The sequence below is a fragment of the Alteromonas antoniana genome, from assembly GCF_019249295.1.
In the GTDB taxonomy this organism is placed as follows: Bacteria; Pseudomonadota; Gammaproteobacteria; order Enterobacterales; family Alteromonadaceae; genus Alteromonas; species Alteromonas antoniana.
The window spans coordinates 115,343-161,274 of record NZ_JAESDH010000009.1 but is presented as its reverse complement, the minus strand read 5'-3'; the positions used below and the strand labels follow the sequence as shown (position 1 = coordinate 161,274).

Sequence of the window (45,932 nt, the reverse complement as noted above, 5' to 3'; positions counted from 1 at the left end):
TGTGCGCTTAGGTCTTTGATTACTTGAAGTTGTCATAAAGAAGTCCTCTTTATGTCTACGTATTTCAGGACGGGACACATTGTTAACAAAAAGCCGGACACGTGTCCGGCTTTTTTGTGGATAAGAGGTTACACAGCATGTTGTATCAGGAGAGACTTACCTGAACATTGTCGATAAGACGGGTTTTGCCAAGGTATGCGGCAATCAGAATAACGAGCTCTTGATCTTCTGCGCTCGCGTTTTGCAGTGTTCTGGCATGACGGACAGACACGTAGTCTGTGGTAAAGCCTGCAGCATTCAGATCGGCGGAATATTTCGTCTCTAATTTAGGATAGTCACGTTCGCCCTGAAGAATGTCCTCACGAAGTGACATCATCATCGCATTCAGTGCAGGCGCCGTTTGCCTTTGCGCTTCATCGAGGTAGCCATTGCGCGAGCTCATAGCCAGGCCTGAGGCTTCACGTTCGGTCGGAACGCCGTAAATCTGAATGTCCATAGACAGGTCTTCTACCAGAGCTTTAATAACCTGTAGCTGCTGGTAATCTTTTTCACCGAAAAATGCGCGCTCTGGCTGGACCATGTTAAACAGTTTGGTGACTACGGTCGCCACACCACGGAAGTGGCCTGGCCGGCTTGCGCCACAAACCACATCAGAAATGCCCGGCACCTCGACAAAGGTTTGCTGATCGAGGCCTTTCGGATACATGATGTCCGCGGTGGGTAGAAACAGCGCATCCACATCCAGCGACATCAGCTTTTGCTGGTCGGCGTCGAGCGTGCGCGGATAGGCATCAAGATCTTCATTCGCGCCAAACTGCATTGGGTTTACAAAAATGCTCACGATAACCATATCGCAATGCTTTTTAGCTTCGCGAACAAGCTGCAGATGACCGTTGTGCAGATTCCCCATAGTGGGAACGAAGCCAACGGTCTTACCCGCTTGACGCCAGTTTTTGCGGGCGTCGCGCAATTCAGCAATGGTAGTAAAGTTTTTCATGACTATTCGAAACTATGTGCTGCCGAGGGGAACGCGCCTGACTGAACATCGTCGATGTACTTTTTCACGGCCTTGCGCATGTCGCCAGTCTCAACCAGGTAATTTTTTGAAAATTTAGGCATGTAGTTGGCACTGATGCCAAACATGTCATGCATTACCAGAATCTGACCGTCAGTGTCTTTGCCAGCGCCAATACCGATAACCGGAATTGCCAGTTTATCCGCCACCGCTTTGCCCAGCGAAGAGGGCACACACTCCAGCACCAGCAATTGCGCGCCTGCCTGTTCCAGAGCAATGGCTTCTTCGATGAGCTTAGCTGCCTTATCCTGATCACGCCCCTGGACTTTAAACCCGCCGAATACGTGCACCGATTGCGGTGTCAGGCCCAGATGTCCACACACAGGAACACCACGCTGGTTTAAGCCTGTGATCGTCTCAGCCAGCCAGCTGCCGCCTTCCAGCTTGACCATGCTGGCGCCTGCTGCCATTAACGTGGCGGCGTTTTGGTAAGCCACGTCGGGGGAGCTGTAACTCATAAATGGCATATCGGCGATGACAAAAGCGCGGGACGTACCGCGTCTTACCGCACGGGTATGGTAGGCGATGTCGTCGGTGGTTACCGGCAGCGTATCATCCTGACCCTGCAGAACCATGCCCAGAGAGTCACCAATGAGCATAATATCAATGCCCTGTTCATCAAACATTTTTGCGAAGCTGGCGTCGTAGGCAGTCAGTGCCGCAATCTTTTCTCCGGCTTGTTTCTTTGCGAGTAAACCGGAAACCGTGACTTTTTTCATGGCAACTATCCTGATATCGATATGTTGATTGGCGAACTATACGGATTTTATGATTAATTGGAAGTGCGCAAGCGGCGAAGGCCATCCAATGAGCACTTGGCAACCCATTGTGCAATCGGTTTGCCGTCAGGCATGATCATGGTAGGCGCAATCTCAAATAAGGGCACCAGTACAAATTCGCGCTCTGACATGCCGCTGTGAGGAATGATCAAATCCGTTGTGGCGACGGATTCTGCACCGTAAAGAAGAATGTCCAGATCAAGCGTGCGTGGCCCCCAACGTTCACCTTTGCGTTCGCGGCCATGCGCCAGTTCAATAGCCTGCAGTTGCTTCAGCAGACTATGAGGTTTCAAAGCGGTTTCGATAAGGCACACGGCGTTGACGTAATCAGGCTGGTCCTGCGGACCCATCGGGGTGCTGGAATACAGCGAGGATTTGCGCAGTACACGCGTATCTTCGATATTGTTTATCGCGTCAAAAGCCTGGTGCAGCGTTTCCGCTGACTCCCCTAAGTTACTGCCTAATCCGAGATAAACGTGTTCCTTATGCATCTGGTGCCTTTTTCGGGCTGCTTTTGCGCCGGCGACGACGAGGCTTATCACTGCCTCCTTCTTTTTTACGAAGGCTGTTTAGCATACCCTTTTGCTTGTTGTTATCTGCGTGCTGAAACTGTGTCCACCAGTCCGCCAGTTCCAGTAGATCGCCGCCTTCTACCTGACCCCGCACCAGCAGGAAGTCATAACCGGCACGAAATTTAGGGTGCGTCAGCAACTGGAAGGCACGACGTCCGAAGCGCTTCGGCAAGCGTTGCTGTAAAATCCAGATATCACGCATGACGGTGGAAAAACGTTTCGGGATCATAATGCGCTGGGTTTGACGGCTGATCACCTCACCCATGGCAATATTCACGGCGTCGTGACTGTTCAGGCCTGACTCAGCCATCAGTTTCTGAGACTGCTCTTCCAGCGGATACCACAATAATGCGGCGTAAAGGAAGGCTGGCGTTACCCGCTGATTGCTGTTAATCCGGTCGTCGGTGTTGCGCAATACTTTCAGAATAAATTGCATTTCCCGGCTGTTAGGATCTTTCACTAACGGTTCCAGTTGCGGAAACAGTGGTGTAATCAGTCCGAATTCATGCAGCATCTGGAATGTTTGTTCGCCCTGCCCGGACAGAAACAGCTTCAGTGTCTCTTCAAACAAGCGGGCAGGCGGGATATTACCCAGCAAATGTGCCAGTGGTTTAATCGGGGCGGCAGCTGTGTCATCGATACGCATTCCCAGTTTTACGGCAAAGCGCACGGCACGCAACATCCGCACGGGATCTTCCCGGTAACGGGTTTCCGGATCGCCAATCAGCCGAACTTCGCGCTTTTTAATCGCATCAATGCCGTTGGCAAAGTCGGTAACGGTATAGTCGGCAACCGAGTAATACATGGCATTGAAAGTGAAGTCTCTGCGCTCGGCGTCTTCCTCAATACTGCCAAACACGTTGTCTCGTACCAGCTGACCGTGTTCATCCTGCTTTCCCAGCGCGGTTTTCTTATCGCCGTCATGGTCATCAGCGTGGTGACCGCGGAACGTGGCTACTTCAATAATTTCTCTGCCAAACACAATGTGGGCAAGACGAAACCGTCGTCCAATAAGACGGCAGTTTTTAAATAAGCCTTTAATCTGTTCAGGTGTAGCATCGGTTACTACATCAAAATCTTTTGGTTTGAGTCCTATCATCAGGTCACGCACGCAACCACCTACCAGGTACGACTGAAAGCCTGCTTTATTAAGCCGGTATAACACTTTCAATGCGTTTTCACTGATATCGTCACGGGATACGCCATGTTCGGCGCGCGGGATTTTGACACCCTCAATAATGTTGACTGAAGACTTTTCCCGGCTGAATACGCCTTTCACCGATTTGAACACGCGATTAATGATGATGTTTACTCCGCTGTAACCTGAGGGTCGCTATAATAAGTCGATTGATAGCGATCGACAATGATTTCACTTCGTTTGGGAACGAAATTCACGTTCCATTCTGCTATTGCCCATGATAACAGCCTTTCTATGTTGCCGTCCTGTGGTGCCTGAGAGACAGGTAATCCCAGCAACGACATGGCACTTAAAAGCGTCGGCACGATTCTGTCTTGGCTAAGTGGTGCCGCATGATTTTGTTTGCTGAGTTTTCTGCCTGGCGTCACCGATGCTACGGGAATATGGGCGTATGTCGGGGCCGGATACTCCAGCAATGCATACAGACTTTGCTGGGTGGCAGTCGTGGTGAGCAGATCGTTCCCGCGAACAATATGGGTGACATTCTGATAAGCATCATCCATGACGACGACTAAGTTATAGGCAAACAGTCCGTCACGACGTTTAATAACAGGATCTTCCAGGGCGTGAGGATCGTCAATCACAATGTCGCCCTGGATACGATCACTTACGTGGTTACGAGGCGTAACTAGCTTTGCCCGTACCGCGGCGTTTTCCGGCGGGCGTGAGGCGTATCGACAGGTTCCCGGATAGGCCCCCCCCGCATCTTTGATCATTTTCCGGGTACAGGTGCAGTAATACGCCGACTCTCTGGCAAGCAACGCCTCTACGGCATGCCGGTATCTCTCATGCTGATGAGACTGATACATGACCTCGCCATCCCACTCAAAGCCGTACCGTTCGAGCGTATGCAGAATATCGCTATCCGCACCTTTTACACAGCGGGGAGTGTCAATATCTTCCATTCGTACCAGCCAGGAGCCGTTATTGGCGCGAGCGTCCAGGTAGCTGGCTAAAGCCGCTAGCAGAGAACCAAAATGGAGTGAACCAGAGGGCGAGGGAGCAAATCGGCCGATATAGCCCGTATGACGTGACATTAGGATAGATAACAGATAAAAAAGAGACAGCGAGACAAGCCTGCATCCGTAAAGGCAGGATTGTCTCTTAAAAGCAAACTGCTGACAGTGTTAGCCTTGCATCTGCTTCTCTTTGATTTCAGCCATGGTTTTGCAATCGATGCAAAGATCTGCTGTCGGACGTGCTTCAAGACGACGAATGCCAATCTCGATGCCACACTGGTCACAGAAACCAAAATCGTCATCTTCGATTCGCTTCAGTGTCTTCTCAATTTTCTTGATAAGCTTGCGCTCGCGGTCGCGTGTACGCAATTCCAGACTGAATTCTTCTTCCTGTGCGGCCCGGTCTACCGGGTCAGGGAAGTTTGCGGCTTCGTCTTTCATGTGCGTTACAGTGCGATCCACTTCTTCACGAAGCTGATTGCGCCAGGCTTTCAACAACAGACGGAAATGCTCCATCTGTGCATCATTCATGTATTCTTCGTCAGCTTTCGGCTGGTATGGTGCCAGGCCAGCTAAGGCTAACAGTCCCAGGGATTTCGCTTCTTTTCCTGTTGGCATTTGCCACATCTCCTACACTACGACACCCAGGTGTCCTGAATAGTCGGATATCTATAACAGAATCGACACCCTCAGGCAACGGACGTGTCTCAGTAACCTTTCTGATGCGCGCCAAAACTGGGCAACGGCGCGCTGATTAGGCGGTACACTTCGGGTACCGCAAAGGCAAAACAAGGCGCAAATATGGCGGCATAAGCAGAAAAATCAACTTATTTTTTACTTTATTAGCGGGAGTGATTGATTTAACGTGATTTTTTGTTCGTTAATTGCACAGCCTGCCGCCAGAATCTGTACCCCAGCTTTTGCAGCAATGAATAGTGCTTCTGCATATTTTGGATCAATATCTATCGCGGGTTGTACACTTTTTACACCAGTATGCTGCACACAAAACAATAAGCTGGTGTGCACCCCTTCCTCTGCTAGCCGGGCTAATTCCAGACAATGCTTTGCACCACGGGTGGTAACCGCATCAGGAAAATATCCCTTACTGCCACGGGCCAGCGTTACGGATTTCACTTCCATGTAGCGGGTTTCTTCACCCGCCTTAAGCGCAAAGTCAAATCGGCTGTCTGCGCCCGGAGGTGTGACCTCTGCTTTCCAGTCATCAATTACATTAAATTCGTCCAGCACCTTGTTATTTAGTGCTTCCGCTACCAGTTTATTGGCATTGTGCGTATTAATGCCGATGAAATGGCCTTCGGGCGTTTGTGCCAGTTCCCATGTGAATTTTAGTTTTCGCTTAGGATTGTCCGACTCGCTTAAATAAGCGATGAAGCCAGGTTCAGCGCAACCGGTCATCGCACCAGTATTCGGGCAGTGAGCGGTGACGGTTCGTCCGTCGTCTAATAACACATCGGCAAAAAAACGTTTGTAACGTTTAATCAGCGTGCCGCGAAGAAGCGGAGAACTGAACTGCATAAGCACCTATTCGTAAAAAGCAAAAACATGTTAAGTGTACCAAGCGAGGAAGCATTTGTTATGACTGATTTTACTGTATCGCTATCGCAGGATAAGCCAGAGTTAAAATGGGGCGAAGCGAACCGTCTGACTTTTAGTGGGGAAGGCGCCACGATACATCTTGCTGACGCGCAGGACGAACTGCGCGTGATCCAGCAAGCTGCGCGCAAAATAGATGGGTTAGCGATTCCCTCAGTGACCTTCCAAGGTGACTGGAGCCGCGCTCAGCAATGGGCGTTCGCAATGAGTTTCACCCGCGCGCGCAATCCGGGCGCTGTAAACTGGTGTGACAATGACGATAAAGCCACACTGGAGCAGGATTATGCTGCCATGCTGTTTACCCGTCAGCTGGTTAACGATACCCCGGAAGATCTGTCTCCGGAAAACCTTGCGCGCCGCGCAGGGAACTGGATTAAAGAGTTAGGGGGTGACGCTGTCACCGTTGAAATGATTGTAGGTGAAGATCTCAACAAAGCCGGCTGGACAGGTATCTATAATGTGGGCCGGGGTAGTGTGCGCCCGCCAGTAATGCTGGAGGTAGATTACAACCCCTCTGGTGCCGATAACGCACCGGTAGACGCAGTGTTGGTAGGCAAGGGCATTACATTTGACAGCGGTGGTTACAGCATCAAGTCCAGCGAAGGCATGCTGGACATGAAATGTGATATGGGCGGAGCGGCTACAGTTACTGGTGCGCTGGGTTTGTCCATCATGAAAGGCACCAAAAAGCGCATCAAACTGATCTTATGTTGTGCGGAAAACCTGATTTCCGGTCATGCCTACAAGTTAGGTGATGTCCTGACTTATAAAAATGGCGTGAGCGTGGAAATCGTGAATACTGACGCAGAAGGCCGTCTGGTATTAGCCGATGGCCTGTTGCGGGCAACCGAAACTGGTGCACCGCTTATTATCAACGCCGCAACGCTCACAGGCGCGGCGGTGGTAGCGCTGGGTAACGATTATCACGCTGTCTTTACTATGGATGATAACGCTCGTGAAGCGATGCTGGCGTCAGCGAAAAGCGAAGGGGAACGCTTCTGGCCGCTCCCCCTTGAGCCATTCCACAAAGATCGTTGCCCTTCCGCGTTTGCCGACACCGCCAACAGTCGTCCGCAGAAAGGCGGCGGCGGTGGTGGTGCGTCTAACGCCGCAGGCTTCCTGGCCCGTTTCGTCGAGCCAGGTGGTAAGGGATGGGTACATCTGGACTTAGCAGCGGCCTATCATGGCAGTGCCAGTGCAGAAATGCCGGTGGGCGCCACAGCTAACGGCATTAAGAGTATTTCGAGAATGGTGATGGACTACTAGTTATCTCTGATGGCGTGCGGTCGTTACCACTTAGTACCCATTTCTCATTCTCTTTATACAATAAAAATCCAGGCAGCCTTTACAAGCTGTCTGGATTTTTTCTTTATGCTGCCGCGTGACATCGTGACATCGTGACATCGTGATACGTCAGCGTAAGTGAAAAGACTGGTGTGCGTCGTGTGTGGGTTGCTACAGCCCGCCCAAGCGTTCAGCCAGCTTTTTATAATTTTCAACGTCGTTTCTTGCAAAAAGCGGATTTCCTTCGATGTCTTTTTCTTTGGAAACCAGTAAGCTTTCGCGCTCGAGTCGTTCTACCCGCACTTCCTGAATATCCAGAAACGCAGCGACTTCTTTTACTGTCATTAAGCTCATTTAACACTACCTCGTTTTGGTGATAGTAAAATTTAAGCGTAAATGCGACAATTTGCGAGTCTTTTACGAAAAAACCGGCCAGTCTGCGAAAATCACGGGTATCTACTCTGATACTGCTTGCGCAAACCAGAGCTCGCCGGGCGCAGAACGAGGAGTTTACCCCGACGATGGATACCTGGTCCGCCGCTGTCATGTTATTTCTGATCATGGATCCACTGGGTAATCTGCCGGTATTTATGTCGGTGTTAAAAACCATCGAGCCCAAACGCAGACGCTTTCTTCTTATTCGTGAACTGCTGTTTGCACTGGTTATTTTGTTTACCTTTTTGTTCAGCGGTCAGGCGGTACTGGATTTTCTCAACGTTCAGCAGGAAACGGTCAGCATCGCAGGCGGTATCATCTTATTCCTGATCGCGCTGAAAATGATCTTCCCGTCAGCTGGCAACCCCAGCGGCCTGGCGGTAGGAGAAGAGCCCTTCCTGGTGCCACTCGCGATCCCCATGATTGCCGGTCCTTCTACGCTGGCGGCGCTGATCCTGATGTCGAATCAAAATCCCGATCGCATGCTCGACTGGTCAATTGCGCTGGGCGCAAGCTGGCTGGTGAGTGCAATTATTCTTATGTTTTCAGGTCTCTTTCATCGTTTATTGGGTGAACGTGGACTGACCGCCATGGAGCGCCTGATGGGCATGATCCTGGTGATGATTTCTATCCAGATGTTCCTGGATGGCGTGGCAAACTACTTTACCCATACTGCCGGAGTGATGTAATGGCGCAACAAAAACTTACAACCTTCGCCCGCGTAAGAGCCCTTGACGGATGGCGTGCAGTGGCTTTCAGTGCCGCGTTGCTCGAGCGGATGCTTCCGAATTATCAGCTTTTTTGTGAACTGACAGAGTATGACGACGGCAAGACCTGTCGAAACTGTCTGGATTTGCTGTGGGAATCAGTGAAGTCACCGAAAAGTAAAATTAACTTTTCCGTTCAGCTTGAGAAAGTAGAGCTATTAACGCCAGATACGCAGGACTACGACAACTTTGGTGTGTATCCGGCAATAGATGCGGCAATTGGTCTGGCCGCCGCGGTAAACCTGGCGAAAAAAGACGATTTACAGGGCGCGGTAGTTGTCAGTAAGTTATCGCAGGGCAGTGTAGAGGCCTATCTGCTGGCATCCGGCGAGGCGACGGAAGACGACGTGAAAGCCCATCCGCTAATGCAGTTTGAAGTGGAAATTCAGAACGCATTGCTGGATTGTGCCGAGCAGGGTGGACGTCCGGCAGAGACGGCGGATGCACTGAAAGCTCTGGCGTTGGAAGAAGGGATTTCGAATATCGGAATCGATCTCAGTGCCGATGTCAGTGATGATTCGCACAGCGACAATTAACATGTAGTGCAAACTAGTTTATGAAAGCCGCTTTATAAGCGGCTTTTTTCATTCTGAAGTTTTTCCGGACAGGGGGAGCGCTGAGATGGAACGGGAAGCATTAATAATGTATGAAAGCGTAAACGATAAAAGCCAAATGATTTCTTACTACCGGTAACGCGAGAATGTTGCCAGAATCAATCCATCTCAACTAGCAGGTAGTGCAATTGCGGCAGACGCTTTTCTTTAATGATCCTGCACGCTGGCGGAAGCATAATATCGCTGGCCTGACTTTCCTGTTCGATATAAATCAGCGAGCCCGATGCCAGAAGCTGATTCTGCGACAGCGATGTCAGCGTTGGATTTACCAGGTTCATACCAAATGGCGGATCGACAAAAACAATATCAAATGGCTGGCGCTGGTCGTTTAGCAAAGAGAGTGCATCGCCTTGTATGACGTCGGCACTGGCTTCCAGAGTCTGCAGATTTTTTCTTAAGAGCGTCGCTGCCCGCTTGTCTTTTTCAAAGAAGACACAATGTTTAGCATACCGGGATAACGCCTCTATCCCCAGCCCGCCGCTGCCGGCAAAAACGTCCAGACAACGGGCGTCCCGAACATCGTTCATCATCCAGTTGAACAGGGTTTCTTTGTTTCGGTCTGTGGTGGGTCGCAGCCCCTCAACGTCAGATACAGGCAGCTTTCGTCCTCGCCATTGTCCGGCGATGACTCTGATTTGACCGGTTTTCGGTTGCTGTTTTCGTGGGGACTGAGAAACTCGCTTCATAGAGGCTGACAATGCTATCATGGCTGCATACAATAGCCGGCCAGTTTAGCCGAATTTGCTCCGATTTTATAAGGATTTGACCGCACAATGTCGAAACTTTTTGGCTGGTTCAGCAAGAACAAGCAATCAGATAAGTCCAAACAAGACAAAGAATCACCCTCAGACGTCACCTCAAAAAAGGAATCGGTTCCTTCGGATCTGCAGCAGGCACCTGATGTCGATGCCAGTGATGACACCGATGCAGCCAGTGAGCAGGCGAAACCGTCAGTGGTAACTGAGAAGGCTGATACAGACAGACTTTCGGCAAAAGACACTCTCACGCCTTCCGGCGTAACCGAAGAGGGTGAAAAGCCAACATCATCCACGGTGACAGCAGAAGAGCCGCAACAACACGTTGCCGACGAGAGTGAAACTGTGTCGGTCAATGTTGATGCGGATGAAGCCGCGCCTTCTGTCTCTTTAACAGACAATGATGACATCGATTCCCCTTCACCAGTCACTGACGATGAGGCTCAGCCTGCTGTTAGCATAACTGAACAACCACAATCTCTTGATGACATAGCAGCGAAACAGCACACTGCAGAGCCAGAGCCAGAGCCAGAGCCAGAGCCAGAGCCAGAGCCAGAGCCAGAGCCAGAGCCAGAGCCAGAGCCAGCACCGCAACCAGAGAAAGAGAAGAAGTCGTTCTTCGGTCGTTTGCGCGAGAGTCTGTCACGCACCAAGGCAAACCTGGGCAGCGGCTTTGTCAGTCTGTTTAAGGGTAAGGCCATCGACGATGAGCTTTACGAAGATCTTGAGACCCAGCTGCTGGTAGCAGATGTGGGTATGGATACCACCCAGAAAATTATCACGCGGTTAACAGACAGCGCTGATCGCAGACAACTTAAAGATGCTGAAGCACTGGTGGACATACTGAAAAACCAGATGCGCGAGATGCTGAATGACGTCGATCAGCCACTGACAGACGTGATGAAAACGCATAATAGTGAAGAAGGCCCGTTCGTCATTCTGATGGTGGGGGTTAACGGTGTCGGTAAAACCACAACGATCGGAAAGCTGGCCAAGCAATTCCAGCAGGATGATAAACGCGTCATGCTCGCTGCCGGCGATACGTTCCGGGCAGCAGCCGTTGAGCAACTGCAGGTATGGGGTGAGCGTAACAGCATTCCTGTTATTGCACAGCCGACTGGCTCTGACAGTGCCTCGGTACTGTATGATGCACTGGAAGCAGCCAAGTCCCGGAAAATGGATGTACTGATTGCTGATACCGCAGGGCGTTTGCAAAACAAAAACAACCTGATGGAAGAGCTTAAGAAAGTTGTACGGGTGATGAAAAAGGTGAACCCCAACGCGCCGCATGAAGTTATGCTTACGCTGGATGCCGGCACAGGACAGAATGCCGTGAGTCAGGCGAAGCTGTTTAATGAAGCAGTAGGGTTAAGTGGTATTACACTCACCAAACTGGATGGCACCGCAAAAGGTGGCGTGATCTTTTCTATTGCTGACCAGTTTGGTATACCTATTCGTTACATCGGTGTAGGTGAAGGCATTGATGATCTTCGCCGTTTTAACAGTGACGAGTTTATCGACGCGTTGTTTAGCGAAGCCGACAATAATAACTAAAACATTGCCGCCCCCGGCGCATACAGCAGGACCAGGATATGATTAAATTCGAGCAGGTAAGCAAAACGTATCCCGGGGGACAACGCGCGCTCAGCAAAGTGAACTTTCACATTGAGCCGGGCGAGATGGCATTTCTGACCGGCCATTCCGGAGCCGGAAAAAGCACGTTGTTAAAGCTTATCAGCATTATGGAACGTCCGACAGTCGGGCGTGTGCTGATTAACGGTCACGACCTGAACAGTATCTCCCGTCGCCAGATTGCCTATATCCGCCGTGATATTGGTATGATTTTCCAGAGCCACCAGTTGTTAATGGACAAAACGGTGTTCGATAACGTGGCGTTGCCGCTTGTTATAGAAGGGTATACCCACAAAGAAACCACGAAACGCGTTCATGCCGCCTTGGAAATGGTGGGATTGCGCGATAAAGCCCGCAACCTCCCGATTATGCTCTCCGGCGGTGAACAGCAGCGCGTCGGAATAGCCCGCGCTGTCGTGAACAAGCCGCCGTTACTGCTTGCCGACGAGCCAACCGGTAACCTTGATCCCAAACTGTCTATGGAAATTGTCAGGTTGTTTGAAGACTTTAATCAGGCTGGGGTGTCAGTCTTCATTGCAACCCATGATCTGGGCCTGATAGCACGCATGAAATACCGCACTCTGACATTAAAGAATGGCCAGATGATCACTGATGGGCTGACTGATGCCAACGGGGAGGGCTGGTCATGAGCTTATTATTTAAAGGCCGTCCGCAAGGTGCCAGCGATGCCCGCATCGGCACTGTACAAACCATTATGGCGTTTTTCATCAGCCATTTGCGTCAGGCCTTAGGGAGCCTGGGTGAGCTTTGGCGACAGCCAGCCGCTTCGATTATGACCGTTGGTGTGCTTGGCCTGAGTATCACATTGCCCAGCACGCTTTATATCATGGTAAAAAACACGGAAAAAATCAGTGCCGGGTGGGAGCAGGCATCGGAAATCTCACTGTTTTTAAAAGAGAGTACGTCAGAAGCCAGCGCACAACAGCTATTAACCCGCCTCAACACGTGGCCTGAAATCGATACTGTCACTTTCATTCCTGCCGACGATGCGCTTAAAGAGTTTCAGCATTTGTCAGGGCTGGGAGATGCCATAGCGTATCTGGAATCTAATCCACTTCCAGACGTTGTGCTGGTAGCGCCCGTCGAAAAACATGCGACACCACAAGCCGCGCAGATGCTGCTGGATAAACTGAAACAGCAGCGCGAAGTGGATATCGGTAAGCTGGATATCGAGTGGCTGGAGCGTCTTTACGCGGTGTTGGATATTATACGTGACCTCGTAACACTCATTGGTGGCCTGTTATTTATCGCGGTGGTGCTGATTATTGGTAATACCATCAGACTGAATATTCTTAATAAGCGTGACGAAATAATGGTGATGAAACTGGTGGGGGCAACAGACGCCTTTATCCATCGCCCGTTTCTGTATACCGGGTTCTGGTACGGACTCTTAGGTGGACTGATAGCCTGGGTGGCTGTCATTCTAATACTGTGGTGGATGGACAGCAGCATTCAGGCCTTTGCTGCGCTGTATCAAAAAGATTTCGCCATTACCGGTTTAAGCGGCAGTGCGCTGTTTACCATGCTGGGGTTATCGGTGTTGTTGGGGCTGGTTGGCTCATTGATTTCCGTGCAGCGACACGTCAGAGAGATTGAGCCAAAATAAGCTTGATAATAGTCCGTAATGATGTGTGCTTACTCAGCACGTAAATGACTTCACGTTTGTGCAAATCCAGTTTCGCTTGATGTAGCCTCCCACGAACTGGCATTCAGCAATAACTCCGCATACAAAAAAGTCCGGCATGCCGGACTTTTTTTGTGCTACTAGCTATTATGTTGACGGTCTATTGCTTGAGAACCGGTCTTGGGAAATAGGATGAGATCGTATTTCTTACTCCGTTACCCCAGACGATTGCCTGATTATACAGGCTATGCAGGTGCTTCTGATCAATATTGAGTTCGCGAGACTGCTTAATAACATTTAGCCACAGTGCGCTTTCAAAGGCCCTTGCCAGTGAAAGATAGTGATTAAACTCATTAGACTTACCCAGCAGTGCGGTATTGACGTCGTCGGTTAATGGCAGCTGCTTCAATATGTCTGGCATCGATTGGTCAAGCAGCGCATCCAGTAATGAGAACAGGCCCACCAGAAATCCTACCGGAGGATCGGTATTCAGTTTCCTTTCCTGCGACAGCAAATCAAAAAACTTGGCGCGTACCAGTGACATGTGTATCAGTTCGAGGGGTTTGTCATCGCCAAGGTTAGCCAGTGATAACAGCGCAATGAACTTTTTGATTTCGACCTCACCCATGTACGCCAGAGCGTGCTTCAGAGAGGTAATTTTGTAGCGCTTGTTGATAGTTGGGTTGTTGATGAATTTCAACAACAGGTAACTCAGGGCGGCATCACGCTCGATGATCTGATTGATACGATTGAGATCGAAATTGCTGTTAGAGCTCTCTCCCATCAAATCTACCAGATTCATCTTCGATGCCGGTAGCTGCCGCTGAATGCGCGCTTCCGGTGTGGCGAAGAAATAACCCTGGAAAAAATCGAAGCCTAGATCGCGACAGTTATTAAAGTCTGTGTGACTGTCGACTTGTTCAGCCACCAGTTTAATATTCGAGTCCAGGAAGCGCGGAATGTTCTTTTCTATAACTTCGTAGCGGGCTTTTGACACATCCACTTTGACAATATCAATCAACGGGAAAATTTCGTGCTTGCCGCTCATCATCATTGGGTCGTCTATCGCCAGCTTAAAGCCGAGTTGTTTAATATGCTGGCAGGCTTCTAACAGTCCGCTTTGCAAAAACGGATTTTCATCCAGCTCAACGACCACCGTTTCCGGATTGAGCGTAGTCGGAAAGCGCGAAATGATAGTATCGCTGCTAAAGTTGATGAAAGACTTTTTCTCGCCACAGATATCATCGAGACCGAGGGTGTGGAAGCGGTTAGCGATATACTTTGCTTTGTCGCTATCCAAATCAGGAAACGAGCCGCCTTTACCATCCCGGAACAGCAGCTCGTAAGCAAAGACATCCTTATCTCGATCGAGGATCGGTTGACGAGCAATAAACGCAAACATATAGACAGGTATTCCCTTTAACGTCGTTATTATTTTATTTATCGGACAGGGTGATGGTTTTTTTTACCACTCTTGCCCGATTTATTCGTATCCAGGAAGCTGCGAATACGAATGCACATACACAACAAGTCTGAAATGCCCATCTAACAGTGTAGTATGTGAGTCTTGACCATTTTTTAATTCTGAATATCTCTGATTTCACTTTACCTTATGGTCAAATTGTAGTCCACAAGTTGCGACGTCGTAAGGATATCCGGGGCTCGACTGCAAATGCTCGACGCGCATCAACAACTGCGCGTCTTGCCACGCTATGGATTTTTCACACTTGAATGCATGGCTTTCGCCCATTTGATGCCTTCATTATAAAAATGATGGATCATCGGTTGTTTAAGCTTGTATTTTGCTGCGAACCGCTTAATGCCGACCCAGTTGGCATGTTCCAGATGTTGTACCGCCGACAAGCAATCAAAAAGCAGGTTTTGCCGACCGCAAAGTGCATCTTTAACATTGTCCGAGACCGGCACCTTGTCCATCAGCTCTTCCATATCCTGTTCCATCATGGCGTCCATCATCGACAGCAATCCGGTAAGAAAGCCAGTGGGCGGATTTTCCTGTTCTTTCAGAGCGATCGAGACAAGCTCACAAAACTTCGCCCGTACCAGTGACATTTGCAGCAGTTCACTGGGCTGCCCCTCATTCAGATTGGCCAGGGCCAACAGCGCGATAAACTTTTTCACCTCAACTTCGCCCATGTAATTCAGGGCGTGCTTCAGCGAGCTGATTTTATTGCGCTTATTGGTCAGAGGATTGTTGATAAACCGCAGTAGCAGATAGGTCAGGGCCGGGTCGCGCTCAATGATGCTGCTTATTTTGTCGAAATCGAGTTCGCGTGAAGAACTGGCTGAAATAAGTTCAAGCATCGTTAATTTCGATGCGCCAAGCTTTCGATGCCGGACAATTTCCGGGCGGGCAAGGAAATAGCCCTGGAAAAAATCAAATCCCATCTCTTTGAAGGTCTCGAACTGCTCATAAGTTTCGATCTTCTCAGCTACCAGCTTTACCCGATGTTGCTTTAATTTCGGTACCAGCTCGCGAATTACCTCAATATCCAAGGTGGTGATATCGAACTTGATTACACTGGTAAAAGGGATAAAGGGTTCCCAGCGACCGGTATTATCGTAATCGTCCAGGGCAATAGGATAACCCAGCCCGCGAATATGCTTACAGGCTGCGACCAGTTGTTCGTCCACATCCACGGTTTCCACTACCTCAATGACCACGGCGGAGGGGTCCAGGGAGGTTGGAAAGCGATACATCAGGGTGTCGCGATGAAAATTAATAAATGCCAGTTTGCCATTAGTAATTTCTTCAATACCCAGACTCAGGTGGGTTGAGGTAAGGATTTTGGAAGTCGCTTCGTCCGGTGGAATGTCAGGAAAGCAGTTGTCCTCGCCATCGCGAAACAATATCTCGTAGGCATAGACTTCGCGTTTATCGTCGAATATAGGTTGGCGGGCAACATAAGCGAACATTTACAACCTCTGCGCAAAGCGTTTTATAAATGGGTCTGCATTGCTAACGTTATCAGTAGAACCGGGCAATAGCGATTAGTTAATATCGCTTTATACCGCCAGGCCAGTCTTTGTTGGCGCATTTGTTACGCACCATGCAAGCAGCTGCTACGGGCACACACTTGTGAAAGGATAAATGCGTCTCTGGTTACGATGAGCAGCGTTTACTCTCATTTTATAAAAAGTATAAACCCGCTACTATATTGACACGTACAAGGATTTATTGAAAATGAACTTTCGTTGCAAAATGCGGTCTTGATAATGTGGAATTCGTTCCCATATAGACGTCTTGCAGATCGCGTCTGTGATACGAAAAGGACTCGCAAGGATCTGGTGGTTTTGGTACCATGAGGTGCTTAATGAATGAGGTGACTATGAGCAACAACATGCAATCTATGGCCCTATCGGTGCCTCACAGCGGTAGCATTGAAGGCTACATTCAGGCTGTGAGCAGCATTGATATGCTGACCGCTGAACAAGAGCGCGAACTGGCTTTTCGATTACGTGAGGATGAAGACCTGACAGCAGCACGCAAATTGGTAATGTCTCATCTGCGTTTCGTTGTGCATATTGCCAAATCTTATTCCGGATACGGACTCCCCCAGGCTGATTTAATTCAGGAAGGGAATATCGGTTTGATGAAAGCCGTTAAACGCTTCGATCCTACAGTAGGTGTGCGCCTTGTCTCATTTGCGGTTCACTGGATCAAAGCCGAAATTCACGAATTTGTGCTGAAAAACTGGCGCATCGTGAAGGTCGCGACCACGAAAGCGCAGCGTAAATTATTCTTTAATTTACGTAAGGCGAAGAAACGTCTTGGCTGGTTTACTCATGAAGAAGTGCAGACGGTTGCAAGCGAACTGGGTGTAAGCACCAAAGAAGTGTTGCAGATGGAAGCGCGAATGAGTAGTCAGGATCAGGCGTTTGATCTGAGCGCTGATGATGATGAAAACGGTAATTTTGCGCCTGTCCAGTTTCTTGAAGACAAGACTACTGACGTAGAGATGGATGTCATCAATACCGATTGGGACACTAACGCTTCCAAGCGACTCTATTCTGCTATCAAAACGCTGGATGAACGCAGTCAGCATATTATTGAAACGCGCTGGCTTGCTGATGACAAGGTTACATTGCAGGACCTTGCTGATAAGTATGAAGTCTCTGCCGAACGTGTTCGTCAGATTGAAAAGAATGCAATGAAAAAGCTGCAGGCCGCGATGACGGCATAAGTGATAAAATAATTCGAAAAAGGCGCCTTCAGGCGCCTTTTTTATGTCTGTTCCAGATTACCGATGCTTCTTCCGGACAGCGTTAATTACCGACAAGCACAGGTCCTGATACAAGCTGTCTGGAAAGGGGCGGAAACAAAGTCCGGAAGCAAGTAAAGGAGGCTTTCGCGACGTTATAGTTGGCCAATATATCCTTTCAACCTGGTAAAGGCTAAGCGCATCATTTGTCGTTAAACGTGGGTTTAACCGCGGCGGCAGCCGCTTTGGCTTTCTCAACCGCCTTTTCCAGTGATATCCCCTTTGCCAGTGCAACCCCCATCCGACGTTTACCGGCCACTTCAGGTTTGCCGAATAGCCGTATATCGGTTTGTGGTTGCGACAGCGCCACATTTAACCCGCTAAAGGTAATATCGGTGCTATGTCCTTCTACAATAATGACAGATGATGCGCTGGGGCTGTCACAAGTGATTGTGGGAATGGGGAGCCCCAAAATGGCACGCGCGTGCAGCGCAAATTCTGACAGGTTTTGTGATATCAGGGTTACCATGCCGGTGTCATGGGGACGCGGAGACACTTCACTGAAAATTACCTCGTCACCTTTGATAAACAGCTCAACCCCAAATAAGCCATAACCGCCAAGAGCCTCTGTGATTGTTGCGGCAATACGTTGGGCATCGTTAAGCGCAGTCTGAGACATAGGCTGAGGCTGCCAGGATTGTTGATAATCGCCGTCTTTTTGTACGTGGCCGATGGGGGCACAAAATACCGTACCTTCTCGGGTTCGGGTAGTTAAAAGCGTGATTTCATAATCGAAATCGACCATGCCTTCTACGATGACTTTGCCACCGCCGGCACGCCCGCCTTGCTGGGCGTAATCCCAGGCAGCCGCTACTTCTTCCGGGCCATCAAGTTTACTCTGGCCTTTGCCAGACGAACTCATAATCGGCTTAACGAAACACGGAAAGCCAATGCTGGTGACGGCGTGCCGGAAACTGTCGAGGCTCTCTGCAAAAGCATATCTGGAGGTGGGTAAGCCAAGGGTTTCTGCTGCCAGTGTGCGGATCCCCTCGCGGTTCATTGTCAGCTTGGTGGCGCGCGCGCTGGGTACGACATGAAAACCCATTTCTTCCACTTCGACCAACACATCGGTGGCAATAGCTTCGACTTCCGGCACAATATAGTCCGGTTTCTCTTCCAGAATTGCGGCCTTTAAAGCAGCGCCATCCAGCATGGAAAACACGCGGTAGCGGTCCGCTACCTGCATCGCGGGGGCACTTTCGTAGCTGTCACAGGCAATAACTTCGCAGCCCAGTCGCTGACATTCAATCACCACCTCTTTGCCCAGTTCACCGCTCCCCAGCAGCATCACTTTGGTGGCTGATGACGTAAAGGGTGTGCCGATACTACTCATGATGTTTCCTTCTCTCTGGCTGGCGTTAACACCCAGTAAACCCCTTTGAATTCGGCCACCGGGGTATCGTCATCAAGAATATCGACCTGAAGGGTGAAGCGCGACTTCTTACGCTTTTCCAGTAGTGCAAATTTTCCCGACAGCGTTTCGATATTAGATATGGCCCGAGGCTTCATTGTGATGGGCTTGTGGTAATGAATATCGCCGTCACCCAGTACGATATCGCCGTCCAGTTGTCGTTCTTTCAGTTGCAGATAAATCATGCCCCAACCGGTAAGCGTAGCCAGCGAAAAAATACTGCCGGCAAACATGGTACCGTGAATGTTGATGTTTTTATTCAGCGAAGCCCGGGTTTCCAGCGTTCGACCAGTATACTGGTGAAGTTTGATGCCCATATGCTCGGTGATGGGGATGGTGTCTGACCAGGTTTGCTGTAATTCCGTGCACCATTTGGGATGCAGCACCAATGTGTCGATTGCGGTAAGCTTTTTGACCATTTGCTGACGCTTGAGCAGACCCAGCTCATTCGGTGCTTCCCGTTCGATAATAAAGCCGCAGCCTGAAAAGAAGGGGATGGAGACTTCGCGGCTGTTAGTGACGGCTCGGATCGCGCCTTGTTCACGCGCCACATTTTCGAGTGCCCCCAGTATCATCTGACCCAGCCCTTTACGCTGATGATCGCTATGTACCGCAATGTGACGAATTTGTGCTTCTTCGGCAGTATTCATATGGACGCGGCCACAGGCAACAATGTTGCTTTTACCGTCAACAATCATGCGGTGTTCGGCAACTTGCTCATACTCATCTTTTTCTGAGCCCGGAGGGAAATTCCACGGCTGACGTAAGTATTGCCAGCGAAAATGATAATAGGCCTCTAGCTCTTCTTCTGTCTGAGGAGTAACCACTTTGAACACGATATTAGCGCTCTGCGTTAATGAATCAGCCCCCATTTAAACGCAAGCCGTCACCACTCACAAGGGAAATTCTGCTATTGTCCGACTCCTGCCACTGCCCCAGGCAACGCGCAATACAGATTTATTTAGCCACAAGGGAGCGGAGGCAGGAACAGGCAAGGCATGTAGCGAGAACAGGGCGTGCTGTCAGAACTGAAACTGAAATGTAACGGGCCCGTCATTAACCAGTGAGACCTGCATATCAGCACCAAACTGGCCGGTTTTTACCGTCACGCCTTTTCCTTCAATTGCCGCAATGACATCCTGATAAATTTTCTCGCCATGTTCGGGCGATGCCCCCCGTGAAAAGCCCGGGCGATTTCCCTTTTTTGTATCAGCAACCAGAGTAAACTGAGATACAACCAGGACGCTGCCGCCGACCTGCTGAATATTCAGGTTCATTTTGCCGTCGTCATCTGAAAAAATACGGTATTGGCAAATTTTCTGCGCCATCTTCTCAACCTGTTCAGCGGTATCATCTTTTTCGACACCAAGCAGCAGTAGGATCCCTTTGTCTATCTCACTTATCTGGTTTTCATCAACCTCTACACTGGCTTTGGATACCCGTTGAATTAACCCAATCATTTACTGCGCTCCCTGATGAATCTGGACATATCCCGCGTGGCCCGGCATAACGCATAAGCAATGCCAGGTTCTGAGGTGCTGTGTCCGGCATCCGGCACGACCAGAAGGTCACTGCACTCCCAGGCCTTATGCAGGCTGTAGGCGGCATCAGATTTGCAAATCATGTCATACCGGCCATGCACAATTGTGGCAGGGATATGCGAAATTTTCTTTATGTTATCAAGAATATAGTTTTCAGGAATAAAACATTGATGGGAAAGGAAGTGACATTCTAATTTGGCAAGACTGGTCATCAGTGCAATAGGGTAATGCGAGGTGATATCGCCGGTTCCCGGTGGCAGCGACAGTCGTGATAACCGTTCCTCCCACACATACCAGCGCTTCAGCGCTGAAAGTCTTGTCACTTCGCTCTCGGCATTAAACTCATTGTGAAAATAGTTGCATATTGACTCAGTGGTAAGCGGTTCGGGAATTCGGCTTATGAACTGCTCATAAAATTCCGGAAACAGCTGTGCGGCTCCTCCAGTAGGAGACAAAAACCAGTCTCTGTCCTGTTGTCTGGCCAGAAAAACGCCTCGTAAGATGAGGCCGCTGACCGTCTCGGGATCATCAAGTGCAGCCAGAAGTGCCAGTGTTGCACCCCAGGACCCACCAAACACTACCCACTTCTCAATGTTGAGAAAGCTGCGTAGCCGGCGGATATCTGCAAGGCTATGGTGCGTGGTGTTATTTTGCAACGAGCCGAAAGGTTTGGAGCGACCGCAGCCACGCTGCTCAAATCCGATGATGCGATACCGGTTGGCATCAAAGAAACGCTTATAATTGGGCGACAGCCCCGCACCGGGGCCGCCATGCAGATAGAGAACGGGGATACCGTCAGGGTTGCCACTGACTTCATAATAGAGCGAATGCCCGTCGTCCGTGTCTAAATAACCGCTATCTGAACAGCCAATATCAGGATAAAGTCGTTTCATTTTATTTCAGTGCGTTGTGTGACTGAGTTTTTTGGTTTAGTTTACATAATGAATCATATTCTGAGAGTAATTGCGAGGAAGTTAATATGGCAGGTCAGGGATCCGGTGGTAATGTTATTGCAGCGGTATGTAACTTTTTTATCCCGGGGCTGGGTCACCTCGTCCAGGGACGCATACTCGGCGCGTTGTTTTTCTTCATAGTGGTAGGTGTTTGTTATGCGCTGGCAGCGACCGTCATTCTGACGATCCTTTTCGGACCGCTGGGCGTAATTTTCCACATCTGGTCCATCATTAGTGCCGCACGTTATCGCGGCAGGGAAACATTATGAGAGCAAAAGGTTTGAAGGTTGCACTTGTCACAGCAGCCTTCTTCACACTTTCGGGCTGTCAGTCAGCCTATTACGCAGCCTGGGAGAAGGTCGGCGTTGAAAAGCGCGATATTCTTGTAGACCGGGTAGAGAATGCTAAAGAGTCTCAGGAAGACGCACAGGAGCAGTTTAGCTCTGCACTTGAAGAGTTCAGCGCGCTGATTAATTTTGATGGTGGCGAACTTGAGGATGTTTATAACGAGCTGAATAGTCAGTTTGAAGACAGCCAGGCTGCGGCGGAGGAAGTGAACTCACGAATTGATAACGTGGAAAGCGTTGCCGAGGCGCTGTTCGATGAATGGGAAGATGAACTGGAGAAATACCAGAATGCTTCACTGAAACGCGACAGTGCTAACAAATTGCGTGATACACGTCGTCGTTATGAAACCATGATTAAAGCCATGCGCAAGGCAGAAAGCCGGATGGCGCCAATCCTTACGGCGTTTCAGGACAATGTCCTGTACCTGAAGCATAACCTCAACGCGAGTGCCATCGGTGCATTGCAGGGGGAGCTGAATGAGATTCAGGGCGACGTGCAACAGCTTATTCAGGAAATGAATGCGGCAATCGCAGAATCAGATGCATTTATCAGCACGCTGAAAAACTAGCGCTCGCCGACAGCCTAATCTGAAAACGCTGTGCAGATGCCACTATGTGGTGATTTGCACAGCGTTTTTTTATGCTCGTCGATAGTGCACCCACAGTCAGGCAACACAGCTTATGAGATATTGCCGTCGCTCTGAAGACAGGCCTGTGCCAACACATAGGGTTACAGCGGAGTTGGTAAAGGCAATATAAGTCGTTTTTTGCATTACTTCCCCTGCCTACGCACCTGCAACGCATTAGTCAACGAACTACCAAAGCAGTAAACACCGGAACTGTACGGCGTTAGTGCGACGCGTACTGGTTAGACGGCGCAACGTCGACAAGTGATACCGGTTATTATTCTTCTGCTATTTTTCTGGGCTCGTCCTCAGCTCTGTGGCTATCGAAAGTATCTGCGAGTGAACAGGTAAATTCGGCACCCAACAACACCACTACCCAGGAAAGGTATACCCATAAAAATAATATTGGGACGACGGCCAGCGCGCCATAGATAAGCTGATAAGACGGAAAACTGGTGACGTATAAGGTAAATGCCTGTTTGGTGCCTTCGAAAGCCAGTGTGGCAAGAAACGCGCCCAGTAGGGCGTGCAGCGCATTTACACGGCGATTAGGCACCACCATATACAAAATCAGAAAGGCGAGCATGGCGGTGAAACTGGGTACCATACTCAGCAGGAAGGTACCCAAGCCCGGAGTATATTCTTCAGCGAAAGCGGCGATCCCTACCAGATATGAGCTCACCACGACACTGGAGCCAATTAGCATTGGGGTTAGCGTAATGACCATCCAGTAAATTGCGAAGGTGTAAACAATAGGGCGGTCTGACTGCGTCCGCCATATCCGGTTCAGAGTCTTGTCAACGTTCGAAATCAGTAGCAGTGCCACCATGAGCAGGGAAAGGATCCCGATAGCACCCATTTGCGAGGCGTTGCCCACAAACTCAGACATATATTCGTGAACTACATCGCTGGCAGTTGGTACAAAGTTACTGAAAATAAAGTGCTCGAGTTTACTGCGCACCGACGCAAATGCCGGAAACGCCGACATAATGGTAAATGTCACCATTATAAAAGGGACCAGCGACAGCAGGGTAACATACGCCAGATGGCCTGAAGACATGGCTATATTGTCTTGCCGGCAACGCGCAATAAACACTTTTCCAAAGTTTAAAAGCTGTGGTTGCACATGCTTCCATCGTTCCTGCAGACGGTTTTCACTCACGTCTTACTCCTGAATACCCGAAATTATCTGTCATCTAAATGGTATACCCCATCCTCCCGGCGAGCAATGCGTTTCGCGGGGGAGTACGATTCTGCGGGTTGGCTCAATCGCGAGGAGGAAGAAAGTCCGGCAATGTGCATGAAGGAAGGATTTTTTTTATTTCGTGGTTTGGTGATAAAGTAAGCACTGATGCCACGATAAGTAAGCCTACACAAACGTAAAAAGCGGTGGGGTTTTGCAGCGGTAACAATCGCGAACATGATAAAAACAGCATGAATAGCAGCGGGTAGCAGACTTTTTATTGTCCTGGCCCTAATCAGTATCTGCAGTATCTGGTGGTTGTAGTTAATGATACAAAATAACCTGAGACTTCTCTCTCTTATCCGCGCGTTGCTCGTGTTGGGGGTCTCCTGTTTGTGGCTGGTTCCCGCTTCAGCTCATGAAAATACCGTCATTCGTTTTTACGGTGAGCCTGCAGCGCCTTTTTATTGGGAAGAAGATGGAGTAGAGCAGGGGGCAGTATTCGAACTTGCCCAGGCACTGATCAAACACCTGAACTTACACGCCACCGTTGAATTACTCCCTTGGGCTCGCGCGTATTATGAAGCCGAGCAACATCCTAACGTGGTGCTGTTGTCAGTATTAAAAACACCGGCCAGGGAAAATGAGTTGCAGTGGTTGGGCGTGGTGCATGTGGCAAAAGCGTCCTTTATTCGTCTTCGGGAGAGGGGGGATATCCACGTATCACAATTTGATGATGCGAAAAAATATCGTGTTGGTACCGTGAGAGGATACGGTTCTGCCGGATATTTACAGCGTCATGGGTTTGAAGAAAACCAGAATCTTATCCTGGCAAAAAGTCCCTCGGAATTGTGGGCTCTGCTGTATAAACAACGCATTGATCTGGTGTTATCTAATCTGGTTTCCGGTAAATACGAGGTAGACAGTGCTGAACTTGATGCAAGCCGCATCGTGAGTGAGGCCGAAGTGACACCACTGAATCTTGAGTTGCAAATGGCAACCGGCCTGCAGACATCTGCAGAGCTGACAGAAAAGCTCAGAGCCGGACTGGCCTCGTTGAAAGCGTCAGGAGAATACCTGCAAATTATGAAAAAATGGGATTTGCTGTAACGCTGGCGTGGTTCAACTACTGCCGGTAAAGTTTTTCTGACTGCCTGACTGCCTGACTGCCTGACTACCTGACTACCTGACTGCCTGATCGTCCGTAAAGTGATTGAACCACCGGCTGGTTATGCTGACATGGCCTTGCTACATCCTATCGAACAGAAAGCGCTCTCATAGCCGCGACTGTCTGTCTGGCACAATGGGTGTGCCAGACTTGTTTTTCAGGTTCTCAGCCCCAGCATGTGGCAAATAGCATAGCTGAGCTCACTGCGATTCAGAGTGTAGAAATGAAAGTGCTTTACCCCTTCTTTTGCCAGTACTTTAACCTGTTCCATGGCGATGTTTGCACCCATCAGGTTACGGGTAGTCTGATCATCGTCATCCAGCCCTTCATACATTTTGTGCAGCCAGCCGGGGACATGCACATTGGTGAAGCCGGCAAACTTCACCAATGTCTGGTAATTGGTAACAGGTAAAATGCCAGGCACGATATCCAGGTCAATGCCTGCTGCAGCGGCGCGATCGCGGAAGCGTAGAAATAAACTGGTATCAAAGAAAAACTGGGTAATTGCCTCGCTGGCACCGGCTTCTGCTTTGCGCTTCAGATTTAGCAGGTCAAATTGCGCGTTAGGTGCTTCAGGATGCTTTTCCGGATAGGCTGCCACAGAAATGTCAAAGTCAGCCACGTCTTTTAGCAGCGCAACAAGGTCAGACGCATACATTTCTGTTTTGTCTACGCCCTGAGGTAAATCGCCGCGCAGCGCAACAATACGACGGATCCCGGAATCCCAGTAATCTTTCGCGATTTGCTTAAGCTCTTCTTTCGATGCATCCACGCAAGTCAGGTGAGGCGCTGCCGATACTCCGGTTTGCTGGTGGATACGCTTTACCACATCATGGGTGCGGTCGCGTTCGCCACTGTTCGCACCATAGGTGACAGACATGTAGCTGGGTTTCAGTGGTGCCAGACGTTCAACGGATTTCCACAGCGTTTTCTCCATTTGTTCGGATTTGGGCGGAAAAAACTCAAATGACACATCGATATCGCGTAGCTCAGAGAGCGACTGATTCAATGCATCGATACCTTGTGCGTAAGAAACCATGATGAATACCTTGTGGACGTTTAGACGTCTAAACTATTTTATATATGTCTAGACGTCAAGCGGTTTACACTGCTCAATTGACCTTTTCGCCACATTGTTTAGAATTTCTCTTCATAACATAAATAAGAGTAGCCCGGGATCCCTAATGGCAAAATGGAACGGAAAGTATATACACCCCTACGCAGAGCATGGAAAAAAGAGTGAGCAGGTAAAGAAAGTTACCGTTTCCATTCCCATCAATGTGCTTAAAGAACTGACTGACGAGCGTACCCGCAGACAAATTAATAACCTGCGCCACGCCACTAACTCTGAATTATTGTGCGAGGCGTTCTTGCACGCATTTACCGGACAGCCTCTGCCCAGCGACGAGGACTTGCGCAAAGACAATCCAAATCGTATTCCGGAAGAAGCCCGCAAAATCATGGAAGAGATGGGGATTGACCCGCAGGTCGACGAAGATGCGCTGAAATAAAATTGTTGATTTATTGACCTGCTAACGTATACTCCCCCCGCTTTGTGAGGGGGAGTAGTACATGAAAAAGAGCATTTTTTTTGGTTTAATTTTGACAGCGTTGTCATTTGGTGTAAAAGCCGCTCCGATCTCCGTTTCGGGGCTTGATGATTTTGTAATGGCGTCGGGTTCGTCTATTGGTTTGGGAGCTGAAGCTCATCTGTATAGTAGTGTTGGCAGTGATTTTTACATTTCGATGGGGTCTGGCGTCGTAGTAGAAGGGGCAGCTTGCGCGCCAGCACTGGGTATCGGAGCAGGGGCGGTTATCAAACAACCTGGCACAACCTGCCCTGCCGGGAATTACTTTAAAGCGCAAATTGCGCAAATTAGCCAGCAGGCATCGGGATGGGCGGACGCGTCTGCTGCATTTGACGTAACAAATACTACGGCGCTGGCGGCCGGAAACTACACGCTCTCATCACTGCATTTAGATGCAGGTGAGTCTCTGACCATCTCTGGCAATGCCAGCGATGTTGCTATTATCAACATCACAGGTCTGGCAAAGCTAGGATCGGGTGCTGCTATCTATTTGAAAGGCGGTATCTCCGCGCAAACTGTGTTTTTCAACTTTATTGATAATGCTGTTGCACGCAGCTTTGAGTTTGGCGGTGCTGAGCTTAGTGGTACATTTTTGTCCTCATCCCGAGACTACATCATGGGTGATGGAGCTACGCTGCAGGATTCGCGCTTTTTCACCAATGGCGCGATTGTAGCCAATGTCCAGGACGTAATATACCGGGGCGTAACTGAGGTCAGTGCACCTGCTACTGGTCTGTTGGCCCTGACGGGTGTGGTTGGACTGCTTATGCGTCGGCGGATAAAGCCGCAGGTATCCTACAGCCTGTAACTACAGTGCGGCTTTCGCATTGATTTACAACCGCGCAGATTCCGGGTGGGATGAGCGATGGCCAATATGAAAAAGCCAATCGCTCATCGTCGCGGTATTTAGTCGTAAGAGGCAGGTAGTGACTCTAATCTTGCCACGCCTGAGTCTAACGCGGCCTGCGCGACAGCTCTGGCGATACGCGAGCACAGACGCGGATCCATCGGCTTGGGAATAATGTATTCTTTGCCAAAGGTGAGTGAATCACTTTTACTGGCCTTTAATACTTCATCCGGTACCGGCTCTTTCGAAATGGCTCTGATAGCCTCTACCGCAGCTACTTTCATTTCATCATTAATGGCTGTTGCCCTGACATCCAGCGCGCCGCGGAAGATAAACGGGAAACACAGCACGTTATTTACCTGATTCGGATAATCCGAACGGCCCGTAGCCATGATTAAATCGGAGCGCACTTCGTGGGCGAGCTCTGGCTTGATTTCCGGATCCGGGTTAGAGCAGGCAAAAACAATCGGATTTTCTGCCATCAGACGAAGCGTTTCCGGCGGCAATACATCCGGGCCCGATACGCCGACAAAGATATCAGCTCCGTCCATCACATCATCAAGCGTGCGCTTGTCGGTATTATTCGCGAACAGCGCTTTGTGCTCAGTTAAGTCGTCACGGCGAGTGTGAATTACGCCCTTTCTGTCAAGCATATAGATGCGTTCACGCTGCGCACCACACTTGATCAGCAGCTCCATACAGGCGACGGCAGCAGCACCTGCACCCATACACACGATTTTCGCATCTTCAATATTCTTACCCTGGATTTCCAGCGCATTAAGCATACCCGCAGCGGTAACAATAGCCGTGCCGTGCTGATCATCATGGAATACCGGAATTTTGCAGCGCTTGATAAGCTCCTGCTCTATCTCGAAGCACTCAGGGGCTTTGATATCTTCTAAGTTAATACCACCAAAGGTGTCGGCGATATTGGCTACCGTATTGATGAACTCTTCGGTGGTGCGGTGTTTTACCTCGATATCGATGGCGTCCAGGCCGGCGAATCGTTTAAACAGTAGCGCTTTCCCTTCCATTACCGGCTTAGATGCCAGCGGCCCCAGATTGCCAAGACCCAGAATGGCGGTACCATTACTGATAACCGCAACCATGTTGCCTTTCGCCGTATACTGATAAGCCGCATCAGGATCTTCCGCTATCTCACGAACCGGTTCAGCCACGCCTGGGCTATAGGCAAGTGCAAGATCATCGACGCCCTCGGCGGGTTTGGACAGTTCAACCCGAATTTTCCCAGGGGTTGGTTTTGCATGATAATCAAGGGCGCGTTGTCTAAAATCTGACATTATTTCAAGTGTCCTTCACTGTAGGGGTTGAGGGTGTCTGCCGCCAGCCTGTGACATCACTGTCTTATAAAAAAGAGGCATGCTGTTAATGCGTCTTCTTTGTGCTGTCGGACATTACTTGTCGGTATTATTGTCAATAGTGCCTATGGCGTGCTGAGACTATCTATCACCACGCCGTTCATACAGCATAACGTAGCGTTCGCTGTTTTTTCGCCCAACTTTACCACAGCATTATTCACAGAACATATCTGATCAGGCTGTTTAATTTATAATTTATCGGGAACAAACGCGGGCCTCTAGCGAAGTCTGTCAATATTCGTTATTTATTTTGTTTATGGAATGATCGGTTTGCATATATATTTTGAATCTATATGCATAAATGTGAATAATAATTAGAGAAGGGCAGCGATAAGCTGTCGCGTTTTCCATTGACGACGCTGGCTTGTAACACGGGGAAGTTTTGGCTGATAAAGAAAATCGGAATGCATAGTTATTTCAGGCACAAAAAAAGCGCCTGAGAGGCGCTTTTTTTCGTTTGGAAACCAGACTTACTTTTTGCCCAGTGCACCAAAACGCTTCTTGAAGCGATCTACACGACCACCGGTGTCAACGTTACGTTGCTTACCAGTGTAGAACGGGTGACATGATGAACATACGTCCAGGTTGATGTCTTTACCCATTGTAGAGCGAACTTTAATCGTATTACCGCAAGAGCAAGTTGCAGTAATTTCAGCGTAATCAGGGTGAATACCTTGTTTCATGGGGTACCTCATTATAAGGCCGTATCGCTATCCAGCCCGAAGCTGAACACCATACGCAACTTAAAAGTTATGCAAAGCACCATGGCCTTGCCGTAAAGAGCGGCGCATATTAATGGAACTTGCCCCCGGGATCAAGCAGTTTGTGTGATAATTAAACGCTTATAAAGCCAGGCAGTACCGCATTTTTAGCGTGTTTCCACCATGTGACAATACACATGCAGCGCTGCCCGACAGGACGTATGACTCGCGGATATTTTTCTGACGCTTAAGACTGCGATGCACAGGCGCAGACAGTCAGCGCGTTGGTATCCGTGTTATGTCCTGTATACTATAACGTTTTCGGTTTCCCGGATTGTAGTGGAGTGCATGCGCATCATGGCGCTAATCGATGTGGCGGTGCCTGTACCGCTCAGACAAACCTTTACCTATCAACACGACACGGCGCTCAACGCCGGTGTCAGAGTGCGCGTTCCTTTCGGGCCCCGCACTGTGGTGGGTATTGTGATGGGAGAAGCGGATGCACAGCAAGACGCGTCGAAGATAAAAGCTGTCAGCGAGGTGCTGGATGACGAGCCGGTACTGTCCGGTACGTTGCTGACACTGTGTAGGTGGTTGTCACAGTATTATCATCATGCACCAGGCGAAGTGTTACATACGGTGCTGCCGGTATTATTGCGCAAAGGAGAAGCTGCAACACCCGATGGTGTTCTTTTTCTGCATTGCACAGAAACCGGTGAGACAACGCAGTCAGATTCGCTAAGCCGCGCGCCCAAACAACAAGCCTGCTTTTCAGCGATAAAAGAGGCGCCGCAGACCAAAGAGACAATGCGGCGTGACTATTCTGCCGCCGTGATTAATGCGCTTGTAGAGAAAGCGCTGATTTGTGAAAAGCGTCATCAATGGACGCCATCACCCCGGCAATTCGTCGCTGACATTACGATGGGCACGGCGCCACGGCCTGATCGTGAACAAGCGGTAGCCATCGCGGCCATTACCACACAAAAAGACGCGTTTACTCCCCATTTGCTGGAAGGCGTTACCGGCAGCGGAAAAACCGAAGTGTATCTGCAGGCGATTGAGCCTGTGCTTAAGGCGGGCAGACAGGTACTTATTCTGGTTCCTGAAATTGGATTAACACCGCAAACTGTAAAGCGCTTTTCTGACCGCTTCGGTATTGAGGTTGGTGTGCTCCATTCGCAGCTCACCGATACCGCCAGGCTGACAGTATGGCAGCGTGCCAGAGCCGGGGAACTCGGCATCATTATTGGCACTCGTTCTGCTATTTTTACACCACTGCACAGCCCGGGCATGTTGATTGTCGACGAAGAGCATGACGAGTCTTTTAAACAGCAGGACGGGCTTCGTTATCACGCACGGGATTTGGCGGTATTAAGAGCCAAAGAGGAAAACATTCCGCTGGTGATGGGCACAGCAACACCGTCACTGGAAACGCTGAATAATGCCATTGCCGGTCGCTATCATCATTTGCAACTGACACAGAGAGCCGGTGGAGCGCAGTCGACCCGCCAACACATTCTGGATATTCGGGATCAGCCTCTGCACAGCGGCATTGCAGAGGGGTTACTGACGGTAATGCGTCAACACCTGCAGCAGGGTAATCAGGTTCTGGTTTTTGTCAATCGGCGTGGGTTTGCCCCGGCATTGCTTTGTCACCACTGCGGCGAGACGGAAATGTGTGAGCGATGTGACCGACCTTTCACGGTGCATCGTTCGTTAAACCGTATGCAGTGTCATCACTGTGCTGCCACGCGACCTATACCGGCGCGTTGCGGTGCGTGCGGCAGTACTGAACTGGTCACCAGTGGTGTAGGCACCGAGCAGGTAGAGCAAGGGCTTGCTACCCATTTTCCGCATGCGGCCCAGGTACGTATAGACAGTGATTCCGTGCGTGGAAAAGACAAACTGCAGGGCACCCTCGACGCCATTAATGCCAGAGAATATCAGATTCTTATCGGCACGCAGATTTTATCGAAAGGCCACCATTTCCCGCATGTCACACTGGTGGTGGTGCTGGATTGTGACGGTGCGCTTTTCAGCGCCGATTTTCGGGCCGCTGAAAAGCTGGCGCAACTGGTCACGCAGCTTGCAGGACGTGCAGGCCGCGCCAGCAAGCCGGGAGAAATGTGGCTGCAAACGCACAATCCTGACCATCCTTTGCTACAGGATCTGGTGCAAAACGGTTATGGACACTTTGCCCGACATGCGCTGGAGGAGCGTAAGCTGGCGGCACTGCCTCCTTATACCAGTCAGGTCGTGGTGCGGGCAGAAGCCGTAGATGGACGTCTTGCTTACGATTTTCTTTCGGGTTGCCGGCATGTGCTGGCTGAATACGGTCATATTCAGTTAATAGGCCCGATGCCCGGGCTGATGGAAAAGCGACAGGGGCGGTACCGGTTTATCCTGCTTTGTCAGAGTGAAAAGCGTAAACCGCTGCATGATGCGGTGCGTGTTGCACTTCCCTACATGTCCAGTCAGCCTCAGGCCAGTCGCGTTCGCTGGTCGGTGGATGTCGACCCTACCGATTTTAGTTAATAGTATCCTGCAATGATGTGTGATTGATGTCAGAGCCGGCAAATCAAATCTGCATCACGCACCGTCAATGCGCAAGTCAATCACAGGTGAGGTAACCGGAGGCTACCTGCTCGTGGTCTTTGTATCGATTCACTCATGCGGTTTAATCATTTTGTTGACAAAGTGGGCAGCAATTCACTGTAATTGCGGTTACACTGACCGCCAGTGTGATGCGTGTCTTCAATGACACGATCAACGCGACAAACGCGTCAATGAATTACAGTAGTGGAATAGTACGCCGTCTATGGCTCAACGTGATTATGTTTCTCGTGGTCGTGCGCCGCAGAAGAAAAAACAAGCAAATAATAAGAAGAAGTCAGGGTCGCCTCAAATAACACCTTACGCCAGAATCAAGCTGGCAATCGTGGTTATTTTGCTGGTGGGTTTTGCCGTGTTTCTCTGGTCAATCAAAGATGCCGCAGAAACGGAGGTCGATGCGCCGGTAACTAAATCGGTAGCACCATCCGAAGACGAGTTACCGGAACTGCCAGAAGAAGAGTGGGAATACATTAAAACACTGCCTGGCTATGAAGTCGAAGTCGATGTCGCTGAGCAGGAAGCTTCTGATAAACGCTATCTGATGCAGTGCGCCTCGTTCCGCACCCGTTCGCAGGCTGAAGAAATGAAAGCCAAAATTGCCTTCCAGGGACTGGAAGCGCAGATCCGCCCAAGTAGCGGCGCGAATGGCGAGTGGTTCAGAGTGATTCTGGGACCGTTCGAGTCTAAACGTGACGCCGAGCGAGCAAAGCATACGCTTCGCAAAGCGAATATTTCTACCTGCCAAATCTGGTACTGGAATCTGTAACCCGATTCGCCCTGTTTGTGAACAAACCACGCCGACGTTTCGGCGTGGTTGTTAACGTCAGCCACAATTTATCAGCCTGATTCGCCGGCCATATCCCCCAAGTCTGTCTCATTCGCACAGGTATTGCGTTATCCCGCAAACTAAATAGTGTCGTTTTCTTTGCACCTCGTACGTTTTTGTACCGTACACTGATGTCGGTGAGTGAGAGGCTTTCTGCTGAAGTTCCGCGCGCAGAGAAGCAATAAATGTCTGCGGCAAAGCCTTGAAAATCTGTACGCTTCCCCCACTTAGTTTTCATTGAAGTAATCTGTTGGCAGTGATCCGGCAGCCGAGTGGGCTGCAGTGAAGGATCGGTGCCGCAGCATGTCACCTTCGGGTTGATACCCATCCAAAACGGGAGTTTACGTGACTACAATCGTATCTGTAAGACGGGATAACCAGGTAGTAATTGCTGGCGACGGCCAGGTTTCACTGGGCAACACCGTAATGAAAGGTAACGCTAAAAAAGTGCGCCGCCTTTATCATAATAAAGTACTGGCGGGATTTGCCGGCGGTACTGCAGACGCGTTCACTTTATTTGAACGCTTCGAATCGAAACTGGAAATGCATCAGGGCCATCTTACCCGGGCAGCCGTAGAGTTAGCGAAAGACTGGCGGACAGATCGGGCTCTGCGTAAGTTAGAGGCATTGCTTGCCGTGGCAGACGAGACCGCATCATTTATCATTACGGGAAATGGTGACGTCGTGCAGCCTGAAAATGACCTTATCGCTATTGGCTCAGGCGGTCCATATGCACAGGCAGCCGCCACCGCCTTACTGGCAAACACTGACTTATCGGCAAAAGACATTGCTGAGAAAAGTCTGAGCATAGCCGGTGATATCTGCGTATACACAAACCACAGTCAAACTGTGGAAACACTGGATTATTAACCGGGAGCGTCATGCTTTCGGAAGTGCCGAAGGCACTGCAAAAAACAAGGGTTACCCATGTCTGAAATGACTCCACGAGAAATCGTACACGAGCTGGACCGTCACATTATCGGTCAGCAGCAAGCAAAACGCGCGGTATCAATTGCCTTGCGTAACCGCTGGCGTCGCATGCAGCTTGACGAAGAGCTGCGCCAGGAAGTGACGCCAAAAAACATTCTGATGATTGGCCCGACTGGGGTAGGGAAAACGGAAATCGCCCGCCGTCTGGCAAAGCTGGCTAATGCGCCATTTATCAAAGTAGAAGCCACGAAGTTCACGGAAGTGGGCTATGTGGGTAAAGAAGTGGAAACGATCATCCGCGATCTGGCTGATATCGCCGTAAAAATGACCAAAGAGCAGGAGATGCAGAAGGTCAAGTATCGGGCAGAGGAAGCCGCCGAAGATCGTATTCTGGACGTGCTGTTACCCCCGCCGGAAGATGTGTGGGGGAAGAAGGAAGAAGTAGAAGATCGGGGCACCCGCCAGAATTTCCGCAAACGGTTACGCGAAGGTCAGCTTGACGATAAAGAAATTGAAATCGATGTCGCACTGCCGCAAATGGGCGTAGAGATCATGGCGCCTCCTGGTATGGAAGAAATGACTAACCAGCTGCAGGGCATGTTCCAGAATTTGTCTGGCTCGCAGAAAAAGAAAAAGAAAATGAAGATCAAGGAAGCGTTTAAGCTCCTTATCGAAGAAGAGGCCGCCCGCCTGGTAAACCAGGAAGATCTGAAAGAGAAGGCGATCCATGCGGTAGAGCAGCACGGCATCGTGTTTGTGGACGAAATTGACAAAATTTGTAAGCGCGAAGGAAACCAAAGTGGTGATGTTTCACGCGAAGGTGTGCAGCGTGATCTTCTGCCGCTGGTGGAAGGGTCAACCGTGTCCACTAAGCATGGCATGGTCAAAACCGACCATATCCTGTTCATTGCCTCAGGGGCTTTCCAGATGAGTAAGCCTTCTGACCTAATTCCTGAGCTGCAGGGACGGTTGCCTATTCGTGTAGAACTGGCGGCGCTGGAAGTGGAAGATTTTGTTCGTATCCTGACCGAGCCGAATGCGTCACTGACGGAGCAGTACATTGCGCTGATGAAGACAGAAGGAGTAGATGTCGCCTTTACTGAGTCTGGCATTAAGCGAATTGCTGAAGCCGCCTGGCAGGTAAATGAACGTACAGAAAATATCGGTGCGCGTCGCCTTCATACGGTTTTAGAGCGGTTGATGGAAGACATATCCTTTGATGCGTCTGAGAAAACCGGAGACTCTGTCTCTATTGATGCTGACTACGTAAACGCGCATCTTGAGTCGCTGGTAGATAACGAAGATCTGTCACGCTTTATTCTGTAGTTATCGCACTTTAATAAATCTGTCAGGGCTAAAAGACCCTGGTCGAAGAGCCACTTATCGTGGCTCTTTTTTTCTGCCCTAAACCACCTGATTCAGCAGGTGGTTATCATTTTTAAATATCGCTAAAGCGACTGAGAAGTCCTCAGGGCGACATTTCCGGTGTCTGGCTCGTTGGTAAGAATTACTGCCAATTGCTGCGTTCTGTCTCACGGTAAATATTGTCTACGCCTTTTACGAACACACTGGGCTCCAGCACATGCGGCGCCAGGCGACCATCTTACGCCCTGGCAGTGTGATAACCCGCCGTCAACAGCTTGAGCAATCTGCCTGTCAGGTCGATGCCGGTTTGATTTTCGATAGCGAGAAAACAGGGGCAGGGATTCGCTTCCAGAAAGACATACTCGCCATTTGTACGGCGTCGCCAGTCTATCGCACACCACGTCATACCAAACTGCTGGCAAATCGATACGGCAAGCCGTGCTATCGCCGCAGGCGTCGGCGTACAGATGACCTGCGCGAGCGGATCGTCCCGGTAATCCGCGTTGTCAGAGTCAATTTGCACACTCACGACATCATCAACAAATACGTAGCTGCGCACATTCGTACCAGGTATGAATTCCTGCAGCGTGCCGGGGGAATCTTCAAGCAAACGAACTACAGCGTCAGGCGCACGCTCTTCATCCGTTAACAGCCTGGCCGTAGCGCCGCCGCGCACGGGTTTGAAAATAACAGATGGGTAGTTGCGCGCAAAAGCGCGGGCAATACGGTTTTCATTTCCTATGTAGGAGTGAGGTATGGTTGCGCCGGCCCGCTGTGCCAGATTCAGCTGAGCAGGCTTACACTGATGTGCACGGATCGCATGAATGTTGTTAATCCATTGAATGCTGTCATACAGGAAAAAGCTTTGCAGCGTACTTGCCTTATCACGCGCGACCAGACTGGCAGCCGCATGGTCAGAGTGGCAGCTTACCGGGCTTCGGTACTGGTGCCAGTACGTGGCTTCGATGGTGGAGAATGTCAGGGTTGTGCCATGAATATGCAGCATACCGTCGTGATAACACGGATCGTAGCTTAAACACCAGGTAGTACCAAAAAGCGCGGTATCCACTATCCACGGCTGTAATCCTGTATCTTTGACCGCGCCAGCCATATGGCGGATCTGTGGGTCTGATTCCTGACCCAGTAATACAATATTGTTTTTCATAGAATTCGGGTGGTGTCGTACACGACAACCACCCCTCACTTATCAGGCCAGAATGTCCGGCAGATCACCACCGTCCTCGCCCAGCGCCAGTGTGTAGTAAACCGGTGGGGTAATCGGCTTTACCGGCTCACCAGGAATGGGGAAAGGGATTTTGCCACCGCTGACTTCAATGGCTTCTGATTGTGCAAGTTCTGTGAGAGTTAGTTTGGTATTCATATGAACACTCCTTGTTTCGGTTTAGGTAATACTGCATCCTTTGCAGTAGAAAAATCATAAAGTATGCGACAGTGACTGTCGCCTGTACCGGAGGCGGTTTATCACCGCCTGCCCGAACTGTGACGATTTAGGCGGTGTGGCGAATTGGTTGATACAGCAGTCGGAAATAGCTGGCCATCAACGCTGCACGGTTGCGTATTTCCAGCTTCCGATAAATATTCGCACAATGAAACTTCACCGTTCGTTCGCTGATGAACAGCTGGTTTGCAATCGTCTTATTTGGCAGGCCTTCCATGATCTTGTGGGCAACCTGCAGTTCACGTTTTGACAGTTGCGTGAGTCGTTCATCCAACACTTCTGTAGTAAGCATAATGCTCTCCTTGTTATTTGCGTATCGGCACTAGGCCGGTTGAGGTTGTACCTGCGTCAAACCCTCTGACGACAGTGAGTACACGGTATCAGCCATCGCGATGGTTTGCGGGCGATGCGCTACAATGACGCGCGTAATTCGCAGCGCCTTCAGATTTTCATTGATTCTGGATTCGTTGGTAACGTCTAAATTGCTGCTGGCTTCGTCGAGAAACAGGATGGCAGGTTGCCGGTACAAGGCTCTGGCCAGCAATACGCGCTGCAACTGGCCGCCACTCAGTGCACTGCCCATGTCACCGACCAGTGTCTGGTACTGCATTGGCATGGCCATAATATCGTCGTGAATGCAGGCCATTTGTGCCGCAAACACCAGCTTTTCAGGATCCGGGTTATCTTCAAAACAGCTGATATTCTCGGTCAGCGTGCCGCTTAAACAGCAGTCATCCTGCATCACCGACGCGACATGCTCACGTAACCAGCGAGACTCATTAACCCGAATGCCGTCTACGGATACCTCCCCCTCATCTGGTGCATACAATCCCATCATGCACTTTAACAATGTGGTTTTGCCGCAGCCGCTGGCACCGACGATGGCAATCATGGAACCCGGCGCGATATCCAGCGACACATTGCTGAAAACCGGCGAGTCACCTGCGCTGTAGCGATAGCTCAGTCCGGAGATGGTGAGACGCCCCTGTGGTGCCGACAACGATTGTGATCGCGTGGCAACACCGGTGTGAGGATCCTCAGCCGGAGAAAATACAATGTCAGACAGGCGCTCGAAATGTACGCGCAACATGTTGTATTCAATAGCATGGTTGATGAGGCTGTCGATGGCACCGGTGAAGCGGTTTTTGTAGGCAATAAACGCATACAGCATCCCCACGGAAAGCACGTTATCCATAACCAACGTGGCTGCTACGTAAATAATGATAATGTTTTCCAGCCCGAACAGGATCTGGTTGACAGTCTGGGCACCGATATCCCATTTACCGAGGCGTATGTCGGTATTGAGCGTAGACACTAGCCGGTTCTGCCACTGGCCCTGTCGCCGGTTTTCCTGATTAAAAATGCGCACCGGCTGAATCGCGCGCACAGATTCGATGAAATGAGACTGCTCCTTCGCAGCGATATCAATTCTTTCTGCGGTGAGCTTTCGCATTATCGGAGTCAGCAAGATGCGAACAAGGGCATAAAGCATCATGATGGCGCATACGATCCAGGTCAGTGTGGGCGAGTAAATTGCCATTACTATTAGTGTCACCACCGCCATGACGCCGTCCAGCAGGGCGGTTACCAGCCCGGTGGTAAGAAACTCGCGGATCTGCGAGAGAGAGCCGAATCGTGAAACAATATCGCCGACATGACGGCGAGAGAAGAAATCCAGCGGTAGCCGCAATAAATGCTGAAATACGTTTGCCGACATCTGAAGCTGTAACCGTGATGACATCGACAATATGACCAGTCGCCGGATAACGCTGGTCAGCGTTTCTACGCAAAGCAACAGCCCAAATCCAAGCGCCAGTACTAACAGCAAATCCCGCTGTTGTCGCAGAAGGACATCGTCGATAACCGTTTGCATGTAATAGGGCGCCGCAATAGCAAATAGCTGAAGCAGGGCGGATAATGCGAACAGTACCAGAAGACTGCGCTTTAGCCCGGTGATTTTCTGCCAGAAATGGCGCATGGTGAGCGACGGCGCTGGCGGTGCTTGTGTAAATGAGGAATTCGGCGTGAGCTCAAGCGCGACACCACTAAAATGATTGCTTACGTCCGCCCAGCCCAAGCGCCGCTCACCTTTCGCAGGGTCGTGGATCACTACGCCCTTGCGAGTGACTTTTGTCAGTACCACAAAGTGTTGTAAATCCCAGTGTAAGATAGCAGGCAAAGCCAGTTGGTGAAGATCTTCAGGCTCGGCTTTCAGCGCCCGTGTTGACAGCGACAGGTGCGAAGCAATATCCATCAGGCCTTTTAATGTTGCCCCGCGCATCGACATTCCATGGTGTTGTCTTAGCTCGGTCATATCGTACCCGGCACCGTGATACTGGGATACCATGCACAGACAGGCGAGCCCGCATTCTGCCGCTTCGCTTTGGAATACGACCGGTACGCGTCGGTGGTTGCCGAGTTTTAGTCGGCGAACGGGTAACTGCCGGGTAAGCGCTGTCATATTAAATTCTCCCCGCCAGGGTATACAGTGGCTCAAACAGCCACTCAACAAGCGTCCTGTGGCTCAGCGTGACGTCTGCCGTTAATGTCATGCCGGGCTTTAACCTGACCGCCTGACCGTAGGCCTCCAGCCTATCTGACTGCAGCGATGCTTTAACCAGATACGCTGGCTCATTCACATTGACCGGGGCGCCGGTGAGCTCGCCAGGGAGGATAACCGACGCTGAGATCCGTTTTATCTGCCCCTGATGCATGCCAAACTTCTGGTAGGGAAAGGCATCGTACCGCACCGACAAGGGCTGACCTTCCGTCACGAATCCTGCCGCGCTTACCGGCACCAGCAGCGTGGCTTCAATGTCGGTATTTGCGGGGATCATACTGATAACCGGCACACCGGAATCTACGAACTGACCGATGCCTACGGTGATAGCGGTGACGATGCCATCCCGCGGCGCTTTTATGACTTCTATCTGCGATGACTGCAAACGTGCAATCTGCTGTTTTATCTGACTTTGCTCATCTTCCAATGTGCTGACGGTGTCCTGATACTGTTGCGGCAACTGGTGAAGCGTGAATTCCTGTTCATTGAGTGATTGAGCAGCCCGGTGCCAGTCCCTGGTCAGTTGCTTCATTTCCTGCGTGATTTGTAATTTGCGTGCTTCCAGTTCTTCCACCTCATAGCGCGCGGTGTGCCCCAGGCTTGCTAACGCATCCAGCTGTTGTCGCTGCCGGGACGTCAGGGCCAGCCGTGATGCTGTCAGCGCTTTAAGCTCATCGATTCGCGCCAGGTCGTCTTTCAGTGCCTGAACGACCGATTGCTGTTGTCGCACCTCATCGTCATGATTAGTCTGCGCGCGTGTCAGCTTTTCCCCGAGCCGACCCAGCTGCGCCTGTAGCTCTGCCAGTAAGGTGTCTTCCATAGAGCCGCCCGACAGTAAACTTCGCGCGTTATCGACACTGAGTAGCGGCGTACCTTTGGGCACGTTTTCGCCCTGGGCTACCAGCACCCGAATCACCTTTCCGCCATGGGATTGCGAATGCAGCCGGATGAGACCTTCCGATGGCGCTATCCAGCCTGTCACTGTCTCGCGTCGGCTGAATTCCTGTGTAAACAGGTAAACAGTAACCGCAACTAACCAGGCTATGATGAGCAGGGTGACCAGCTGTGATGACAGCGAAGGTGTGACCAGCACACTGCCTTCCAGTCGTTTACGCTGATGCTCGACAGCCTGTTTTCTGAAAAGTGACGTTCGCATTGTAATTATTATTCCTGTGTTTGCAGTAGAGCCTCAATGTGGTACCCGGCGTGTCACTTCCATGGTGACCGGAAAATCCCTGGCATCGTAATCCCTGACGCCTCCCTTTTTTACCTGCCGGGTACCCACTGAGAATTGTCAGTCATCCTTGCTGACGACATTCAGATTAGGTGTTGCCATCGCGTCATGCATTGCACGTAGCGCCAACCTTTAGGGCAGTAAAGGTGCCCCCTGTTTTTGACCCATTTGTGGTAGCAGATGTCCCATTTGTGAAAGTGTTTTGAGGAGCGTTGCGCAAGAAATAGGAATGGAAATACGGCAGTAAAAGATGTTGCGAGAAAATCAAATAGTTGTATAAAGTCTGTGCTATAAAATGTTTAACAATAACAATTCCGCACATACTGTGACCGGATTCGGCGGTAAAAAGGACTCGATATGTTTGTACCCAGCATACTTCTCAAACAACTTTATACGCATGGCAGTCTGAAGAAAACGGAAGATGGCCTGACGTTTATGCTTAAAAACCGGCTCAAGGATGCCACGCTTAAAGAGCTGAAATGGATATCTCTGGACGGCGAAAGGATCCCTGATGAAAAAATTACGTTGCAGGTCGGCCCCGACACCCTACTGAGCGTGGAGGAGTTGAATAATGCCCAGGGCACAGACTTTGCCCTTAAGCAGATCATCACGGTGTATCTGAAAATCGATGAGCAGATCAGTCCGGAAAAGCGCAAAATCGGTATCTCCTTTTCGGCCTCGCCTTTCGGCAAGCTCAAGTTCGAAGTGGAAGACAATGTGTCTGAGGAGTCGTCGTCAAACGGCCACATCCCGCGCGACTCCCATGATGATTATGGTCCAGCTGTCATCGCCGAGCGTCAGAAGTATTTCGAGGCCCGTGCCGACGGGAAAATTAATCACGTAGGCAAATACTCTATTGAGCCGAATGAGTTAAAGGGCAACATCGAGCACTTTATTGGGGTCGCCCAGGTGCCAATGGGGATTGCAGGCCCGCTGAAAATTGACGGTGAATACGCCAAAGGCGAATTTGTGGTGCCGCTGGCCACTACTGAGGGCACGCTGGTGGCTTCCTATAACCGTGGCATGAAACTGTTGAATATGAGCGGCGGTGTCAAAGCGACGGTGGTCGATGATGCGATGCAGCGCGCTCCGGTGTTTGTATTTTCCGATGCGCGTGGCGCACGGGATTTTGTGGCCTGGGTTCAGAAAAATATCGACACTATCCGCGAAGAGGCCGAGGCGACATCGTCGGTGGCAAAACTGACGTATATCGATCACTTCCTGTCGAATAAATTTGCGTTCCTGCGCTTTAATTACCGCACCGGCGATGCTGCCGGTCAGAACATGGTAGGGCGCGCCACGTTTGCCGCCTGTGGCTGGATTTTGGATCATTACGACGGTATCGAGAACTTCTATCTTGAGTCTAACTTTGCAACGGACAAGAAAGCCTCACAAATTAATATTATGCGGACCCGTGGTAAACGGGTAACAGCGGAAGCCACGATCAAACGCGAGCATCTGCTAAGCGTGATGCGCGTGGACCCTAAGCAAATTGATTATCACGGCAGAGTGGCTGGCGTTGGCTCGTTTCTTTCCGGTGTAAACAATACCGGGCTGCATTCACCCAATGGCATCACGGCGATGTTCATCGCAACCGGACAGGACGTGGCAAATGTATCTGAGTCGTCTGCGGCAATCATGTACTCTGAATTAACGGATGAGGGCGATTTGTATCTGTCGATCACGATACCGTCGCTTATCGTTGCGACCTATGGTGGTGGTACGGGGATTGGGACGCAACGGGAATGTCTGGAACTGATGGACTGTTACGGGCGGGACCGGGTGTACAAGTTTGCTGAAATCGTGGGTGCGGTGGCATTGGCGGGTGAAATTTCACTGGCCTCCGCGATATCGTCATCAGACTGGGTGTCTTCGCACGAGCAGTACGGTCGTAACCGGTAATTTGTCAGCCCTGCGGGCAACGCGTGTGAAGGGCCTGTGTGAATGAAAAGCCAATAAAAAGGCCGCGAGTGTTTTCACTCGCGGCCTTTCTTTTATTCAGACAGTGCGCTCGCAACTCACATCGCCTGGCGCAGTGTACAAACTCAGGCAGATATCCTGCGATACCTGCCTGATACCGGGCTTAGTGTTCCCAGTGGTACTTATGCGCTTTGGCTTCCACTTCTGTTGCCGTTTCCTGTGGCATAAAAGTGGCGTTGTCCTCTTCAAAGAAAAACGGCTGACGTTTTTTCTTGCTGCCCACTTCGTTCATTGTGGCAGCTTCGTAAACGCGGCCGTTAATCACGGTGTATTCAACGTATTCACTGCGACGAATGTCGTCAAGTACGTTGCCGTCCATGACAACAAGGTCTGCCAGTTTGCCTTTCTCGATACTGCCGATGTCATCGCCCATACCCAGGTGCGTTGCGCCATCAATGGTCGCGCCGCGCAGTGCTTCCCAAGGTGTGAAGCCGCCCTGGTTCATGATCCACATTTCCCAGTGAGCAGCCAGGCCTTCGCGCTGACCGTGAGCACCAATGTGTACACTTACCCCATTCTCACGCAGCTCTTTCGCGTAGCTGGCAACGTTCTGATGGTTGTACTGGTTGTCAGGCGCAGTAGGGCGACGAATCGCTCTGCTGTCCAGTATGAATGACGGCGTATAGCGAAGCAGACGCGGGTTCTTCCATACTTCGGTGCGGTCGTACATGTATTCTTCGCCCATCATACCGCCGTACGAGACCACAAAGGTGGGGGTATAACCAAACTCAGTGGCTTTCCAGAGCTGTGTCAGGTCGTCATAACCACGCGGAATTGGAATGCTGTGCTCCAGACCAGTGTGACCGTCTACCAGCATAGAGATATTCTGCTGGTATTTACCGCCACCTTCTGGCACAACCATCATTTCCTGATTTTTGGCGGCCCAGAGTACCTGCTGACGCTGATCGCGACGAGGCTGATTGTAGCTTTTTACCGAAATCGCACCGCTGTCTTTTAAACGCTCAACGTGGAAATAGGCATCGTCATAATCGTTGATGATGGCCTTGTAACCCAGCGCTTCAGCACCGTAGAGGATAGTCCCGGTAGAATAAATACGAGGTGCCACAATATCACCGGTTCGCTGCAGCTCAGACGCGGCGAAGATCTCAGTGGTATCGTTAGACGGATCGTGGATAGTCGTCACCCCAAATGCCAGATTCGAATACTGCATCCAGTTTTGATCCGGAATGATTTCATTGCGCCCCTGTGCACCGTGAGCATGGGCATCGACCAGCCCTGGTACAATGGTTTTGCCGCTGGCATCAATTTGCATCGCATTGTCAGGAATACGGACATCACCAACCTTGCCCACAGCTTCAATGCGGTTGTCTTTAATCAGTACAACGCCGTTTTCGATGATTTCCTGCGTGTTGTCAGCATCACGCATGGTCACGACGGTTCCGCCAACCAGCGCTTTGTAGCCTGAAGGTTTGTCAGCATCCGTCTCAAACGACAAATCTATGCCTTTTTCTTCTGGCTCTGGCAGGGTTTCCGGGCTTCCCTCAACAAAAGCAAAGGCTTCCTTGAGCCCTCTTTCGTAATAGTGAGGGCCATGGAACCAGCCAACACGGGTGTTATCCGCCGACCAGCTTAAGTATTCACCGGCGCGCGCAGACAGCTGCGTAACCGGTAACGATGTCATAGCAGGTCCGATAGTGACTTTCTGGCCATTCTCTACAAACGGCGCCACATAGGTTTTAAACTGATGCACGAAAGCGACCCATTTCTTGTCATGCGACAAGCGGTATTCGCTCACATCGTCGCCGCCATAAAGGTGCGTGCGCTTATCGTTTCCTTCCAGATTCACAGAGCTTAACTGGGTTTCAGGATACGGCGTGCCGCCGACGGATTCGGTGAAGTAAACCCGCGAATTGTCACCGGCAAAGTGCGCATTAAACCCACTTTCCAGAATACGTTTGCTTTCACCTGACTTAAGGTCGGCTACGTAAATACCCGGTTCCACGGAATACTTAGGATCAAGCAGAAAACCGCCGGTAAATTTACGGTATACCACTTTTTCGCCATCGGTTGAGAAAGCAGGCTCGATGTAGTGACCTGGCTTGCTGGTGATCACTTTACCTTTACCGCCTTTTGCAGAGACAACGCGCACGGCGCCCTGTTTATCATCACTCCAGGTGGTGTAAACGATGGACTTACCGTCGTTAGAATAGCGCGGATAGTACTCACCGTGCTCATCCTGACTGGTCAGGCGCTTGACCTTACCTGATTTTAAGTCGCGCACGTACAGTTTTCCCAAGGCCTGAAACAGCACCGATTTACCATCAGGCGAGGCCTGAGACCAGCGGATCATGCGTACATCAAACTTATCCGGCGCAACGTCTACATCAAAGCGCAGCGCATCGGCGTATTTCAGTGTCGCTTCTACCGATACATCAATATCGGCGATAGACTTACTGTCGACGTCAATTTTGTGGAATTTACCGCCAGTCCAGTAAACCAGTGTAGAGGAATCCGGCATCCAGTCAAAGTAAGCGAAGTAACCCTCTGAACCGAAACCTTCCTGCATGTCACGTTCTAAGGTCAGCGTCAGCGGCTTTTCAAGGCCGGTTTCTACGTCTTTGATAAACAAGCCAGTGCGGTCTTTCACCCGGCGAACAAAGGCCACATATTTCCCATCCGGAGACGGAGTGGGTACCACTGCGCCACCTGTGCCACTGATATAGCGTTCTTCTTCACCGGTTTCACGGTCGTAGCGTGTGATAGCGAAAATACCTTCCATAGGGTCGCGGTTGTACTCGAACTGACTGCCACCCACGGTATTTTGCGTGTAATAAATGTATTTGCCGTCGGGGGAGAACACCGGGTCGGCGATGTTTTGCTGATCGCTTTTGCCATGCACCCGCGCTTTGATCTGCAGACCATCACCGCCAGTGTGGTGATACATCCAGATTTCACCGGCAGGAATACTGCGGCTGGACATGATGCCTTTGGTCACCACCAGGTATTCGCCGTCCGGACTCCACTTAGGAGAATGAATGAGGTTATTTTTTTCTTTCGTTATCTGGGTCAGGTTCTCGCCGTTGCTGTCCATTACCCATACATTGGATACGCCGCCACGGTCAGAGATAAACGCAATCTTGCTGCCATCGGGTGAAATTGAAGGGTGGATGTTCCAGGCAAAATCCTGCGTCAATGGGCTGGCATCTCCACCGTTTACTGAGACTTTGTAAAGATCGCCCAGCATGTCGAAAACCATGTAGTTGCCATCAGGCGAAATGTCGAGGCTTGACCAGGTTGTTTCATTGGTTTTGATGGTGACTTCATTGAGTGCGAAAGGCGGGTTAAGCACGTCCCACTCTTCTACATTGTATTCGGACGCTGTCGTGTCGTCCTGCGCCAGTGCTGATGATGCTGAGCCAAACGTCAGGCCCATCATCGCCGCTGCCAGCAGCGTTTTAGGTGTTTTAATCATTCTCTGGATCCAACTTCTTGTATGGGTTTTATTATTTGCTGCGGAGTATCGTAAGAAGCCACAGCCTTGTCGTTATCAACACCATTCTAAAGTATCCGTAGTTGAGGGGGATTGCAAAACGCGACTAACGGTAAAATGTATATGATGAGTGTCTTTTCACTCATTGCCCGGGACTGTA

Annotated in this window: 42 protein-coding genes; 17 read left to right on the top strand and 25 right to left on the bottom strand. The window is 50.3% G+C overall.

The features are described from left to right. Positions 1-145 precede the first annotated feature (145 nt). The 7 genes from panC to sfsA form a co-directional block, all read right to left on the bottom strand. Positions 146-997: a pantoate--beta-alanine ligase gene (gene panC, locus JKP77_RS09960; RefSeq protein ID WP_218311035.1), complete on the bottom strand. Its 852-nt coding sequence runs from the start codon at positions 995-997 to the stop codon at positions 146-148. A gap of 2 nt (positions 998-999) precedes the next feature. Next, on the bottom strand, positions 1,000-1,794 hold the full coding sequence (gene panB / locus JKP77_RS09955; protein ID WP_218311034.1) for a 3-methyl-2-oxobutanoate hydroxymethyltransferase: 795 nt from the start codon (positions 1,792-1,794) through the stop codon (positions 1,000-1,002). A 53-nt stretch (positions 1,795-1,847) separates the two neighbouring features. Then, positions 1,848-2,345, bottom strand: coding sequence for a 2-amino-4-hydroxy-6-hydroxymethyldihydropteridine diphosphokinase (gene folK / locus JKP77_RS09950; RefSeq protein WP_218311033.1), 498 nt, complete (start codon positions 2,343-2,345; stop codon positions 1,848-1,850). After that, positions 2,338-3,648, bottom strand: a complete 1,311-nt coding sequence (gene pcnB, locus JKP77_RS09945; RefSeq protein ID WP_218311041.1) for a polynucleotide adenylyltransferase PcnB — start codon at positions 3,646-3,648, stop codon at positions 2,338-2,340. The genes folK and pcnB overlap by 8 nt, the downstream gene beginning before the upstream one ends. A gap of 86 nt (positions 3,649-3,734) precedes the next feature. After that, positions 3,735-4,661, bottom strand: coding sequence for a tRNA glutamyl-Q(34) synthetase GluQRS (gene gluQRS / locus JKP77_RS09940; protein ID WP_218311032.1), 927 nt, complete (start codon positions 4,659-4,661; stop codon positions 3,735-3,737). Between the two features lie 90 nt (positions 4,662-4,751). Beyond that, a complete protein-coding gene (dksA, locus tag JKP77_RS09935) occupies positions 4,752-5,201 on the bottom strand; it encodes an RNA polymerase-binding protein DksA (protein WP_218311031.1) in 450 nt (149 codons plus the stop codon). A gap of 216 nt (positions 5,202-5,417) precedes the next feature. Further along, positions 5,418-6,119, bottom strand: coding sequence for a DNA/RNA nuclease SfsA (gene sfsA / locus JKP77_RS09930; protein WP_218311030.1), 702 nt, complete (start codon positions 6,117-6,119; stop codon positions 5,418-5,420). 60 nt (positions 6,120-6,179) lie between these two features. Here sfsA and pepB point away from each other — a divergent pair, with 60 nt between their 5' ends. Further along, the gene (gene pepB / locus JKP77_RS09925; RefSeq protein ID WP_218311029.1) at positions 6,180-7,463 is read left to right on the top strand and encodes an aminopeptidase PepB; all 1,284 of its coding nucleotides are present in this window, start codon (positions 6,180-6,182) and stop codon (positions 7,461-7,463) included. A gap of 189 nt (positions 7,464-7,652) precedes the next feature. Here the strand turns inward: pepB and JKP77_RS09920 are convergent, their stop codons facing one another. Continuing rightward, positions 7,653-7,835, bottom strand: a complete 183-nt coding sequence (locus tag JKP77_RS09920; protein WP_218311028.1) for a helix-turn-helix domain-containing protein — start codon at positions 7,833-7,835, stop codon at positions 7,653-7,655. A gap of 167 nt (positions 7,836-8,002) precedes the next feature. Between JKP77_RS09920 and JKP77_RS09915 the strand changes: the two genes are divergently transcribed. Both JKP77_RS09915 and JKP77_RS09910 read left to right on the top strand, forming a co-directional pair. After that, on the top strand, positions 8,003-8,605 hold the full coding sequence (locus JKP77_RS09915) for a YhgN family NAAT transporter (RefSeq protein ID WP_218311027.1): 603 nt from the start codon (positions 8,003-8,005) through the stop codon (positions 8,603-8,605). Beyond that, on the top strand, positions 8,605-9,219 hold the full coding sequence (locus JKP77_RS09910; RefSeq protein ID WP_218311026.1) for a YjaG family protein: 615 nt from the start codon (positions 8,605-8,607) through the stop codon (positions 9,217-9,219). Before JKP77_RS09915 ends, JKP77_RS09910 begins: the two co-directional genes overlap by 1 nt. A 176-nt stretch (positions 9,220-9,395) precedes the next feature. Here JKP77_RS09910 and rsmD read toward each other — a convergent pair whose 3' ends face one another. Beyond that, positions 9,396-10,004 carry a 16S rRNA (guanine(966)-N(2))-methyltransferase RsmD gene (gene rsmD / locus JKP77_RS09905; RefSeq protein ID WP_218311025.1) on the bottom strand — a complete coding sequence of 203 codons (609 nt, stop codon included), beginning with the start codon at positions 10,002-10,004 and terminating at the stop codon, positions 9,396-9,398. 66 nt (positions 10,005-10,070) lie between these two features. Between rsmD and ftsY the strand changes: the two genes are divergently transcribed. Genes ftsY through ftsX form a run of 3 tightly spaced genes read left to right on the top strand, consistent with a single transcriptional unit; the run spans position 10,071 to position 13,311 of the window. Continuing rightward, positions 10,071-11,606 carry a signal recognition particle-docking protein FtsY gene (gene ftsY, locus JKP77_RS09900; protein ID WP_218311024.1) on the top strand — a complete coding sequence of 512 codons (1,536 nt, stop codon included), beginning with the start codon at positions 10,071-10,073 and terminating at the stop codon, positions 11,604-11,606. Between the two features lie 38 nt (positions 11,607-11,644). Continuing rightward, complete coding sequence (gene ftsE, locus JKP77_RS09895) at positions 11,645-12,334, top strand: cell division ATP-binding protein FtsE (protein WP_218311023.1); 690 nt, start codon at positions 11,645-11,647, stop codon at positions 12,332-12,334. Next, a complete protein-coding gene (ftsX, locus tag JKP77_RS09890; RefSeq protein ID WP_218311022.1) occupies positions 12,331-13,311 on the top strand; it encodes a permease-like cell division protein FtsX in 981 nt (326 codons plus the stop codon). The genes ftsE and ftsX overlap by 4 nt, the downstream gene beginning before the upstream one ends. A gap of 178 nt (positions 13,312-13,489) precedes the next feature. Here the strand turns inward: ftsX and JKP77_RS09885 are convergent, their stop codons facing one another. After that, the gene (locus JKP77_RS09885) at positions 13,490-14,731 is read right to left on the bottom strand and encodes an EAL and HDOD domain-containing protein (protein ID WP_218311021.1); all 1,242 of its coding nucleotides are present in this window, start codon (positions 14,729-14,731) and stop codon (positions 13,490-13,492) included. 308 nt (positions 14,732-15,039) lie between these two features. After that, positions 15,040-16,263, bottom strand: a complete 1,224-nt coding sequence (locus JKP77_RS09880) for an EAL and HDOD domain-containing protein (protein WP_218311020.1) — start codon at positions 16,261-16,263, stop codon at positions 15,040-15,042. Between the two features lie 413 nt (positions 16,264-16,676). Between JKP77_RS09880 and rpoH the strand changes: the two genes are divergently transcribed. Continuing rightward, positions 16,677-17,531, top strand: coding sequence for an RNA polymerase sigma factor RpoH (gene rpoH, locus JKP77_RS09875; RefSeq protein WP_218311040.1), 855 nt, complete (start codon positions 16,677-16,679; stop codon positions 17,529-17,531). 220 nt (positions 17,532-17,751) lie between these two features. Here rpoH and purT read toward each other — a convergent pair whose 3' ends face one another. The 4 genes from purT to pip all read right to left on the bottom strand — a co-directional run bounded on the left by purT (position 17,752) and on the right by pip (position 21,454). After that, on the bottom strand, positions 17,752-18,942 hold the full coding sequence (gene purT / locus JKP77_RS09870) for a formate-dependent phosphoribosylglycinamide formyltransferase (protein WP_218311019.1): 1,191 nt from the start codon (positions 18,940-18,942) through the stop codon (positions 17,752-17,754). Beyond that, positions 18,939-19,856, bottom strand: coding sequence for a bifunctional GNAT family N-acetyltransferase/hotdog fold thioesterase (locus JKP77_RS09865; RefSeq protein ID WP_218311018.1), 918 nt, complete (start codon positions 19,854-19,856; stop codon positions 18,939-18,941). Before JKP77_RS09865 ends, purT begins: the two co-directional genes overlap by 4 nt. Positions 19,857-20,042: 186 nt before the next feature. Next, positions 20,043-20,480 carry a D-aminoacyl-tRNA deacylase gene (dtd, locus tag JKP77_RS09860; RefSeq protein WP_218311017.1) on the bottom strand — a complete coding sequence of 146 codons (438 nt, stop codon included), beginning with the start codon at positions 20,478-20,480 and terminating at the stop codon, positions 20,043-20,045. Then, complete coding sequence (gene pip / locus JKP77_RS09855) at positions 20,477-21,454, bottom strand: prolyl aminopeptidase (protein WP_218311016.1); 978 nt, start codon at positions 21,452-21,454, stop codon at positions 20,477-20,479. The genes dtd and pip overlap by 4 nt, the downstream gene beginning before the upstream one ends. Before the next feature lie 86 nt (positions 21,455-21,540). Here pip and JKP77_RS09850 point away from each other — a divergent pair, with 86 nt between their 5' ends. Both JKP77_RS09850 and JKP77_RS09845 read left to right on the top strand, forming a co-directional pair. Then, positions 21,541-21,783: a hypothetical protein gene (locus JKP77_RS09850; protein ID WP_218311015.1), complete on the top strand. Its 243-nt coding sequence runs from the start codon at positions 21,541-21,543 to the stop codon at positions 21,781-21,783. Then, positions 21,780-22,430, top strand: coding sequence for a DUF2959 domain-containing protein (locus JKP77_RS09845; protein ID WP_218311014.1), 651 nt, complete (start codon positions 21,780-21,782; stop codon positions 22,428-22,430). Before JKP77_RS09850 ends, JKP77_RS09845 begins: the two co-directional genes overlap by 4 nt. A 334-nt stretch (positions 22,431-22,764) precedes the next feature. Here the strand turns inward: JKP77_RS09845 and JKP77_RS09840 are convergent, their stop codons facing one another. Continuing rightward, entirely contained in the window at positions 22,765-23,634 is an 870-nt protein-coding gene (locus JKP77_RS09840; protein WP_220100131.1) for a virulence factor BrkB family protein, read from the bottom strand. A 363-nt stretch (positions 23,635-23,997) separates the two neighbouring features. On the opposite strand from JKP77_RS09840, the gene JKP77_RS09835 reads away from it, so the two are divergent. Continuing rightward, entirely contained in the window at positions 23,998-24,780 is a 783-nt protein-coding gene (locus tag JKP77_RS09835) for a substrate-binding periplasmic protein (protein WP_218311012.1), read from the top strand. A 215-nt stretch (positions 24,781-24,995) separates the two neighbouring features. On the opposite strand, the gene metF is transcribed toward JKP77_RS09835, so the two are convergent. Then, a complete protein-coding gene (gene metF, locus JKP77_RS09830; RefSeq protein WP_218311011.1) occupies positions 24,996-25,877 on the bottom strand; it encodes a methylenetetrahydrofolate reductase in 882 nt (293 codons plus the stop codon). Between the two features lie 145 nt (positions 25,878-26,022). Here metF and metJ point away from each other — a divergent pair, with 145 nt between their 5' ends. Both metJ and JKP77_RS09820 read left to right on the top strand, forming a co-directional pair. After that, positions 26,023-26,349, top strand: a complete 327-nt coding sequence (gene metJ / locus JKP77_RS09825; RefSeq protein WP_218311010.1) for a met regulon transcriptional regulator MetJ — start codon at positions 26,023-26,025, stop codon at positions 26,347-26,349. A 61-nt stretch (positions 26,350-26,410) separates the two neighbouring features. Continuing rightward, positions 26,411-27,235 carry a hypothetical protein gene (locus JKP77_RS09820; protein WP_218311009.1) on the top strand — a complete coding sequence of 275 codons (825 nt, stop codon included), beginning with the start codon at positions 26,411-26,413 and terminating at the stop codon, positions 27,233-27,235. A gap of 98 nt (positions 27,236-27,333) precedes the next feature. Here JKP77_RS09820 and JKP77_RS09815 read toward each other — a convergent pair whose 3' ends face one another. Both JKP77_RS09815 and rpmE read right to left on the bottom strand, forming a co-directional pair. Further along, positions 27,334-28,575, bottom strand: coding sequence for a malic enzyme-like NAD(P)-binding protein (locus tag JKP77_RS09815; RefSeq protein ID WP_218311008.1), 1,242 nt, complete (start codon positions 28,573-28,575; stop codon positions 27,334-27,336). 548 nt (positions 28,576-29,123) lie between these two features. Then, the gene (gene rpmE / locus JKP77_RS09810) at positions 29,124-29,336 is read right to left on the bottom strand and encodes a 50S ribosomal protein L31 (RefSeq protein WP_218311007.1); all 213 of its coding nucleotides are present in this window, start codon (positions 29,334-29,336) and stop codon (positions 29,124-29,126) included. Between the two features lie 375 nt (positions 29,337-29,711). On the opposite strand from rpmE, the gene priA reads away from it, so the two are divergent. The 4 genes from priA to hslU all read left to right on the top strand — a co-directional run bounded on the left by priA (position 29,712) and on the right by hslU (position 35,049). Then, entirely contained in the window at positions 29,712-31,889 is a 2,178-nt protein-coding gene (priA, locus tag JKP77_RS09805; RefSeq protein WP_218311006.1) for a primosomal protein N', read from the top strand. Positions 31,890-32,172: 283 nt separating this feature from the next. Continuing rightward, positions 32,173-32,733: an SPOR domain-containing protein gene (locus JKP77_RS09800; RefSeq protein ID WP_218311005.1), complete on the top strand. Its 561-nt coding sequence runs from the start codon at positions 32,173-32,175 to the stop codon at positions 32,731-32,733. Between the two features lie 405 nt (positions 32,734-33,138). Further along, positions 33,139-33,663, top strand: a complete 525-nt coding sequence (gene hslV / locus JKP77_RS09795; RefSeq protein ID WP_218311004.1) for an ATP-dependent protease subunit HslV — start codon at positions 33,139-33,141, stop codon at positions 33,661-33,663. Positions 33,664-33,720: 57 nt separating this feature from the next. After that, complete coding sequence (gene hslU / locus JKP77_RS09790) at positions 33,721-35,049, top strand: HslU--HslV peptidase ATPase subunit (RefSeq protein ID WP_218311003.1); 1,329 nt, start codon at positions 33,721-33,723, stop codon at positions 35,047-35,049. A 277-nt stretch (positions 35,050-35,326) separates the two neighbouring features. Here hslU and JKP77_RS09785 read toward each other — a convergent pair whose 3' ends face one another. From JKP77_RS09785 to JKP77_RS09765, 5 genes are all read right to left on the bottom strand, one after another. Continuing rightward, positions 35,327-36,253, bottom strand: a complete 927-nt coding sequence (locus JKP77_RS09785) for an ATP-grasp domain-containing protein (protein ID WP_218311002.1) — start codon at positions 36,251-36,253, stop codon at positions 35,327-35,329. 42 nt (positions 36,254-36,295) lie between these two features. Next, positions 36,296-36,469, bottom strand: coding sequence for a hypothetical protein (locus JKP77_RS09780; RefSeq protein WP_218311001.1), 174 nt, complete (start codon positions 36,467-36,469; stop codon positions 36,296-36,298). A gap of 127 nt (positions 36,470-36,596) precedes the next feature. Next, positions 36,597-36,839 (bottom strand): helix-turn-helix domain-containing protein, encoded by a 243-nt coding sequence (locus tag JKP77_RS09775; RefSeq protein WP_218311000.1) that lies wholly within the window; start codon positions 36,837-36,839, stop codon positions 36,597-36,599. A gap of 30 nt (positions 36,840-36,869) precedes the next feature. Further along, positions 36,870-39,008, bottom strand: coding sequence for a peptidase domain-containing ABC transporter (locus JKP77_RS09770; RefSeq protein ID WP_218310999.1), 2,139 nt, complete (start codon positions 39,006-39,008; stop codon positions 36,870-36,872). 1 nt (position 39,009) lies between these two features. Continuing rightward, positions 39,010-40,263 (bottom strand): HlyD family secretion protein, encoded by a 1,254-nt coding sequence (locus JKP77_RS09765; RefSeq protein ID WP_218310998.1) that lies wholly within the window; start codon positions 40,261-40,263, stop codon positions 39,010-39,012. A 435-nt stretch (positions 40,264-40,698) separates the two neighbouring features. Between JKP77_RS09765 and JKP77_RS09760 the strand changes: the two genes are divergently transcribed. Next, positions 40,699-42,243: a hydroxymethylglutaryl-CoA reductase gene (locus JKP77_RS09760; RefSeq protein WP_218310997.1), complete on the top strand. Its 1,545-nt coding sequence runs from the start codon at positions 40,699-40,701 to the stop codon at positions 42,241-42,243. A gap of 181 nt (positions 42,244-42,424) precedes the next feature. Here JKP77_RS09760 and JKP77_RS09755 read toward each other — a convergent pair whose 3' ends face one another. After that, complete coding sequence (locus JKP77_RS09755; RefSeq protein WP_218310996.1) at positions 42,425-45,754, bottom strand: amidohydrolase family protein; 3,330 nt, start codon at positions 45,752-45,754, stop codon at positions 42,425-42,427. Positions 45,755-45,932 lie beyond the last annotated feature (178 nt).

Excerpts from the sequence above, each read along its gene's own strand:
- panC (WP_218311035.1), bottom strand. The coding sequence starts at position 997 with ATGAAAAACTTTACTACCATTGCTGAATTGCGCGACGCCCGCAAAAAC.
- panB (WP_218311034.1), bottom strand. The coding sequence starts at position 1,794 with ATGAAAAAAGTCACGGTTTCCGGTTTACTCGCAAAGAAACAAGCCGGA.
- folK (WP_218311033.1), bottom strand. The coding sequence starts at position 2,345 with ATGCATAAGGAACACGTTTATCTCGGATTAGGCAGTAACTTAGGGGAG.
- gluQRS (WP_218311032.1), bottom strand. The coding sequence starts at position 4,661 with ATGTCACGTCATACGGGCTATATCGGCCGATTTGCTCCCTCGCCCTCT.
- dksA (WP_218311031.1), bottom strand. The coding sequence starts at position 5,201 with ATGCCAACAGGAAAAGAAGCGAAATCCCTGGGACTGTTAGCCTTAGCT.
- sfsA (WP_218311030.1), bottom strand. The coding sequence starts at position 6,119 with ATGCAGTTCAGTTCTCCGCTTCTTCGCGGCACGCTGATTAAACGTTAC.
- pepB (WP_218311029.1), top strand. The coding sequence starts at position 6,180 with ATGACTGATTTTACTGTATCGCTATCGCAGGATAAGCCAGAGTTAAAA.
- JKP77_RS09920 (WP_218311028.1), bottom strand. The coding sequence starts at position 7,835 with ATGAGCTTAATGACAGTAAAAGAAGTCGCTGCGTTTCTGGATATTCAG.
- JKP77_RS09915 (WP_218311027.1), top strand. The coding sequence starts at position 8,003 with ATGGATACCTGGTCCGCCGCTGTCATGTTATTTCTGATCATGGATCCA.
- JKP77_RS09910 (WP_218311026.1), top strand. The coding sequence starts at position 8,605 with ATGGCGCAACAAAAACTTACAACCTTCGCCCGCGTAAGAGCCCTTGAC.
- rsmD (WP_218311025.1), bottom strand. The coding sequence starts at position 10,004 with ATGATAGCATTGTCAGCCTCTATGAAGCGAGTTTCTCAGTCCCCACGA.
- ftsY (WP_218311024.1), top strand. The coding sequence starts at position 10,071 with ATGTCGAAACTTTTTGGCTGGTTCAGCAAGAACAAGCAATCAGATAAG.
- ftsE (WP_218311023.1), top strand. The coding sequence starts at position 11,645 with ATGATTAAATTCGAGCAGGTAAGCAAAACGTATCCCGGGGGACAACGC.
- ftsX (WP_218311022.1), top strand. The coding sequence starts at position 12,331 with ATGAGCTTATTATTTAAAGGCCGTCCGCAAGGTGCCAGCGATGCCCGC.
- JKP77_RS09885 (WP_218311021.1), bottom strand. The coding sequence starts at position 14,731 with ATGTTTGCGTTTATTGCTCGTCAACCGATCCTCGATCGAGATAAGGAT.
- JKP77_RS09880 (WP_218311020.1), bottom strand. The coding sequence starts at position 16,263 with ATGTTCGCTTATGTTGCCCGCCAACCTATATTCGACGATAAACGCGAA.
- rpoH (WP_218311040.1), top strand. The coding sequence starts at position 16,677 with ATGAGCAACAACATGCAATCTATGGCCCTATCGGTGCCTCACAGCGGT.
- purT (WP_218311019.1), bottom strand. The coding sequence starts at position 18,942 with ATGAGTAGTATCGGCACACCCTTTACGTCATCAGCCACCAAAGTGATG.
- dtd (WP_218311017.1), bottom strand. The coding sequence starts at position 20,480 with ATGATTGGGTTAATTCAACGGGTATCCAAAGCCAGTGTAGAGGTTGAT.
- pip (WP_218311016.1), bottom strand. The coding sequence starts at position 21,454 with ATGAAACGACTTTATCCTGATATTGGCTGTTCAGATAGCGGTTATTTA.
- JKP77_RS09850 (WP_218311015.1), top strand. The coding sequence starts at position 21,541 with ATGGCAGGTCAGGGATCCGGTGGTAATGTTATTGCAGCGGTATGTAAC.
- JKP77_RS09845 (WP_218311014.1), top strand. The coding sequence starts at position 21,780 with ATGAGAGCAAAAGGTTTGAAGGTTGCACTTGTCACAGCAGCCTTCTTC.
- JKP77_RS09835 (WP_218311012.1), top strand. The coding sequence starts at position 23,998 with ATGATACAAAATAACCTGAGACTTCTCTCTCTTATCCGCGCGTTGCTC.
- metF (WP_218311011.1), bottom strand. The coding sequence starts at position 25,877 with ATGGTTTCTTACGCACAAGGTATCGATGCATTGAATCAGTCGCTCTCT.
- metJ (WP_218311010.1), top strand. The coding sequence starts at position 26,023 with ATGGCAAAATGGAACGGAAAGTATATACACCCCTACGCAGAGCATGGA.
- JKP77_RS09820 (WP_218311009.1), top strand. The coding sequence starts at position 26,411 with ATGAAAAAGAGCATTTTTTTTGGTTTAATTTTGACAGCGTTGTCATTT.
- JKP77_RS09815 (WP_218311008.1), bottom strand. The coding sequence starts at position 28,575 with ATGTCAGATTTTAGACAACGCGCCCTTGATTATCATGCAAAACCAACC.
- rpmE (WP_218311007.1), bottom strand. The coding sequence starts at position 29,336 with ATGAAACAAGGTATTCACCCTGATTACGCTGAAATTACTGCAACTTGC.
- priA (WP_218311006.1), top strand. The coding sequence starts at position 29,712 with ATGGCGCTAATCGATGTGGCGGTGCCTGTACCGCTCAGACAAACCTTT.
- JKP77_RS09800 (WP_218311005.1), top strand. The coding sequence starts at position 32,173 with ATGGCTCAACGTGATTATGTTTCTCGTGGTCGTGCGCCGCAGAAGAAA.
- hslU (WP_218311003.1), top strand. The coding sequence starts at position 33,721 with ATGTCTGAAATGACTCCACGAGAAATCGTACACGAGCTGGACCGTCAC.
- JKP77_RS09785 (WP_218311002.1), bottom strand. The coding sequence starts at position 36,253 with ATGAAAAACAATATTGTATTACTGGGTCAGGAATCAGACCCACAGATC.
- JKP77_RS09780 (WP_218311001.1), bottom strand. The coding sequence starts at position 36,469 with ATGAATACCAAACTAACTCTCACAGAACTTGCACAATCAGAAGCCATT.
- JKP77_RS09775 (WP_218311000.1), bottom strand. The coding sequence starts at position 36,839 with ATGCTTACTACAGAAGTGTTGGATGAACGACTCACGCAACTGTCAAAA.
- JKP77_RS09770 (WP_218310999.1), bottom strand. The coding sequence starts at position 39,008 with ATGACAGCGCTTACCCGGCAGTTACCCGTTCGCCGACTAAAACTCGGC.
- JKP77_RS09765 (WP_218310998.1), bottom strand. The coding sequence starts at position 40,263 with ATGCGAACGTCACTTTTCAGAAAACAGGCTGTCGAGCATCAGCGTAAA.
- JKP77_RS09760 (WP_218310997.1), top strand. The coding sequence starts at position 40,699 with ATGTTTGTACCCAGCATACTTCTCAAACAACTTTATACGCATGGCAGT.
- JKP77_RS09755 (WP_218310996.1), bottom strand. The coding sequence starts at position 45,754 with ATGATTAAAACACCTAAAACGCTGCTGGCAGCGGCGATGATGGGCCTG.